This window comes from Lacrimispora sp. (assembly GCF_047605665.1).
In the GTDB taxonomy this organism is placed as follows: domain Bacteria; phylum Bacillota; class Clostridia; order Lachnospirales; family Lachnospiraceae; genus Lacrimispora.
The window spans coordinates 115343-173013 of sequence record NZ_JASGFH010000002.1; the positions used below are offsets into that span (position 1 = coordinate 115343).

A 57671-nucleotide genomic window follows, 5' to 3' on the forward strand; every position below is an offset into this window, starting at 1 on the left:
CAATGTTATAAATTTTCCCACTGCTGTCCTCTGCCAGCACATCAAGGACTGCCCCGCGGGATGTGATTTTTGATATTGTATATTGGGTTCTTACCTCCCGGACCACTAAATCCTCGATTCCCATCAGGATACGCAGTACATATTGGCAGGTTTCCTCATCCTGAAGGGCTACCGACATAAACGTATTGCTCAATAAATTAAGCTTCTGTAATGCGGCGATTCTCCCTTCTCTGGAGCTGATTAAATTGGTTTCACGATCCATCCATTCTCCTTTTCCTCATAACTCAAAAGGAGACATGGCTTTCTTAAATTTATTATATCGCAAGAAAGATTTCCAATCAAGTTATTCTTCTGTCATCTGGTGTAAGGGCTGCATTTTTATTTCATGGGTAATAAAGTGGCTGAATAGCCGGAATAATAAGAAAATATAAAGATATTATTTTCCTTTGCATTATATCAAAGAAAATGAAATTATGCCATAATATGTTTGAAATAAAAAAGTCCAGGACAATGAATGGAAATACTATATTTATAATAACCTTATTTTATGGTATATTAAATTAAGAAACGGTTATCGCAGTGTACATTTGCTGCATCAGCGGAGGGATTTATATGTTAAAAAAGCAAAAAACAGACAAACGCAAAGCTGCTTGGGAGAAGGAACTGCACTATATATATAAACAGGAAGAAAAGCTTCGCAAAGCGGCGGGAAGAAATGCTGCTCCCGGCTGGAAGGAAGGATTGGAAAAAAAGATTCCCCCAAAGATTTACGGGAGTCTGGAAAAGGCGTTCTGTAAGGCGTTTTCCATTATATTTGAAAAGGGAAATGCAGTGATTGAAAAGAGCTATAATAAGGATGCTATTTTAAAGGACTATGCTGTTCAGAATTATGCCGTTCAGATCAAGGGAACGGGCAAGGAACTGAAACAGCTCCGCAAGGCAGCAAAGTCTCCGGATATGCGGAATATGGCAATTACCACCGTGGAAGGCATCGGCCTTGGAGCCCTTGGAATCGGTCTTCCCGATATTGTGGTTTTTACAGGATTTCTTTTGAAGGGAATTTATGAAACCGCCCTGCATTATGGATATGATTATGAGAAGCCTGAAGAAAAGCTTTTGATTTTAAAAATGATGGAGACGGCGCTTTCCAAGGGGGAAGACTGGAATCAGAAGAATGAGGAAGTGGACCGTTTTTTGAGGGAAGGCCTGAAAGACAGGAAGGCAGAGGTTTTGAACGAGGAAGCGGTGGATGAAAAGGACACTGAATCAGAGGATTTGGAAACAGCCATCTCAGACCAGACCAAACGGACTGCCCAGACCTTTGCACTTGATATGTTGCTGCTGAAATTTGTTCAGGGACTGCCTGTTGTGGGAGTCTTGGGAGGTGCCGGGAACCCTGTTTATTACCGCAAGGTGCTGCAATATGTGCAGATTAAATACCAGAAGCGATATCTTATGTCAGAATTGAAAAATAATAAAATGCCAGTTGATAAAGGAACTGCTGTAAAAAGCATTATCTAAGAGTCTGACGGCTTTTTAATACCCAAAAGCCGCATATTCGTCATGATAAATTGATTACTGGAACCGATGTAAAAGTTCGCCCATTAGAAAAAAGGCGGACTTTTGCCGTATTGAGAAGGCATTATGGAGGAGCCGGACAAAATGAAACTATTACAATTAAGATATTTCTATGCAGCCTGTCAATACAGTAATATTACGGAAGCTTCCAGAGCATTGTATGTTTCCCAGCCGGCAATAACAAATGCTATCCGTGATTTGGAGAAAGAATTTGGGGTGACCCTTTTGCAACGGCTTAACCGGGGATTTCAGCTAACCGAAGAGGGTGAGTTTTTCCTGCTGCAGGCGACTGAATTATTAAAACATGCAGATCAGGTAACTGAAATTATGAATGACCGGGGACAGAAGCGGAAATTAATACGGTTAGGGGTGCCTCCCATGATCGGAACCTGCCTGTTTCCCAATATATACAAAGCATTTAAGCTGTTATATCCTGAAATACATATTGATACAAAAGAACACGGCAGCCAGGACTTACTGAAATTGCTGGACAGGGATTATTTGGATCTTGTGATTTTGCCAACCAATGAAATACCTGTGTCAGATTATAATGTGATCAATTTCAGCAATACGGAAACTGTATTTTGTGTTTCAAATAACCATTCACTTGCCAATAAAAAGAAGGTTTCCATTGATGACTGTCTGACGCAGCCGCTGATATTATTTCATTCAGGCTTTTACCATACAACGTTAATAAATAAAATATTTAAAGAAAGAGGAGCTGAACCGAATATTATCCATACCTCAACACAACTGGAAACAATCATACAATTTATCCGAAAGGATATTGCATGCGGTTTTCTCTTTGATGAGGTTGTAAATAATAGTTCAGGGGTCAGGGGAATTCCTTTTGATCCTCCTATCTCAATACAAGTGGGCCTGGTTTACAAAAAAAATCATCAAATGTTTACAGCCATGATTGATTTTATTCAATTTATAAAAGCGGGGGATTTTTTAAATCAGAGATAAGAAAAAGTTATGGCAAGGAAGGATTTTGATATTTTTCAAATTTTCATACCTGGAGTAATATGTAGCTATAAAATAAAGTTGAGGGGGTTTTTACATGGTACATAAAATCGCAGTAATTCCGGGAGACGGCATAGGCCCTGAGGTGATTTCGGAAGGAGTGAAGGTTCTCCAATGTGTTTCAAGACTGGACAAGAGTATACAATTTGAGTTCACCAACTTTCCCTGGGGATGCGAATTTTACTTGAAGAACGGAAAGATGATGGATGACAATGGCATTGAAACATTGAGTAAATTTGATGGTATTTACTTGGGTGCAGTCGGTTATCCGGGTGTCCCGGACCATATTTCTCTTTGGGGATTGCTGCTCATTATCAGAAAGAGCTTTGACCAGTACGTCAATATCAGGCCGGTTAAACTCCTGACAGGAGCCCCCTGTCCGTTAAAAGACAAAAATCCGGAAGATATCAATATGATCTTTGTAAGAGAAAACAGCGAAGGCGAGTATTCCGGCAGCGGAAGCTGGTTATACAAGGGGAAACCAAATGAAGTTGTTATTCAGGATGGGGTATTTTCACGGATTGGATGTGAACGAATTATTCGATACGCTTTTGAATTAGCCCGTACTGAAAAAAAGTCACTTACCAGTATAAGCAAGGGGAATGCCCTCAACTATTCCATGGTATTCTGGGACCAGATATTTAAAGAAGTGAGTGAAGAGTATCCCGATGTAAAAACTTACAGTTATCTGGTGGATGCAGCCAGCATGCTGATGGTAACCAAACCGGAACAGTTTGAAATCGTGGTTACCAGTAATTTGTTTGGAGATATTTTGACAGACCTGGGTGCGGCTATTGCAGGCGGTATGGGACTGGCAGCAGGTGCCAATCTGAATCCTGAGAGAACATATCCTTCCATGTTTGAGCCGATTCACGGATCAGCACCGGATATTGCCGGGAAACAATGTGCCAATCCGTTAGCTGCCATTTGGTCTGCAAGTCAAATGTTAGACTTCTTTGGTTATACGGAATGGGCGGACCGGCTGATTGAAGCCATCGGCGCCTTGCTGATTGAAAAGAAATCATTGACTCCTGATTTAGGGGGAAGCGCTGCAACATGGGAAACAGGGGATGCAATCGTGGATTATTTGCAAAAACAATATAGCTGATGGAAGGTGAGCGCATCTATAAATGGCAGGTTCTTCGGAACTTGCCATTTTTTATCTGTTTTACAACGCCCTTTAAAAATGTGCAGACAATCAATAAAAATGATCATGGCGTTCACGGAGTAACAGTGATACCATTTGATACAACTACTGATAAGTAAAACGGAAAGAGGAGGAGATGTTGTGATGGAATTAAGCAAACACTTCCGGCAGAAGCTGGATGGACGCTGCAATCCGGATTCTGTTGTTCAGGGGGACTGTTACCGGTTTACAGTGCTGACGCCTGAAATGATCCGCATGGAATACGATAAAGACGGGATATTTGAAGATTCCCCCACCCAGATCGTATTAAACCGAAACTTTGACAAGCCGGAATTTTCAGTAACCGATACCGAGGGACGTCTGGAAATTTCCACCAGCGCTTTCCACCTGGTTTACAACAAAAAAGAGTTCACCCCCAACAACCTTTACATCGATGTCAAATGCGCCTATACCAATTACGGCGGGAGATGGCAGTTTGGGACGACGGAATACGGAAATCCTCCGAGAGAGCACAATTTAAAGGGGACAGCCAGGACCTTGGACCGGATTGACGGTCCCACGGAGCTGGAATTCGGTCTTTTGGATACCAGCGGAAGAACCTTTTTCAATGACAGCGAATCCCTGCTGATCGATGAAAACGGCTGGGTATCTCCCAGGAAAAAAGGCGCAGTGGATTACTATTATTTGGGATACGGAAGAAATTATTTTAAAGCCATCCATGATTTTTACCAATTGTCAGGCCCTGTTCCCATGCTTCCCAAATACGTTTTAGGCAACTGGTGGAGCCGGTACTACAAGTATACGGAGCAAAGCTATATGGAGCTGCTTCAAAGGTTTGAGGAAATGGGAGTGCCCTTTTCCGTGGTGGTCATGGATATGGACTGGCACATTGTAGATGTTCCCAGGGAGTATGGAAGGGGCTGGACCGGATATACCTGGAATAAGGATTTCTTCCCTGACCCGGAGCGGTTCATGACCTGGCTTCACGACAGAGGCTATCAGATCACCCTGAATATCCATCCGGCAGACGGAGTCATGCCTTTTGAAGACGCTTATGAGGAAATGGCAAAGGAACTGGAGGTCAATATAGAAAATAAGGACCCGGTTCACTTTGATGTGACCAGCATTGAATTTCTGGAGGCTTATTTCAAATATTTACATCACCCCAATGAAAAAATCGGAGTGGATTTCTGGTGGATTGACTGGCAGCAGGGAAAGAACAGCGGAGTGGAGGGGCTGGACCCTCTCTGGATGCTGAATCACTATCATCTGCTGGACTTACAAAGGGATGGAAAACGGGGCGTTATCCTGTCCCGCTACGGCGGACTGGGCAGCCACAGATATCCCATCGGTTTTTCCGGGGACGCTGTCACCACATGGGAGTCCTTGAAATTCCAGCCTTATTTCACGGCAACGGCCTCAAACGTGGGCTATACCTGGTGGAGCCATGATATCGGGGGTCATATGGGCGGGTATAAGGATCATGAGCTGGTGGTCCGCTGGACTCAGTTTGGCGTATTTTCCCCCATCAACCGCCTTCACAGCAACAGCAATCCCTTCTGCGGCAAGGAGCCGTGGCGCTATCCAAAGCAGTATGGAGATGAACTCGTCAGCGCCTTAAAGCTGCGCCATAAGCTGGTTCCTTACCTGTATACCTTAAATTACAGATGCCATACAGAGCTGGTTCCCGTCATCATTCCCGCATATTACTATTACCCGGAAGCAGAGGAAACGTATGTGTATACAAACCAGTATTTCTTTGGAAGCGAGCTGATGGTATGCCCTGTCACGGAAAGGACCCACGAGGAGACGGGCCGTGCCACTGTAAATGTCTGGATTCCGCCGGGGCTCTGGACGGACTTATTTACCGGATTTGTTTATCACGGAGGAGTTTGCGGCAAACGGGCCGTGTTAAACCGGACCATTTCCCAGGAACCGGCCCTTGGACGGGCAGGAGGAATCCTTCCCATGGCAGTCTATGGAGAGGGAGAAAACGGTCTGGACAACGCTCCTGATATGGAAGTGGTGATTTTCCCCGGAGATCATGGAAGCTTTGAACTGTTTGAAGATGAGGGAGAAGGACAGGAGTTTAAAAACGGCAGATATGCGGTTACCAAGATGAACCTTGACTGGAGCGGGAGTCATGCCTGCTTCACCTTAAAGGCAGAGGGAGATCTTTCCCTCCTTCCAAAGGAAAGAAGATGGAAGGTTATTTTCAGGGGCTTTGAAGAGGGCTTAAAGGCAGAGGCCAACCTGGAGTTTGAAAGCCGTTACGATAAGGAGACCAGAAGCCTGATCCTGGAATTTCCCTATATGCCGGCAGGACAGGAGATCAGGGCAGAAATAAGAGGGGAAGAACTGGTATACGGAAACGGGGATTTAAAGGAACGGGCGTTTGACCTTTTGGACTCCATGCAGATCGGAACCAATTTAAAGAAGGACTTATACCAGTGCTTCCTGACGGGGGAAAATCCGGCCTCCATCATCTCCTCTGTCATCGCTATTAATCCGGGAAAAGCCATTGAGGATGCGCTGTTTGAAATCCTGGTCTGCTGATGATGGATTCAGCCCGATCAAGGCCATGATAAAAATGTATAGTAAAAAAGTGCAGCATGGCTGTCTGGGCGCAGAAGGAACCGTAGAAAATTAATGAAAAATCATATGAAATCCGGAAATTTAGATTATTTCATGGAAGGGTAAAAAACAATATAATGGAGTCACGTACATAATGAAGGGAAATGGAGGTATTTCTATGAAAAAAACGTTAGCAGTGACTTTGGCAGCAGTTCTCCTGGCAGGAACAGTGGCGGGATGCGGAGGAACGCAGAATTCCGCATCAAACCAGACCCAGGCAGGGACAGAGGCAGCTAAAACAGAGGCGGGAACCGCCGGTACAGAGACAGCAAAGGCAGAGGAAAAGGAATTGTCAGGGGAAATTACGGTTCTTCTTAACAATTCATTTACCAATTCGGACAGCCCTGCTGTGGTCCGTGCAGCAGAGGATTTTATGAAGCTTCACCCTGGCACAAAGGTGGTGATAGAAGGTCTTCCGGGAAATGAGCTGGTTTCCAAATTCTCCACATCAGCTCTGGCAGGAGCAGGCCCTGACGTGGTGGCTCTTGACAACGCGGGCTGGCCTATCGATATGGCGGCCATGGGACTGATCCTTCCTCTTGATGACAGGATTTCAGCCAGCAAAAATGATTATTTACAGGGACCTCTCGATTCCGGCGTATATCAGGGAAGCTATTATTCCGTGCCCTGGTACTTTAACAACACGGGTCTTTACTATAATAAGACCATCCTTGCCGACATCGGAGTGGAAAATCCTCCTGTTACCTGGGAAGAATTCGAGGAGTGCATTAAAAAGGCCACGGAAAAAGGATATGAAGGTCTGGCAACGAGACTGGATGGCTATGCCATGTTCAACTTCTTCTTCCAGAACGGAAATCCGGTCATTGATACGACAGGAGAAAAACCTGTGGTGACCGTAAACAATGAAAGCGGAAAAGAAGCCTTTAACTACTATGCAGGCTTCCATACGAAATACAAGGCATTTCCTGAGAGCATGAAGGAGGCCACCAGCTGGGATAAGGCTTATACGCCTTTTGTACAGGGAAACTGTCTCTTCTTCATCTGCGGCGACTGGGCTTATAAGAACATTGTAAAAGGCAATCCTGAGCTGGAATTCGGCCTGGTGCCCATGCCTTCAGGAAAGGAACAGGCGGTTTGCCTGGGCGGTTACAACCTGGCGATCAATGCAAACACCAAGTCAGAGGATTTATCCTGGGCCTTTGTGGAATATTTAACAGGCAAGGATTCTGATTTTGTGCTGACCGAGCAGGGAAGAATACCCGGAAGAACCGATGTGGACTATGCTCCTATTCTGGAAATCAACCCGGACTATCAGGTGTTCATTGATGAATCCTCCTATACAGTCCCAAGACCCAGAGTTGTCAACGCAGCATCTGTGGATGAAAAAATGGTGGATGCATTTAAAAAGGTATTCTTTGATATGATGACTCCGGATCAGGCTCTGGCTGAACTGGAAGAAGAGTTAAATGCATTCGTTGCAGAAAATTATAACTGATCCCAAATGTTACAGAGGCTGCCTTAAGCAGGTTACAGGCTGAGGCAGCCTCTTTGAAAGAGAGGGCCGGATGATGGGGAATAACAAAAATCTACCGAAAGAATATACCTTCAGGCACAATTTAAACGGGTATCTGCTGATCGCTCCTGCATTGCTGGCCATACTGGCCCTTAGTATTTATCCTCTTTTGCAGGGAATTGCCATCAGCTTTTTAAACTATGATATGACCCGTTCCAATGCACCTAATTTTGGAACCTTTGCAGGGCTTAAAAATTACGCGGTCATCTTTGCAAATCCAAAATACATACAGTCCGTTTCCAATTCCCTGGTATGGACCCTTGTAAATCTGGCAGCTCAGGTGGGCCTTGCCCTGGTAGTGGCCCTGGTGCTCAATGAAAGGCTGCGGGGAAGAGGCTTATTCCGGACCGTTGCCCTGCTCCCGTGGGCCATTCCGGCGGCGATCAGCGCCCTCACCTTCAGCGCCCTGTATGATACGAAAATCGGCATTTTCAACGTGATTTTGCTGGAGCTGGGAGTGATTGAATCCCCTGTTTCCTGGCTTGGAAATATCAGTACGGCCATGCCGGCGGTCATTGTGGCAAATATCTGGAAGAGCACGCCTTTTCTCATGATTTTTATACTGGCAGCCCTCCAGGGAGTTTCCCACGACATGTATGAAAGCGCCAGCATCGACGGGGCGGGAAAAGTGAAGCGGTTTTTGTATATCACCATGCCCAACATCAAGGAGCCCATGGCGGTGGCGGTGATTTTAAATGCCATTTCTATTTTTAACAACTTTAATGCCATCTGGCTGCTGACCAAGGGCGGACCCTTAAACAGCACGGAAATCATGTATACATACGCATACCGCCAGGCATTTGTTGATCACAAATTCGGGTATGCCGCGGCAGTATCGGTGATTATTTTCCTGGTCATCGCAGTGTTGACGGTAATTTACGTGAAAATGATCGGCGCGGACAAAGACGGCCGATAGGAAAGGATGTGCAGTTATGAAAAGGACGAAACTTGACATTGCAATATTATACACACTGGCAGTCATCATTGTGGCGGCAGCGGCAGCACCTTTCCTTTGGGTCATTTTTACCTCGTTAAAATCCTCGGAACAGATTTATGATGCCAGCCAGATCATCCCTGATTACATCACCATGGATAATTTTAAACAGGTGCTTTTCCGATCCAATTTTGTCCGGTATTTTTTAAACAGCACCTATATTTCCATCATTGTGACATCGGTCTGTATGCTGACGGCTGTCAGCGCTGCCTATGGATTCTGCCGTTACCGGATATTCGGTTCCCTCCAGATGAAGCTTGGAATCCTGTTTACGAAAATGTTTCCCGGCGTGTTGCTTTCAATTCCTTACTATGTTATCATGAAAAAAATAGGGCTGATCGACTCTCATCTGGGCCTGATTATCATAAACTGCTCCTTTGCACTTCCCTTTGCAGTCTGGAATATGTGCACATTTTTCACCCAGATTCCATGGGAGATCGAGGAGTCTGCCCTCATTGACGGATGCAGCCGGTTCCAGTCATTTATAAGGGTGATCTTTCCCATCGCAAAGCCGGGCATTTCAGCCACCAGCCTTTACTGCTTTCTGATGTCATGGGATGAGTTTATGTATGCAAATACGTTTATTAATACGACTTTGAAAAAGACCATACAGGTGGGCATCCGGGATTACGTGGGAGAGTATTCTACGGAATGGGGTCCCCTGATGGCATCGGTGGTGCTGAGCCTGATTCCGGTCATGATTTTCTTCGTCATGGTACAGGAAAATCTGGTGGGCGGGCTGTCAGCCGGTGCGGTAAAAGGCTGAGATAAAAGGACAGGAGAGGGTATCAGAATGAAAAACAGGGTGTCCAGGTTAAGCATCAAAACGAATATGGTTATGCTGATTGTGCTCTATGTGCTCATGCCTCTGTTTGTCGCTCTGATTATCCTCTCTGTCATGGTCCAGAAAAACATGTCCTCCAATATCCGGGAAACGTATCAGATGATGTTCCGCCAGAAGGCGGATAAAATTGATAACATCATTGAGATCGCCAATTATTCCAGCAGCGCATTTATTACCGATGATAAGAACATTTCCCTGCTTCGCACCATTTATGAAGGGGGAGGGGCGTATGAGAGGGACAGGGCCCAGACCCAGCTTGCCAGAATCCTGGAAAAGACCCAGGTCAGCGTGCTGGCGGGATTTTTAGGACAGATTGGCATTCTCACCAGGGATGGGGTTTTTATCACCTCCAACGGGACCCAGGAGGTGGGCATAGAGTACCAAAAGTCGGACTGGTATGCCGGAATCAGCCAGAAGGGCAAGTTTCCTTACTGGGATTTGGAAATCAACAGCTTCATGAATCAGATGATGGGAGAGAGAAATACCTTTGCTTTTGGAAGGATCGTCCAAAAGTATAAGGATCAGAACCTGGGGTTTTGGTTTGTCAGGATTCCTCAGAGTGTGTTCTGGGATGATATCAGCGAGCCGGTGTTCCGCCAGGGGACTATGGTCATGCTTTCGGGGGATGGAAGAGTGCTTTCAGAGGTGAGGGATGAGCATCACGGTTCACTTGCGGGAAGCATTGTAAGGAATATGGGATTGAATGAACTTCGTACAGATGAACTGGTGGTGAACCGGGATGGACGAAGTACTTTTTATATGGCGACCAGGCTGGCATCAAACGATGCGATTCTTTTGTACATCGGGGATTACGGCCTTATTTTTGACAGGGTGACGAAGATCACCCACATTATGATGGTCTTCATGATCGTCATCACCATTGCCATCACTGCTTCTATATTGAAGGTTTCCACTTATATTACGGCCCCCATCAACAACCTGGTCAGCCATATGCAGACCATTGAACAGAGCGATTCCGGTGTGATTGAGGGACGGGGAGGCTTTCGGGAAACGGTGGAGCTGGAGAAGAGCTTTAACAGAGCCAGGGAGAGAATCCATAAGCTGATTGAGGATGTGAGGCTGGAGACGGAGCAGAAGGAGAAGGCGTATTACGAATCCCTCCAGGCTCAGATTAACCCTCATTTTCTCTTTAACACCTTAAATGTGATCCAGTGGAAGGCGGCCTTAAACCAGGATACCGAGGTGTCGGGTATGCTCTCGGATTTAAGCGTTCTGTTATATGAAACGTATGACCATGGAAGCGAGCTGGGAACCATTGCCCATTCTATGGTAGTTCTCAATGCTTATGTGAAGATCATGAAGGTACGTTTCAGCGATCAGGTCAGCTTTTTCTACACCATTCAGGAGGGACTTGAGGAATGCCTGATCCCTCGCTTCTGCCTTCAGCCTCTGGTGGAGAATTCTTTTCTTCATGGTATGACCCACATGGAGGATGGGCTGATCGTTCTGCGGATTGAAGAGGTGGACGGCCACATCGAGCTGACTCTGGTGGACAATGGAAAGGGGATGGAAAAGCAGGATTCTGACTTGCTGCTTTTAGCAGACCAGACCACCAGCAAGTACAAGATCACCGGAATCGGCCTGTCAAACATCCATCAGCGGGTGCAGGCGCTGTTTGGAAAAGAGTACGGACTGGAGATTGATCCATCCGTTGAAATTGGATTTCGGATTACCCTGAAAATTCCTAAGCTCATAAAGGGAGGTGCAGATGGACAATTTGAAGATACGGACCATGATCGTTGAAGACGAGCTGCTGGCCAGGGCCGGGCTTCGCTCTCTCATAGACTGGGAAAAGATGGGGTTTCTTCTTTTGGAAGATGCAAAGGACGGGGAAGAAGCTTTGGAACGGGTCCGGCAGTACCAGCCGGACTTGCTGCTTTTGGACATTAATATTCCTGTTATTTCCGGGCTTGAGCTGTTAAAGATCATCAAGGAAGAGCACATCCCCACAAAGGCGGTCATCATAAGCTGCTATGACGACTTTGACACCGTAAAGATGGCCATGAAGCTGGGTGCGGTTGACTATGTGAGAAAGTTTGGACTGACAAAGGAGGAGCTGACCAATACCCTGGCAAACATCGTGGGAACTCCCGGCATACGTTTTTTAGAGGGAGAGACCAAATCTGCAGCCCAGACCAGGAGGGATATGAAAAAGAGCATTCAGGAAGCTCCTGAGAGCTTTGAAAAGGGGTACTGTCTTTGTTTTTGCATGCTCTGGAAGCATACGGATGAAATGGTGGATTTAAAGATCATTGAGACCATCTGCGGCCAGTTCTATCACGGAATGGGAAAAGAGATTGTTACAAAAATATATGAGGGGAAGATGCTGCTTTTTAGTAAGGCAGAGGTAACGGTTGGCGAGCTGGAGGCGCTGAGAAAGCAGATTCGCCACTTTATTGACGCTGAATTCTATGTGAGCATAACCGCCTATGATACGGCGGACATCCCTGAAATGTATTTTTTAAAACTGCTTAATTCCATTGAGGTGATCGCATTTTACGGCGGCGGCGAGGGGATCGTGTCTTTGGAGAATCCGGTTGAGGTCATGACCTCTTATCCTTTTGATGTGAATCAATATTATAAGGAAATTGACCGGGCTCTGGCGACTACTTCCCAGAAGGACATGTTTTTTATTTTAGACCGGCTTTTTAAGGAAATAGAAGGGTGCGTTTTCCTGTCCGTCAATCTGGTCAAAAAGCTGATGATTGAGCTGTTAAGCCGTTTTTCAGACCGGGCTTCCCATTTGGGCGGAACCATGGAAGAGGTCACTGTTTTCGGCAGCTATAAGCATTACCAGAGCATTGTCCACATTACCAGCTTTAAAGATATGGAGGAATGGTTTTACCAGTTCGTGCAGGAGTATGTCAACGCTTTTTTCAGCAGGCAGAAGCGGTCTGAATCCGAACTGATTGAACAGGTGCTGGACTACATTGACACCAATTTGACTTCGGTTTTACAGCTTGGGGAGGCGGCCCGCAGAATCGGGGTGTCAGAGCCTTATCTCAGCTCTTATTTTAAAAAGAACATGGGAGAAAATTTTATCCCCTATGTGAACCGGAGAAAGGTGGAGGAGGCCAAGAAGATGTTAAAGGAAGGCAAGCTGGTCTATCAGGTATCGGATATTTTAGGCTTTGAAAACAGCACCTATTTTTCCAAGCTTTTTAAGAAAATAGAAGGCGTCACTCCGGAGCAGTACAGGAAAGGAAACTGAAAGCAGTATGATCACAATTAAAGAAATGGCTGAAATGCTTGGAACCAGTACCACCACAGTGTCCAATGTCATCCACGGGAAAACCGGTGAAGTTTCTCCTGCCATGGTGGAAAAGGTAAAACAGCTCATAGAAGAATGCAATTACGTTCCCAACATTAACGCCAGAAATCTGGCCAGAAACAAATCCGGCATCATCGGCCTGGCCATGAAAGCCAGCCGGAATAAGTATGAAAACTTTGTAAAGGACCCCTTTGGAGGTGAGCTGATCGGAGCTTTGGAGAGCTGTGTCAGGGCCATGGGGTACTTTATTATGCTGTATATATCCGATGATATGGGAGAAATCATCAATTCCGTTGCCAGTTGGAATGCAGACGGGCTCATCCTCCTTGGAATGAAGCAGGAGGATGGAAAGCTGCTGAAGGAAAAGGTCAAAAGGCCCATGGTTTTTATAGACAGCTATTTTGACAGCACCTCCTTTGAACATGTAAATGTGGGAATCCAGGATAAAAAGGGCTGCCATGAAATCACACGGTATTTAATAGACAGAGGCCATGAAAGGATTGCGTACCTTGCGGATAATTTTGAAGGGTGTGATCTTCAAAGGCGGAAGGGGTATGAGGAGGCCATGAAGGAAGCCGGGCTTTTGCCGGGGGAGGGGAATTTTCTCCTTCTGGAGCCTAAGGGAGCGGATATGACTTCCCTTTTGGAATATGCCTACTCCAGAGCCGGAGAGTTTACTGCCTTTGTCTGTGCATCCGATTATTATGCCGCCCACATCATGAATTACTTCATGGACAAGGGGATGAAAATACCCCAGGATTTATCCATTGTCGGCTTTGATGACAACGTTTACAGCAGGCTGGTAAGACCGGCTCTGACAACCGTTCATCAGGATGTCACAGAAAAGAGCAGCATTGCGGTGGAAAAGCTGGCTCATATGATACGGAAAGAGGACTGCAAAGAGAGCTGTCAGCGGCTTCCGGTTTATATTGAAGAGAGAGATTCGGTGAGGGAATTAAAATAGTTGAGGAAAAACGCATGTATCGGTGATTTTACATGTGTTTTTTTTATGAAAGCTGGGTTGGTTGATTCCGAAAAAAGGGAGAGAAGGACTTGATGTCCTGTCTGGAACGTGATAATATATAGTAAACGCATGAACTTATGCGCATAAGGTATAAAATAACGGGGATTAATACGCTGATTTACGGCGTTTTGGTTTCGAATAACTCATAAATAATGATAAGGGGTATGGCTATGAAACGAAAATGGTGGAAGGAAGCAGTTGTATATCAAATCTATCCCAGAAGCTTTCAGGACAGCAACGGGGACGGAATCGGAGATTTAAATGGAATCAGGTCAAGGCTTGATTACTTAAAGCTGCTGGGAATTGATGTGATATGGCTTTCTCCGGTCTATGAATCCCCTAATGATGATAATGGATACGACATCAGTGATTACCGGGAGATTATGGATGAGTTCGGAACCATGAAAGATTTTGATGAACTTCTGTCCGAAGCCCACGAACGGGGAATCAAAATCGTAATGGATTTAGTGGTCAACCATACCTCTGACGAACACGAGTGGTTTGTGGAAAGCAGGAAAAGCCTGGACAATCCATACCGGGATTATTACATCTGGAGGGAAGGAAAAGAAGGCGGGGTCTGCCCTAACAACTGGGGTTCCTGTTTCAGCGGCCCGGCGTGGGAATACGATGAAAATACCGGAATGTATTATCTCCATTTATTTTCCAGAAAACAGCCGGATTTAAACTGGGACAACGCGGCTGTGAGAAAAGAAATATTTGATATGATGGACTGGTGGTGCAGGAAGGGAATTGACGGCTTCCGAATGGATGTGATCAGCATGATATCAAAGGTTCAGAACCTCCCTGACGGCCCTGTAAATGGCGGATTATATGGAGATTATTCCCCTTATGCCGTTCACGGACCTCACGTTCATGAGTATTTAAAGGAGATGAACCAAAAAGTGCTTTCCAGATATGACTTGATGACCGTGGGAGAGACAGCAGGTGTCACTGTGGAGGAAGCCAGAAAGTATTCCGGTGAAAATGAGGGAGAGCTCGACATGGTGTTCCAGTTTGAACATGTGGAGGGCGACGGAGAGATCGGAAAGTGGACGGATAAAAAGCCGGATATTTTAAGGCTGAAACGGATCATGTCAAAGTGGCAGACAGGGCTGGAAGGCTGTGCCTGGAACAGCCTCTTTTGGGATAATCACGACCAGCCCAGGGCAGTATCCCATTTTGGAGATGACAGCAGCAAATACAGGAAGGTATCTGCAAAAATGCTTGCCACCTGTCTTCATATGATGAAGGGGACTCCATACATCTATCAGGGACAGGAACTGGGAATGACGAACTTTCCGTTTGAGGATATGTCTCAGTTTCGGGATATTGAAAGCCTGAATGCCTATGAGGAGCTTGTGGGCAAGGGAGCGGTGAGCCGTGAAAAGATGATGAGCTATTTCCGCTGCAAGGGCAGGGATAATGCCAGAACTCCCATGCAGTGGGATGACAGTGCAAACGGAGGCTTCACTTCGGGAACACCGTGGCTGGCGGTAAACCCCAATTATCTGGAAATCAATGCAAAGGCTGAGACGGCAGATGAAGGTTCTGTATTCCATTATTATAGAAAACTGATTAACTTAAGAAAGAACCGTGACATCATTGTATATGGAAGATATGAACTCATTATGGAAGAGGACCCCAGGATATTTGCCTATGTAAGGAGACTGGGAGATGAAAAACTGCTGGTATTATGCAATTTCTCAGATCAGGAGGCAGAGGTTTCTCTTTCTGAGGAGTTCCGGGAAGAAAAAGGGGAGTGCCTGATCCACAATTATGACCGCCCCTGGGATCAGTGTAAGGATGCGCTTCTGCCTTATGAGGCGGCTGCCATTGCTTTCTAAGGGAAAGACAGCCATAGTGTAAACAGAGCCTGGAAGATGGGCCGGAATTTTATAAAAATATGAAAATCAGGATGGGTAATACGGAGATGAAAAAACAGTGGTGGCACGACAAGGTGGCATATCAGATTTATCCTAAGAGCTTTAAGGATACGAATCAGGATGGAGTGGGAGATTTAAGGGGAGTCATAGAAAAACTGGATTATTTGAAGGACTTGGGCGTTGATATTCTGTGGCTGTCCCCCATTTACTGTTCCCCTCTTGCAGACCAGGGATACGATATTTCGGACTACTATGACATTGATCCCAGGTTTGGAACCATGGAGGATATGGATGAACTGATTGCCGAAGCGAAAAAACGAAATATGTACGTATTGATGGATTTGGTGGTTAACCACTGCTCCGATGAACACCGGTGGTTCCAAAAGGCCATGGAGGACCCGGAAGGGGAGTATGGGAAGTATTTTTACATTGAAAAAGGCAGGGAGGGAAAGCCGCCCAGCAATTTAAGGTCTTATTTCGGAGGCAGCGTATGGGAGAGGATCGGCGATACGGACCAATATTACCTCCATTTATTCCATAAGAAACAGCCTGATCTGAATTGGGAGAACCCGGTTGTCAGAAAGGAAATCTATTCCATGATCAACTGGTGGCTGGAAAAGGGAATTGCAGGTTTCCGGATTGATGCCATTATTAATATCAAAAAGGCCCTTCCGTTTCACGATTATGAGCCGGACAGGGAGGATGGCCTGGCTTCCTGTGAAAAGATGCTGGAGGAAGCGAAGGGTGTTATTGACTTCTTAAAGGAAATGAAGGAAGAAACCTTTCAAAAGCACAATGCTTTTACCGTCGGCGAGGTATTTAATGAAAAGCCTGAGGAACTGCCGGATTTCATCGGAGAAAATGGGTGTTTTTCCTCCATGTTTGATTTCAGGGAAACCGTATTCGGGGCCAGTGAAAAGGGCTGGTATGACAGCCGGCCGATTATGCCTGATGATTATAAAAACTGCTGCTTTGAGAGCCAGATGCGGGTGGAAGGTATCGGATTTTTGTGCAGCATCATAGAAAATCACGATGAGCCAAGAGGAGTGAGCCGATATATTCCTCAGGGAGAATGCAGCGACGCTTCCAAAAAATTGCTGGCGACCCTGTATTTCATGCTGAAAGGGCTTCCTTTCATCTATCAGGGCCAGGAAATCGGAATGGAGAATGTTGCCTTCCGTTCCATAGAAGATATTGACGATATTTCTACCCTCGACCAGTATAAGGTGGCTCTCGATCATGGACTGTCTGAAAAAGAGGCATTTGAGATTGTCTGCCGCTACAGCAGGGACAATGCCAGGGTGCCCTTTCAGTGGAGCTCTGATAAAAATGCGGGATTTACAGAGGGAAAGCCCTGGCTCATGGTGAACCCGGAGTATGAAAGGCTCAATCTGGAGGATCAGAAAGAGGACTCGGATTCCGTATTTCAGTATTATAGAAAGCTGATTGCCTTAAGAAAGTCAGAAGCGTATAAGGACACCTTTGTATACGGGGCCCTGGAAGAGGCTTATAAGGAGCTTGAAAGAGTGATGGCTTATTATAGAAGGGGAAAGGATCAGGATATTCTGGTTATAGGAAACTTCCAGACAGAGCCCAGGAGGATTGAACTGCCTGGGAAGGTGGAACGGGTGCTGCTGAATAATTACGGTACAGTCGTCTGGGAAGGCGGCGGTTTATGCCTGAACGGATATCAGGCAGTTGTGCTGGAGCTTGAAAAGTCCCGGTAAAATAAAATTAAGGCTGAAACAGCATTTTCCCGCTGTTTCAGCCTTTTTATCCCTAAGCCAGAACCCAGGGCATCAGACCGAATGCCCCTCCGACCACTATGTAAATGACGAAGATTCCAATGGCCCATAGGGCGCTTTTTCTCTGCCACTGGCCCATATCCACGTCAGTCAGACGGAGAAGAACGTAGATGAAGGGAACGAGAGGGCTGAGCAGATGGAATGCCTGGCCCATAAGGGAAGCAAAACCGATCTGGATAGGAGTGAATCCGTAAACCTTTCCGGTTTCCGCCAGAAGAGGCAGCACGCCGAAGTAAAAGGCATCGTTGGAGAGGAAAACGGTTCCCGGAGCGGAAATGAGCGCGATGATCAGGCACCAGAATCTTCCCCAGCCTGCAGGGATGACCGTGGTCATGCTGGAAGCGATGGCAGCGCCCATACCGGTTCCTTCTAAGATTCCCATGAAAACACCGGCAGACATAACAACCATACTCACCTGAGCGGCATCCGGCGTATTTGCTTCAATACGGGCCCGCTGGTCGGCAATCTTTGGATAGTTGATCAGCATTCCAAGGGCAGTGGCTCCCATAAAGATGATGGCGGAATGCATGACACCGAGGATTAACAGGATGATGACGACTGTGGTGAGAACCAGGTTGATCCAAAGATTTTTTGGACGGCGGATGGCCAGAAGTTCCGGGTCCACGATAGTGGTCATTTCCTTTAACTGTTCATCTGTAAACTTGACGATACCCAGGCGTTTACGCTCTCTTAATCCCATAATGATGGATACGCCGATCATATAGAGGGTGGCAAAGACCATCATGGGAACCAGTCCCCGCAGCACAGCGGATTCATCCAGGTCCAGCACGGTGATCACGCGGGCCGTGGGACCGCCCCAGGGAAGTAAGTTGAGGACAGAGTGGGAGAGAATGGTGAGTACGGCCAGGTCCAGCATTTTCATCTTCAGCTTTTTATAAATTGGAACGAATGCGGAACACACGATGATCATGGTGGTGGTTCCGTCGCCGTTTAACGAAACGCCGGCAGATAAGAGTACGGTAGCCAGCATAACTTTAAGGGGATCGCCTTTTGCAAAGCGGATCATTGCATTGGAAAGAGGGTCAAACAGGCCTGTATCGATCATCAATGTGAAGAACAAAACAGCAAAGAGCAGCATGATGGCGGTAACAGAGGTGGTTTTTAAACCGTCCAGGGCGAATTTGCCGATGTCGCCGCTCCAAAGCCCGATGAGATTTCCGATCACTGCGAAAGCGGCGGGAATGACCAGCAAAGCAGCAAACGGTGTCATTTTTTTGGTCATGATCAGAGTCATGAAGACGGCAATTAGAAAATAAGCCATAAAAGTAATCATAAGAACCCTCCTTTAATGTTTCCAATAGAAATGGATTTTTGGTTGCTTTTAAAGTATAATATCATAATAATGAGAAAAGTCTATAAAAATCGTTTCGTCTGCTGAGAAAACTTTTGTTTCGTAAAAATTATCTTGAAATAATAAAGCAAAAAAAATATAATAAAAGTTATCTACAGAAGTTATCCTCAAAATTACAAAAGAAAGGGAGTCTGTAAAATGAAAAAAGAAATGACATTAGACGATCACTGCCCCCATTGCAAGAGGCACTGTTCTTTAAGGAGTCCCCATTGCGGGAAGGGAAGGGCATTGGCAGCGGATATAAAGAAGCGGTCCAAGGCAGGGAAAGAGGAACGTAAAGAGAAAACCAAAGAAAAAGACAAAGAAAAGAGCAGGGAAAAGGGAGTCTGGAAGCCGGAAAAATCGGAAACCGTAATCCTCCACCTCTATCAAAAAGGATACCGGCAGCTTTTTGAAGAACCGGAACGCAGTCTGGGCAGCAGGGAAGTGAGAAATTACCTGGCGGCTCTTCTCCGTGAAAAAGAAGCGGTGACAAAGCAGGAGTTAAAGGCCCTTTCCGGAGTATGTTCAGAAGATATGGGAAAAGCATTGAAAAAAATGGAGAAAAACGGGGATATTACCTATAAAAAGGAAAAAGACAGGGAAGACCTTGTTTCCCTGAGCGCAAAAGGGAGCAGACAGGCGGAGGAATATGAAAAAGTCCGGAGTGCCGGCATTTTAGCCGCTCTCAGCGAGGAAGAGAAGCAGACTTTTGAAAATATTTTGAAAAAACTTGTCAGAGACTCCTGAGAGAAACATTGTATTTCAAAATGATTTGTAGTACAATGCAACAGGATAAGAAGGGAAGGTCATTACAGAAAATAGAATATGAAACGAAAAGAGGATAACTTATGAAGCAAGGAACGAAAACGCTGGCAGTGATTTTCTTTGCACTGGCATTGCTGGCTTATACGGCTGTGTTCGGCCTGGGAAGCAGCATCAAGGGCATTTTTGAGATGCGCTATGGAATTGATATCCGCGGAGGCGTGGAAGCTATCTTTGAGCCCCAGGGCTTAGACCGCAAACCCACGGAGCAGGAACTGAACATTGCCAGGGAAGTCATTGAAACCCGAATGGATAATGAGAACATTACGGACAGGGAAGTGACCGTAGATAAAGAAGGCGGTTACATCATCGTCCAGTTCCCGTGGAAATCCGGGGAAACCAACTTTAACCCGGAAGATGCCATTGCAGAATTAGGAGAGATGGCAGAGCTCACCTTCCGTGACCCTCAGGGAAATGTGCTGATTCAGGGAAAGAACGTGCAGAATGCAGCGCCTGATACGGCAAACAACAACGGGCTTAAAAGCTATCAGGTAGCTTTGACCTTTAATGCAGAGGGAGCCAAGCTCTTTGAAGAAGCCACAGGAAAGCTGATCGGACAGCCCATGGGCATTTACATGGACAACACCCTGATCTCCAACCCGACTGTGCAGAACAAGATTTCAGGAGGCCAGGCCGTCATCACAGGCATGAAGACGTATGAGGATGCCAAGGATCTGGCGGAGAAGATCAACGCAGGTTCTCTTCCTTTCTCCTTAAAGACCACCAACTTCTCCACCATAAGCCCCTCTCTGGGAAGCAATGCCTTAAACATCATGGTATATGCGGGAGTTGCAGCATTTTTCGTCATATGTGTCTTTATGATCAGCTTTTATAAGATGCCCGGTCTGGTGGCCTGTATCACTTTGACCATGCAGATGCTTTTGCAGATGCTGGCCATTTCCATCCCTCAGTATACCTTAACCCTTCCGGGTATCGCAGGTATTATCCTGACCCTTGGAATGACGGTGGATACCAACATCATCACCTCAGAGCGTATTTCCGATGAGCTGAAAAACGGTTCTTCTATTAAGAATGCGGTTGCTTACGGATACAAAAATGCGTTTTCTTCTGTTTTGGACGGAAACGTGACGGCAGCCATCATTGCCATCATCCTGATGGTTTTAGGCTCCGGAACCATGCTGAGCTTTGGATACACCCTTTTGGTGGGTATGATTGTAAACCTTTTTGCAGGCGTTACCGTATCCAGAAACTTCCTTTTATCCCTTGTTAAATTTGATAAGTGGAGAGATGAAAAGTATTTCCGCATCAGAAAAGATATTAAAACCATTCCTTTTTACCAGAAGAAATATATATTTGGCGTTATTTCAGGCGTAGTGATCGCAGCAGGAATTGTGGGCTGCTTTACCCAGGGCGTGACCCTGGATACCCAGTTCACCGGCGGCGCAGTTTTAAGCTACTCTGTGTCCGATGAAGCGGATACGGAACAGATTCAGGCAGTGATTGAACAGGAAACCAACAGACCGGTTACGGTTCAGATCAAGGAAGACAACATGACAGGGCTTAAGAGACTGTCCGTCACCCTTGCAGGAAATAAGGGAATGTCACCGGAGGAGCAGAAGGCTGTCACCGATGCCATTAACAGCACCTCGGAAAATGTGAATGCGCAGCTTTCAGAAACCTTTGTGGTAGAGCCCTATATCGGCGCAAAGGCATTGAAAAATGCGGTTCTGGCCATTGCCCTTGCCATGGTATTCATCATCGTCTATGTGTGGATACGGTTCTCCGCCATGTCAGGACTTCCGGCCGGAGTGACGGCCATGATCGCCCTGCTTCACGACGTGGTGGTGGTGTTCTTCGCCTTTGTCTTATTCCGCATTCCTTTAAATGACGCGTTTGTGGCGGTGGTGCTCACAATCATCGGATACTCCATCAATGATACCATCGTTATCTATGACAGAATCCGGGAAAACAAGAAAAAAGACAGGAAGATGTCCGTCACAGATCTGGTAAATATCAGCACCAGCCAGACCCTTGGCCGGTCCATTAACACCTCTGTTGCAACAGGGCTTTGCGTACTGATTATTATGGTGGCTTCCATTTATTTCCAGATTGATTCCATCATTGAATTCTCCCTTCCCATGTTCTTCGGTGTGATTACGGGATGCTATTCTTCCATCTGTGTGGCCGGTGTTTTATGGGCAGCATGGGAAAAAAGGAAAGAAAAGAGCAAATAACATCATTGAATACTTGAGTAAAAAGTGCTAGAATATAAAAAGATGGATAAACATATAGGAGTCATTCCATCGATGATTTTGATAATTTGATGAAGTCATGAAAAATAATGCAAAAGGAGGATAAGAATTATGTTAAACAAAGACATTGTTGCAAAGATTAACAAGCAGATCAATTTTGAGCTGTATTCTGCGTATATTTATCTGGATATGTCTAATTATTATTCAGACAGTAATTTAGGCGGCTTTGCAAACTGGTTCAGGATTCAAACTCAGGAAGAGCGTGACCATGCCATGCTTTTCATGGATTATCTTCTCTACAACGGTGAAAAAGTGGTGCTTGAGGATGTCAAAGCTCCCCATTTTGAGTACACTGATTTCCGCCAGCCGCCAGTGGAGGCTTATGCCCATGAGCTGAAGGTTACGGCAGCGATCAACGATATTTATGCGTTAGCATATGAATTAAAGGATTTCCGTACCATGCAGTTCCTTGACTGGTTCGTAAAAGAACAGAGCGAGGAAGAGAAGAATACGGATGAGATCATAAAGAGATACGATTTATTCGGAAACGATGCAAAGGGACTGTACCTGCTCGACGCAGAGCTGGGTGCCAGAGTTTATTCTCCGCCATCCCTTGTGCTGTAATTCCATTCTGAGATCATCACTATAACTTTTATAAAAAAGAGCAGCCCGGCCCCTGATAAGAGGCTGGGCTGCTCTTTTTGAGGAATCCATATGGGAAAGATTGCACTGCTCGTGTCCAGGGAGGAAATGCTTTATCAGGCGCATAATATTCTCCAGGAAAAGAAGTACGAGCTGAATGAAATGCGGGTCATAAAAACGGAAGATGCTGTTTCTGAGGCGAGGCGTTCCATTGGAGCCGGAGCTTCCATCATCATTGCCAGGGGGCTTCAGGCTTCCCTGATTAAGCAGTATACTGACATCCCGGTGGTGGAGATCGTCATAACCGCCCAGGAAATGGCCCTTTTGGTCAACAAAGCGAAACAGATATTAAAGAAAGAAAATCCCGTCATCGGGGTGGTGGGCTTTAAGAACATGTTCTGCGACATGTCTTATTTTGATGTCATTCATGAGATTGAAATGAGGACGTATTTTGCAGACAAGAGCCGCAGCCTGGAGGACATGACAAAGCAGGCCATAAAAGACGGGGTGGACTTGATCATCGGCGGCGATACGGCTGTGGAAATCGCCGGGGAAGCCGGAATTCCATCCCTGTTTTTATCCATTACCGAGGACTCTTTAAGAAATGCCCTGTCCATGGCGGAAAGCGTGGATTATGCCATGGGAGTGGAAAAGCGGAATGCAGCCCAGATGGAAACCCTTTTGGACCACTCTTTCAGCGGCGTTGTGCGGCTCGATGCTTCCGGGAACATTGTGGATTTAAACCCCATTATGGAGGATATGCTGGGAACAGTTAAGGAAAAGGTTTTGGGAAAGGCCGCCGGTGAGGTGTTCCCGGAACTTGGGAAGAATTATGGAAAAGAATCCTATTCCCTGTTTATGGAGATCAACCGCACTTCCGTGTTCGCTGCTGTGGCTCCGGTGGTCATTGACCAGAGGCTGGAGGGAGCCATTCTCACCTGCCACCGCATGAAAAAACGCCGGGTTCCGGAACAGGATTTAAAGGGAAAGGGGTATTTAAAAGGCCTGATCGCCCTGGGAGAATTTGAAGATATCTTTCAGGAGTCCCAGACAATGAAGGAATGCATACGGCTGGCAAAGCTGTATGCGCTGTCGGAAAAGGCGGTTTTTATTGAAGGAGAGGCGGGAACGGAAAAGCGTCTCCTGGCCCAGAGCATCCACAACGCAGGCCTGCATAAAGGCGGTCCTTTTGCGGCATTATCGTGTGAGGGGATTGAAGATGAAGGGCAGCTTGACATGATTTTCGGGGATAAAGGAGCCGTTGTTCAGGCAAATGGAGGCTCTCTTTTGCTGGAAGATGTCCAGTGCCTTACGAGGGCCAATCAATACCGGCTCTGCCAGCTCATCCGTTATAAGACCCGTCTGGGCAAAGACGGGACCAGATATCCGGGGCTGGATGTAAGGGTTATGGTCACCTCTGATGTGCCTTTGCAGGAACTGGCAGGGAATGGGACTATGAGGGAGGACCTTTATTATCTTTTGAGCGGGCTGACCTTGAGAATTCCTCCTTTTTGTGAGAGGAGAGAGGATTTGGAACGGAAGCTGATGGAAAGCATCAGGGAATGCTGTGACCATTATTCCAGATTCCATGTGCTGACGGGCGGTGCCAGAAAGCTGCTTCTCGATTATCCCTGGGAGGGGAACTCATTTCAGATAGAAAGCTTTTGTGAACGCCTGATTCTTACGGCCAATAAACGGAGCCTTGATGAAGGATTCGCAGAACAGGTTTTAAAAGAGATGTATCCCCGGTCTTTTAAAATGCGGGAGGAAGAATCCAAAGAAGATGTCCCAAAAGCGGTTCTTCCCAAAGAAGCGGAAAAGATTGCAGAAGCCCTGTTAAGGCACGGAGGAAACCGGGAGGAGACAGCAAAGGCTCTTGGAATCAGCAAGGCAACTTTATGGAGAAAGAGAAAAAAGTATCATCTGGAATAGAGATGTGAAATGAAATTGAAACAAAATAGAAATGAAAATGAAACGATATGCGGTTTGTACAGGAAACAGCCGCCCATTCAGTAAATCCGCCTATAGTAAAGTCCTCCCATTTTTCCTATAATCAGGACAGAGGTGGGAATGTCCCATCAACTGCTGACAGACAGAATGAGAAAAGAGAGGAAAAGAAAGATGAAAATTGGATTTATTGGACTTGGAATCATGGGAAGGCCTATGGCAAAGAACCTGGTAAAGGCAGGTCATGAGCTGGTTGTTTTCGATTATAACAAGGATGCTCTGGCAGACCTGGTTTCCTGCGGCGCAAAGCAGGCGGCAAGCGGCAAAGAGGTGGCTTCCCAAAGCGAAGTGGTCATCACCATGGTGCCCAACTCTCCCCACGTAAGAGCGGCAGTTCTGGGAGAAAACGGCGTTGCAGAAGGAGCAAAGCCGGGAACAGTGCTCATTGATATGAGCTCCATTGACCCGACTGAGAGCAAGGCCATCGGAGCGGAGCTTGAGAAATTCGGAATCGAGATGTTAGACGCTCCTGTATCCGGCGGAGAGCCAAAGGCCATTGACGGAACCTTGTCCGTTATGGTGGGCGGCAAGAAGGAATTATTTGATAAGTATTACGATATGCTGATGGTGATGGCAGGCTCTGTGGTATACGTAGGAGACCTGGGCTCCGGAAATGTGGCAAAGCTGGCAAATCAGATCGTGGTTGCTGTGAACATTGCGGCAGTATCAGAGGCCCTCACCTTTGCAAAAAAAGCAGGAACCGATCCGGAACTGGTATATCAGGCTATCCGCGGCGGTCTGGCAGGCTCCACAGTCATGGATGCAAAGGCTCCCATGATTCTTAACAGAAACTTTAATCCGGGCTTTCGCATTGAACTTCATATCAAGGATTTAAACAACGCATTAAATGCAGCCCATGCTGTCAGCTCACCGGTCCCATTAACAGGACAGTTAATGGAGATCATGCAGGGGCTTAAGGCAGATGGCTTTGAAAAAGAAGACCACTCCAGCATCGTGAAATATTACGAGAAAATTGCCAACACAAAGGTAGAACCGGAGAAATAAAAACCGGAATAATAAAACAGGCAAATAGATGCTGCTGGAGGGAAAGATGAATACAGATTTTATCAAAGGAGTTATTGTTCCCATTCTCACCCCAATCGATGAGAATGAGATGATTGACGAGGCAAAGTTAAGGGATCAGGTGGATTACGTCATAGACGGAGGCGTTCTTGGAATCCTGGCTTTTGGAAGCAACGGAGAATTTTATGTAGTGGAAGAGGATGAGATGGAGCGCGGTTTAAAGATCATGATCCATCAGTCCGCAGGCAGGGTTCCGGTGTACTTTGGCATCGGAGCCATCAGCACGAAAAAGTGCTGCCGCCTTGCAAAGATGGCAGAAGAAAATGGCGCAGCAGGAATTTCCATTTTGCAGCCCATGTTTTTAAAGCCCACGGAGGCAGAGCTTTATCTGCACTTTAAAACAGTGGCAGAGTCTGTTCCGGAGCTTCCTGTCCTTCTCTATAACAATCCGGGACGGGTAGGGTATACTATGTCGGGAAATCTGGTGGAGCGTCTGGCAACGGAGGTTCCCAATATTGTGGGGATGAAGGATACCAGCGGGGACATCACCCAGACAGCGGAATTCATCCGCAGGACCCGTCACACTGGCTTTAAGGTCTTTGGAGGCAAGGATACACTTTTGTATGCTTCCATGTGCCACGGGGCTGTAGGCGGGGTGTGCACTGCCGCCAACTTCATGCCGGAGCTGATTACGGATGTTTATAACAAATACGTTTCTGGCGATCTGGAAGGCTCTCTGGAAGCGCAGTTTAAGCTGAATCCGGTCCGCTTATCCATGGACCCGGCAAGCTTTCCGGTAGCGGCAAAGGATATGGCTAATTTAAGAGGCAGAAATATGGGCCTTCCCTATAAGCCCAACCTTGCAACACCGGAGGGGCCTGTACTTAACTGCATCAAAAAAGAGATGGAAACAGCAGGACTTTTGGATTAAAATACGATCAGGGGGCAGGCTGGCGGCTGTATGTAGGCTGCCGGCCTGTTTTTGTACAGGTATATAAGAAAGGGGTATTATATATGAAGTTTTTATTTGCATCGGATTCCTTTAAAGGGTCTTTATCATCTGAGAAAATCGTGGGAATCCTGACAGAGTCCGCAAAGAGCATATTCCCGGACTGCCGGTGCGCAGGAGTATCCGTTGCCGATGGGGGAGAGGGAACTGTGGATGCGGTAGTCAGCGCCATGAAAGGAAGTATCAGGACTGTGACCGTATACGGTCCTTTGATGGAAGAGACAACAGCCTCCTATGGGGTGTTCGGCGGCAGCCATGCGGTCATTGAGATGGCAGCGGCTTCCGGACTTCCCATGGTTCCGGCCCAAAAGAGAAATCCCCTCCACACCACCACCTACGGAACCGGTGAGCTGATAAAGGATGCCCTGGATCAGGGGTATCGGAATATTTCCATAGCCATCGGAGGGAGCGCCACCAATGACGGAGGGATGGGAGCTATGTCGGCTCTTGGAATCCGTTTCCTTGATAAAGACGGAAATGGCCTGACCGGATTTGGTGAGGATTTGGGAAAGGTTGAAACCATTGATGTGAGCGGGCTTCATCCGGCGGTAAAAGAAACAGAGTTTACCGTGATGTGTGATGTGACCAACCCCCTTACAGGGCCTGACGGGGCTACAAATACCTTTGGAAAGCAAAAAGGGGGGACCCCGGAAATCCTTGAAAAGCTGGAGGCGGACATGGAAGCCTATAGAAAGAAGCTTCTGGAGCTTACGGGCATTGATGTCAATGAAATACCGGGAACAGGGGCAGCAGGGGGGCTTGGAGCCGCTTTAAAAGTATTTCTCCATGGAAATATGAAGTCAGGAATTGAAACGGTTCTGGACTTAATTGAATTTGACTCCCTCTTGGAAGACGTGGACTTGGTCATTACCGGAGAGGGCCGTATGGACTGGCAGTCTGCCTTTGGAAAGGTTCCAAGCGGAATCGGAATGCGCTGTAAGGCAAAGGGGATTCCGGCCATTGCAATCGTAGGAGGGCTGGGAGACGGAGCTGAAAAGATATATGAGTTTGGCATCGAAAGCATCGTGACCACCATTCAGGGGGCCATGGAGGTGGAAGAGGCCATAGAGCGGGCCGAAGAGCTTTACAAAAGTGCCGCTGACCGGACCTTCCGGATGCTGAAAGCGGGAAGCGCATTAAGGCCGTAACAGGCTGGCTGTTGGAACAGGAGAACATGGCACAAGCAGGATTGGAGGAGCAGAACATGGGAAAGACGGTAAAGCTTCCTGACGGAACTCTGGTTTCGGCAATAGGGCAGGGAACCTGGTTTATCGGGGAACAGAGAGCAAAGAGGAAGGAAGAGACAGAAACCTTAAGGGCGGGCGTTGAGGCGGGAATGAGACTCATTGATACGGCTGAAATGTACGGAAGCGGAAGGTCGGAGGAGCTCATAGGGGAAGCCGTCAAAGACTGTGACAGAAGCCGCCTGTTTCTCGTTTCCAAGGTATACCCTTACAATGCAGGAAGAAAGAACATATTTAAAAGCTGCCGGGAGACTTTGCAGCGCTTAAATACGGATTATCTCGACTTATATCTGCTTCACTGGAGAGGCTCTGTCCCTTTAGAGGAAACAGTGGAATGCATGGAGCAGTTGAAAAAAGAAGGAAAAATCCGCCGCTGGGGAGTGTCCAACTTCGATACCGATGACATGGAAGAGCTGTGGAAGGTGCCGGGAGGAAAAAACTGTGCGGTCAATCAGGTCCTCTACCACCTGGCATCGAGAGGCATTGAATACGACCTTCTTCCCTGGCTGCGTGATCACGGGGTTCCTGTTATGGCTTACTGCCCTCTGGCTCAGGCCGGGGATTTAAAGAGAGGGCTTTATGAAAGCCCGGTGCTGGCTGAGATCGCGTCTGCCCATGGGTGCAGCATTTCCCAGGTGCTTCTGGCCTTTGCCGTCAGGGGCGGCGATATCATTGCCATACCCAGAACCGGAAAAAAGGAACACGCCCTGGAAAATGCGGGAGCAGGGGAAATAGAACTGACCGGGGAAGAACTTCGAAAGCTTGATCAGGCCTTTCCACCGCCTGACCGGAAGGTATATCTGGATATTGTGTAAAAAGCGGACCAAAGGACTTGTATATGGATAGGGAGCGGGGACAGCTATGGAACAGATCGGAATACTTCTGCCCAGACAGACCATTTTGGAGTTTGCCCAGAATGTGCTCAAACAAGAGGGAATTGAGGTACAGATATTAAAGGTAGTGGAAAATGCCAATGCGGTTGTGGAGGCACAGGAAGCATTGGCTGCGGGGGTGCGCATCATCATTGCCAGGGGCCTTCAGGCCACCTTGATTAAAGAGAATACAAACATTCCGGTGGTGGAAATGCCTGTTACCATCCGGGAAATCGGCATGATGGTCTTAAAGGCAAAGCGGATGCTAAAGAAGGAACATCCTCTGATCGGGATTGTGGCATTTAAAAATATGTTTGACAATCTGGATCATCTGGAGGAATTATTTGACTTTGACCTCCGCTTTTATGAACTCAATGCTTTAGAGGAGACCAGGCCGAAGGTGAGCCAGGCTATTATAGACGGTGTGGACTTGATCATCGGGGGAGTCAAGGCCAATCAGACAGCTTTTGAAATCGGCTTTCCAAGCCTGTTTGTGGAGACAGGAGAGGAGTCCATCCGCAATGCCCTTGGCCTGGCAATCCATATGATCGATTTAGCCAGAATGGAAAAGCAGAGTGAGGCTCAGATGGAGACTCTGCTGGACACTTCTTTCAGCGGCATCATTAAAATCAATGCGTATAAGGAAATTGTAGCGGTGAACCGGGTCATCGAGCAGATGATGGGAAAACCTGCGGATCAGGTGGTGGGATTTCCCATTGACAAGGTGATCAAGGGAATTGATACGGAAGGAATCGAGGGAATTTTAAGGGGGAGTGACGAGCTTTACTCCACCTCATTTTCCATCAGGGACCAGCCTTTGATGGTGGTGGGAGCGCCTATCCAGTACGACGGGCATTTCAGCGGAGCCATTTTGACCTGCCATAAGATGAAGGCGGCGGAAGGCGGAAATTCAGAGGTGTCCGGGACAAAGCTGGCAACGGGATATATTGCCAGCCGTAATTTCACCCACATTCTCAGGCAGTCCCCGGAAATGAAACGGTGCATCAAGCTTGCCAGGTCCTATGCCATATCCAAAAGTCCCGTCATGATATGGGGAGAAACGGGAACGGAAAAAGAGGTGCTGGCAGAGGCCATTCACAACAACAGCCCCCAAAAGGGAGGCCCCTTTTTAAACATCAACTGCGGCTCCTTATCGCCTCAGGAGCAGAGAGAGGTGATTTTCGGCTTTTCAGAAGAGAGCAGGAAGGGGGCCTGGGAAAGGGCTGCTTACGGAACGGTGCTGCTTCAGGAGGTGGACGGGCTCTCCATGGAAACCCAGTACCTGCTCTATAAGGCGGTTCATGACAGACTGTTCTGGTGCAACGATTCCATGGTGAAACGGGCTCTTCCTGTCAGGCTGATCGTCACCACTTCAAAGGAGCTGACGGTTCTCGTAAAAGAGGGCCTGTTCCGGGAAGACTTGTATTTTCTTCTCTCTTCCTTAAAAATTGAAGTGCCGCCCCTTAGAAAGACCAGGGATGACATTTCCAGGCTGGTCAGGCTGCATCTGGAACGGTTTAACGGGGCGTATTCCAGGTATGTGGAAATCAGCAGGGAAGCCTTAAAGGCCATGGAGGAATACTTCTGGGAAGGAAACCTGCTCCAATTGGAGGTTTTTTGTGAACGGCTGATTTTAACGGCCCACCGCAGGAAGGTGGAGGAGGGAATGGTGAGAAACCTTTTGCAGGAGCTTTATCCCCTCATCAGGGAGCAGGATGGAAGGGCTCAGACGGTGCTGTTAAAGAATCCGGAGGCAGTGCGCATTGCCGGGCTCTTAGACCAGCACCAGGGGAACCGGGCGCTGGTGGCGGAGGAGCTTAAAATCAGCACAACCACCCTTTGGAGAAAGATGAAACGGTACGGAATCGGAAGCAAATATGAATTGTAATACATGAAAAACCATTGTTTTATGAAAAAGATTGCAGCATTTTTGCAATCTTTTTTTCATGTTCAGAAAGAAAAATAAAGGCTACAAGAGAAGGGGAAGAAGGTTGGTGCTTCTGTCAATAGATGGAGGGGTGAAATAGGATTATAATTTACCGTAAGATCAAAAAGGGATGAGGAAAAGGAGAAGCAGTATGACGCCAATCATTACAAAAATGGAAGTTTATCCTGTAGCCGGAAAAGACTGTATGGAGCTGAATTTAAGCGGAGCCCATGCGCCGTTTTTCACCAGAAATATCGTGGTTCTTCACGGTGACAATGGGGAAACAGGAGTGGGGGAAGTGCCGGGAGGGGAGAAGATCACAAAAGCCCTTTTGGAATGCGTTCCCCTTGTGGAAGGGACCAGAATCGGGGAGTATAAGAGCACGCTGCTCAAGGTAAAGGCCCATTTGGATTCAAAGGGAGAGGAGGATGTGAGAGGAAACCAGACCTTTGACTTACGGACGGGAGTCCATGTGCTGACAGCCATTGAAGCGCCCTGTCTGGACCTTTTGGGAAAATACCTTGGAGTGCCGGTCTGTGAGCTTTTAGGTGAAGGAAAGCAGAGGGACAAGGTGGAGATGCTGGGATATTTATTCTTCATCGGTGACAGGAATAAGACGGACTTACCTTACGATTCAGAGCCTGACGCGGCGTGTGAATGGTACCGCCTCCGCCATGAAGAAGCCCTGACAGCGGAGCAGATCGTGGCCACTGCAAGAGCGGTCCAGGAAAAGTATGGATTTAAGGATTTCAAATTAAAAGGAGGGGTGCTGTCCGGAGATGAGGAAATGGAAGTGATCCGGGAGCTGAAAAAGGCATTTCCCGAAGCCCGCATTGACTTAGACCCCAACGGCGCCTGGCTTTTAAAAGACGCGGTGGAATATGTGAAGGGAATGGAAGGGATATTGACCTACTGCGAAGACCCCTGCGGGGCAGAAGGCGGATATTCCGGCAGAGAGATTGTCAGCGAGTTCCGGCGAAGGACAGGATTTCCAACAGCCACCAACATGATCGCGACAGACTGGCGGGAGGTGGGACACGCTCTGGAAAGTCAGGCCGTTGACATCATCCTGGCTGATCCACATTTCTGGACCATGAGCGGTTCGGTGCGGGTGGCCCAGATGTGCCACGATTTTGGCTATACCTGGGGTTCCCATTCCAACAACCACTTTGACATTTCCCTGGCAATGTTCACCCAGGTGGGAGCCGCAGTTCCGGGAAGGTACAATGCCCTGGATACCCACTGGATATGGCAGGAGGGCATAGAGCGCCTGACCAAAGAGCCCCTTCAGATCACAGACGGATGTGTGGAGGTTCCAAAGAAGCCGGGCCTGGGCGTTGAAGTGGATATGGACCAGGTGAAAAAGGCTCATCAGGTTTATCTGGATCACTGTCTTGGCGGCAGAGACGATTCCGTGGTCATGCAGTATTTGATTCCGGGCTGGAAATTTAACTCCAAAAAGCCCTGTCTCGTTCGCTGAAAACATACAGGCATGAAAGATACTTATTGAGGCAATCGGTATTAGTAATTGGATTTATGAGAATTTCACTGGTATAATGCATATATCAAACGGTCAGTTTGGGATAAAAATGAGCAATATTGCCAAATGGAGGGATTCTATGGATATGGAACAGAAAGGTACACCAGTGATAACCGGGATGCAGGTCATTCCGGTTGCAGGATATGACAGCATGCTGATGACCTTAAGCGGGACCCATGCTCCCTGGTTCACCAGAAATCTGGTGATTTTAAAGGACAGTGCGGGAAACACGGGAATCGGTGAAATTCATGGGGGAGATTACACCTGTGAAGCATTAAAAAGCTGTATTCCCCTGGTGGTGGGTCAGCCAACGGGCAAATACCGCACAATACTCAGCAATATCCACAAGGCGGGAACGAGAGCAGAAGAGGATGACGGGGAAGGAATCCAGACTCTGGATATCAGCAAGCTGAAATTTGTGGTAAAAGCGGAATGGGCCATTGAATGCGCTCTTTTAGATTTGCTGGGAAAGCATCTGGGGCTGCCCATGTGCGAGCTCTTAGGCGACGGCAGGCAGAGGGATGAGATAGAGACTCTGGGCTATCTGTTCTATGTCAGCGAAAAGGAAAAGGCCCATCCGGATTTAAGCTATCTGGATGAAGGAAACAGCAGTGATCCGTGGTTTAAGCTTCGCCGCCAGGAGATGCTGACACCGGAGCGGATTGTGGAACAGGCCCAGGTGCTTCATGAGAAGTACGGCTTTAAGAACTTTAAGCTGAAAGGCGGAGTTTTTGAGGGAATCAGGGAAATGGATGCCATCCGGGCGCTGAAAAAGGCTTTCCCCAATGGGCGCATAAACTTAGACCCCAACGGGGCCTGGAGCTTAAAGGAAGCCATTGAAATCTGTAAGCCCATGGAAGGAATCCTCACCTACATAGAAGACCCATGCGGCCCGGAATCCGGTTTTTCCAGCAGGGAAATCATGGCAGAATTTAAGAATGCGGTCAACCTTCCTGTTGCGACCAACATGATTGCAACGGACTGGAGGCAGTTTTACCATTCCGCCGCTTTAAAATCTGTGGATATTGTGCTGGCTGATCCTCATTTTTGGGGATTCGGCGGAAGTGTGCGGATGGCTCAGATATTAAACGACTGGGGACTGACCTGGGGCAGCCATTCCAACAATCACTTTGATGTGACGCTGGCGGCCTTTGCCCATACGGCAGCGGCGGCCCCCGGAAATCCCACAGCCCTTGACACACACTGGATCTGGCAGGATGGGCAGAATTTATTGGAGGATACGCCTGAAATCATCAACGGATATTTACAGGTTCCAACAAAACCGGGCCTGGGAGTCACCCTCAATATGAAACGGGTTATGGAGGCCAACGAGCTGTATAACAGCCTTCCTTCCCATGACAGGGATGACGCCATGGCAATGCAGTATCTCATACCGGACTGGAAATTTGACTGCAGAAAACCGTCTTTAGTGCGGTAAAAAATATATATAAAAATGGAGGGGTTTTTTATGAAGAAATCAGGTTTGACAAAAAGAGTGCTTTGTCTGGCTCTCTGCACCGTTATGGCAGTGATGACAGGCTGCGGAGGAGGCTCTGCTTCCAGCGGAACAGGCGGTTCCAAAAAAGAAGGAGGAGAGAGCCGGTTTGTTTTTGCAGGGCCTAATAACATCACCCAGTGGGACCCGTTAAATGAAAACAAGACAAATGCCTATATGCTTTCCAAACTGACCTACAACACTCTGGTAAATCCTTACGGAGAAAATAACACCATACAGCCGGAGCTGGCTACAGAATGGAGCGTATCCGACGATGGACTTGAGTGGACCTTTAAGCTGAGAGAAGGCGTGAAGTTCCACAACGGAGAAGATTTCAATGCGGATTCCGTGGTTGCCACTTTACAGAGGATGCTTGACAATCCTACCCTGGTTCATACCGCATTCTGGCCGTCTTTAGCAGGTGTGGAAGCCAAAGACACCTATACAGCCGTGATCAAGCTGAAAGAGCCCTGGGGCGCTTTGCTGTACCAGCTCATTGACACACCCATGTTCCCGCCAAAGGCCCTTGCAGAAAAAGGCGATGCCCTCTTTGAGTTCAACGAGACAAATAAGCCCATCGGTACAGGACCCTGGATCGCTGACAAATGGACACCAGGACAGGATGCAGAATTTGTCCGCAACGATGAGTACTGGGATTGGGGCAATGAAAAGAGCAACGTTGACCGGATCGTATACCGCCCGGTTATTGAAGACACCACCCGTGTTTCCGGAATTCAGACCGGTGACCTTGACATGATCGATGCCGTACCCGTAGAGCAGGCAGATATGCTGACCAGCGTTAAAGGGGTAAAGGTGGAAAAACTGTTAGGTTCTGCTATTGTTCACTTAGGATTCCGTTGCGCAGACGGACGTATTTTTGAAGATGTAAACGCCAGACAGGCCGTTAATCACGCGCTCAACAGAGAGCTTCTGGTACAGTCCATCGCAGGCGGCGGAGCAGCCAGCAACTGGCCATGCCCGGAAGGCGTCTTCGGCTATGACAAGGAAAATGCCAAGGTTCCGGAATATAACTTAGATATGGCAAAAGACCTTCTTTCCAAGACCTCTTATGCAGGCCAGGAAATCTCCTTTATCGCACCCACCGGAGTATTTGCAAGAAATAAAGAAGTAGCTCAGGCAGTTTTGGCAATGCTGACCGATGCAGGCTTTAAGGTGAATCTGGAAATCATGGAAAATGCAGCTTTCCAGGAGCGCCGTGCATCAGGAAATTACGATTTATACATTCAGAGATATCCTTTCCCTGCAGGTGATCCCGATTCCGTAATCACCCAGAGATGGTTAAACGATGCTCATAAATCCGGATACGTCAATGAAGAGATGAATGAAAAGATTCTGGAGCAGAAGCGGGAAAGCGATCCTGCCAAGCGTGAGCAGGTATTAAAAGAAGTGTTCGCGATTGAATGGGCAGAGGCAGCGCCTCATCTGGCTCTTTACCAGCAGGTGACAACCCTCGCTTACAGAGAAGGCATCACAGGCTTAAGAGTGCGGATCGACAATGTATTTGACTATTCAAAGGTATCAAAAGCCGCACAATAGTGATCAAGGGAACACATTTTGAAAGGGGATACGGCTTTGCTGAAATTTATCATAAAACGTTTGGGATATACGATTTTCGTCCTGTTTGGAGTATCCATCTTAACCTTTGGGCTTTTAAAAATGACACCGGGGTCCCCGGCCCGTCTGATGCTTTCCGATGATGCTACAGAAGAACAGATCAAGGAAAAAGAAATAGAGATGGGACTGGACCGGCCTCTGGCCATACAGTATGTCAGTTATATAACAGGAGTTGTAAAGGGAGATTTAGGAGATTCCCTGTTTTATAAGATGCCAAATTCCACGCTGATCTTCCAGAGATTGCCGGCTACCGCGTACTTAACGCTGGTAGCCATGGGAATCGCCCTGCTCATCAGCATACCCATGGGAATTATAGCGGGGGTCAAGCGGGGGTCTGTCATCGATTTGTTCGCCATGATATTCGCCCTTCTGGGGCAGTCCATATCAGGTGTGGTGTTAGGACTGATTTTCATTCTGTTCTTTGCGGTGAAACTGGGCTGGCTGCCGGCCATGGGATACGGAGGCTTCGCATTTGTCATCATGCCTGCCACCTCTCTGGCCATGCAGATGGCGGCTCTCATCACCCGTATGCTGCGTTCCGGCATGGTGGATGTGCTTCAGGAGGATTACATTACGGCCACTTATGCCAAGGGAATCAGCAACCGGGAAATTACCATGAAATATGCCTTAAGAAATGCAATCCTTCCGGTTATTACGGTTGTGGGCCTTCAGGTGGGAACCTTTTTAGGAGGAGCCGTGGTCACAGAACAGATTTTTGGCTGGCCGGGCATCGGCACCTTGACGGTTCAGGCCATCGGACTTCGGGATTTTCCCCTGGTGCAGTCCATTCTTTTGGTAATATCTGCATGCTTTGTACTGGTCAATCTGCTGGTGGATATTATTTACACCGTTGTTGACCCGCGCATGGACTTTAACTAAGGGGGATTGGAATGAGCAGACATGAATTATTCAGAAGAATGCGCAAAAGCAATTTTTTCGTCATAGGAGCAGTACTGGTTGCCTTTATTATTCTGGTATCCTTAATCTCTCCCTGGGTAGCGCCCCATAATCCCATAGGCTCGGATTTGACTCTGCGTCTGAAAGCCCCTGACGGCTTTTCCAAGGGCTGGAGCGGCTACATTCTGGGAACTGATCCCCTGGGACAGGATATATTATCCAGGCTCATGGTGGGCAGCAGGGTTTCCTTGTGGATTTCCTTTTCCGTGGTAATTGCCACGGCCATCATCGGAACCATTCTTGGAATTATATCCGGCTTTTTCGGAGGGATCATCGATACCGTCATCATGAGATTCAGCGATATCCAGGTATCCATTCCGCCTATGATTCTGGCGGTTGCGGTTATGGCAGTGCTGGGAAATACCACGAACAACTTAATTCTGGTTCTGGTGTTCACCCGCTGGGTGCAGTATGCCCGTGTCGTGCGAAGCAATGTTATGGGAATCCGGAACATGGAGTATATTCACGCCTCCCAGGTTTTGGGCTCCTCCAAAAAACGGATCATGTTCACCCAGATTCTTCCCAATGTACTGACACAGCTCATCATCGTTATGAGCCAGGAGTTTGGCCGTACCATTTTAACCGAGTCCTCACTGAGCTTTTTAGGACTTGGCGTTCCGGCCCCTGCCCCTTCCTGGGGAGTTATGATCGCAGACGGCAGGGAATACTTAGCAACAGCTCCCTGGGTTGTGGTCGCACCCGGAGCAGCGCTCATGATCGCGGTGCTGGCATTTAACTTCTTAGGTGACGGTGTGCGCGACGTACTCGATCCAAAGAATAAGAATTAACCACGAAAGGGAGAATCCAGATGGAAAAATTGATTGAGATTAAAGACTTCTCAGTAAAATTTGAAACGGGTCGTGCCGTAGCATACGCTCTTAACGGGGTTAATCTTACAATAGGCAAGGGAGAAGCTCTCGGTCTGGTTGGAGAATCAGGCGCAGGCAAGACCACCACGGCTTTGGGGATGCTCAATCTGATTCCCCAGCCTGCCGGCAAGGTGACAGGCGGAGATATTTTATATGAAGGAAAGTCTGTATTTAAAATGTCCCAGAAGGAACTGATGGATATGAGAGGCGACAAGGTCGCCATGATATTTCAGAACCCTCTGACCTCTTTAAACCCCGTATTTACCGTAGGGGAACAGATCGGCATGGTGCTGCAAAAGCATAAGAATTTAAGTAAAAAAGAAGCCACCGAGGAAGCGGGAAAGCTTTTGGAAGTGGTTGGAATCGCCAAATACAGGGTCAATGATTTTCCCCACCAGTTTTCCGGAGGCATGAGGCAGAGGGTGGGCATTGCGGCGGCCCTGGCCTGTAATCCGGCCCTTCTCATTGCAGATGAGCCAACCACGGCTTTGGACGTTACCATTCAGGCTCAGATATTGGAGCTGATGAAAGAGCTGCTGGTGAAGTTTGACAGCTCCCTGCTGATGATCACCCACAACCTGGGAATCATCGCGGAAATCTGCAACAATGTGGCAGTCATGTACGCAGGGACCATTGTGGAGTACGGTTCGGTGGAGGAGGTATTTACCAATCCTTCCCACCCTTATACCATCGGTTTGTTCGGCTCCATCCCCAAGCTGACAGGGCCAAGGGAAAGGCTGGCTTCCATTCCCGGAACAGTAGCCAACCCGGAAAATCTTCCCTCAGGCTGCCCTTTTCATGAGCGCTGCGGTCTGGCTTCGGGAGAATGCTCACAAAGTGCGTCACAGATGTTTCAGATAGGCGAACATCATTATGTGGCCTGCCATAAAGCCGGGGAGGTGAAACGATGAAGCCGCTTATTCAGGTTAAGAACCTTAAAAAGTATTTTGATATCAAGGGAAAAGGAGAGCTTCATGCCGTAGATGATATTTCCTTTGATATTTATCCGGGGGAAACCCTTGGGCTGGTGGGCGAGTCCGGATGCGGAAAGAGCACCGTCGGAAACGTGATCATGAGGCTTCACAAACCCACCGGGGGAGAGTTGATTTACGGGGAAAAGGATGTATTTAAGGTATCCGGCAAGCAGGAACAGCTTGAAATGTGCTCGAAAATACAGATCATTTTCCAGGACCCCTATTCTTCCTTAAACCCCAGAAAGACCATCCGTTCCATCTTAAAGGAAGCTTATAAAATCCATAAAATCGGAACGGAAAAAGAGATGAGTGAGAAGATCGAAGGCCTCTGCGATGACTGCGGGATTTCAAGAGATCTGCTGAACAAGTACCCTCATGAGCTGGACGGAGGAAAACGCCAGATCGTGGGAATTGCCAGAGCTCTGTCCTTATCACCGGAATTCATTGTCTGTGATGAGCCTGTATCCTCTCTGGACGTATCCATTCAGGCCACCATCATCAATCTGCTGATGGATTTGCAGAAAAAAAGAGGCTTGTCCTATCTCTTTATCTCCCACGATTTATCGGTTGTGCGCCATATTTCAAACCGCATTGCCGTCATGTACCTGGGACAGATCATTGAGACTGCGGAAACCGACGATATCTTTAACAATGCGGTTCATCCCTATACCATAGCCCTTTTATCGGCCATTCCAAAGGTGGAAATCGGCAAAAAGGTATCCCGTATCGTGTTAAAGGGAGATGTTCCAAGCCCCTTAAATCCGCCGGAAGGCTGCCGGTTTGCGCCAAGATGCTGGATGGCGCAGGAGATATGCAAAAAGGAAACTCCGGCGCTTCGGGAAACGGGGCAGAAGGGTCATTGCGTGGCCTGTCATTTCTGGGAGGAATCCAGAGAAGCGGCTGAGAGAACAGACTGCAATGCAATAGGAGAGTGTGCGGTTAACTGAATAAATTAAGAACAGAGAATGCCCTGTGGCGGAAGAAAATCCGGCCATAGGGCATTTTTAATGGAAATAATTCTTTATGTCTTCACAGAAGCTGGCGGCTGCCTGGTTTAAAATCCAGTTTTTTCTGGTCACAAAGGCGTTGAGCCTGGTCTGCCGGGGGGATACGGAGTAGTAAGCCACCCGTTCCCTGTCGCTGGCACAGGATTCGCCGATAAAGGTGACGCCGATTCCCATGGCAACCATGCTGCGGGTCGCGGATATGCTGTTGGTCTCACACACGGTGCGGGGAATCCAGCCGGCCTGCTCCAGCACCTCATCGGTGATGCAGCGCAGGGTGGAGCCTTTTTTGGAAAGCAGGATGTTTTCGTCTCCGAAGTTTTCTTCAAATTCTTCGATCTTAATGGGCTTGTCCGGATTCTTTTTACAGTATGGATGACTGGCGGGAATGGCCAGTAAAACTTCCTCTTCCCGGAGGATGGTGATCTGGTCCGGTGAAAACGGTTCCGTAACGTTTAATGACATAATGCCGCAGTCAATGCTTTCCTCCAGAAGAAGCTTTGTAAGGGCCGGAAGTCCGGATTCTGAAATCTCTATGGTGACCTCCGGATAGCGGGCTTTAAAGGCAGGGATGATCTCTATGAGCATTTCCAGCCCGAACTGGGAGGTGACACCTATCGTAATGTGGCCCCTGTTATCCAAGTTCTGTATGTTCTGGTAAAGGGTGTTTCTGATGGATATTGTCTTTTCGGCGGCCTGGATATAAAGCTGCCCTGCAGGAGTGAGGGACAGGCGGCCCTTGCTCCGGTAAAAGAGAGGAGTGCCCAGCTCGCTTTCCAGCTTGGAAAGGTACTGGCTTAGGGTGGATTGGGAAACGAACAATTCCTCGGCTGCTTTTGTCATGTTTCCCTTTTGGGCGATGGTTAAAATATAACTGAGATAGCGTGTATCCATGGCAGTTCCTCCCAAGGGTGTTTCATTTAAAAGTCATACACCTATCCTACCATGGGAAATTTGATTAATCAAGGTTCAAGCTTCATGGTTTTGTTGTTCAGAGAAAAAATATTGCCCTTATTTTCGGCTTCTATTATACTGTTAATAACAAGAAGGATGAAAAAGGGGGAATTTTTGTGATAAAACAAAGGGAGCGTGTAGAGTTTCGTTACTATGAGATTCCGGAGGAAGAGCCGGCCATGGCCTTGTTGGGTGAGGACTGGATCAGGGAGTACGGAAAGGATATTAAGTGCCCTCATTTTCATAACCTCATGGAAATCGGGTATTGCCACTGGGGCAGCGGAACTGTGGCTCTTGGACAGGAACACATTCCTTACTCCGGCCATTCCGTGATGATCGTGCCCCCAAGGCTTCCTCATAATACCGAGGGTGTGAAAGGGGAAATGGGGTATTGGGAATGGCTGTATATTGATCTGGAAAAAGTCATTTCAGAAATATACAGTTATGACCAGGTGCTTCAAAAAAGTATATCCAAACGGATTCACCGGACCGGATATCTTTTGTCTGAGGAGACAAATCCGGCTTTGGGAAGGCTGGTTCTGGGAGTTATGGACGAAATCCGTTATAAAAAGCCCTATTACAAGGAGAGCATACGGGGCCTGTTAAGGGCCTGCGTGGCAGAATTTCTGCGGCTTTCCGATGATGAGGAGCGGATTATGAGAGGGAAGGGCGTCCTTCCTGCATTGATCGGTGCCCTGGATTATGCGGCCGAGCGTTACAACCAGGAAATCAAGGTCAGCAGCCTGGCAGAAGCCTGCAATATGAGTGAGAGCCATTTCCGCCGGGTCTTTAAGGAGGGAATGAATATGCGCCCCCTGGATTATATTAATCTGCTCCGGATACAGAATGCCTGTGAACTCTTAAAAAAGACCAATAAATCCATGGAAGAGGTGGCGGTGGCGTCAGGATTTGCTTCTGTTTCAGCATTTAACCGGAATTTCAGGAAAGTATTGAATATTTCTCCCTATCAATGGAAAAAATCAGCGAAAAATTATGAGGGAAAGCTGCTAAATTGTAGAATCAGCGCTCAAAAAGGCTGGTAATGGCGAGGGGATGATTGAAAATGCGTGCTTTTTAATTGAATCTAAAAACTTTAAACTTTTGAAATTGGTATAATGTGATTATCATAAATTTTTCTAAAGAAAAAGATGATCACATGAGCCAATTTTTTTTATGAAAGAGGAGGAATTTAGCTATGAAGAAAAAAATCGTACCTGTATTACTGGCGGGAGTTCTGGCAGCTTCCCTGGCAGCCTGCGGAAATTCCGGGGGAGGACAAGCCTCAGGAGATAAGAAAGAGGGGGGAGCACAGGCCGCAAATGAACTGACCGTCTGGTGCTGGGACCCGGCATTTAATATGTATGCTATGGAAGAAGCTGCGAAGATTTATCAGAAGGATCATCCGGATTTCAAGCTGAATGTGGTGGAAACCCCTTGGGATGATATTCAGACCAAGCTGACTACGGCAGCCACTTCAGGAAATCTGGATTCTCTTCCTGATATCTTTTTGATGCAGGACAATGCGTTCCAGAAGAATGTGCTCAGCTATCCCGATGCATTTAATGACTTAACCGGAAGCGGAGTCGATTTTACCAAGTTCCCCGATGCCAAGACCGCTTATTCAGTGGCAGATGGAAAAAATTACGGAGTTCCCTTTGATAACGGAGCTGCCGTTGCTGCTTACCGCACAGATATTTTAGAGGAAGCAGGATACACCATAGAGGACCTTACGGATATTACCTGGAGCCAGTACCAGACAATAGGTGAAGACGTTCTGGCTAAGACAGGAAAGCCTCTCTTATCCGGCCGGGCCGATGAGCCGGACATCGTGATGATGATGCTCCAGTCTGCCGGCGGCAGCCTTTTTGACAAAGAAGGAAATCCCAGCATGGTAGGAAATGAGACTTTGAAAAAAGCTATGGAAACTTACATATCCCTGGTTAAGAGCGGGGTTCTGGTGGAAGTCAACAGCTGGGACCAGTATGTGGGAAGCATGACCACCAGTACGGTGGCAGGAACCGTTAACGGCTGCTGGATTATGGCCAGCATCCAGACGGCAGAAGATCAGTCCGGCAAGTGGGCCATCACCAACATTCCAAAGCTTGACGGAATTGACGGTGCCACCAATTTCTCAAATAACGGCGGTTCCAGCTGGGCAGTTACTTCCTCCAGCAAGAATCCGGAGCTGGCTGTAGATTTCCTGTCAAAAACCTTTGCAGGGAGCACAGAGCTTTATGAAACCATTCTTCCAAAGTCCGGTGCCCTGTCAACTTATCTTCCCGCAGCAGAGAGCAAGGTCTATGGAGAGCCTCAGGAGTTTTTTGGCGGAGCACCTGTATATGCTTTGATCACTGACTTTGCATCCAAGATTCCTTCCAACAACACGGGAGTGTATTACTATGAAGCCCGCGGGGCAGTGGCTACTGCCATCACACGCATGGTTTCCGGAGCGGACATTGACGGAGAGATAAAGACTGCAGAAGATACTGTCAATTTTGCCATGGGAAAGTAAAAAACAGCGGGAGGAGGCTTTTTAGTGGGTAATTCGAAGAAAAAATTATCGTTGGGTCAGAAGCAGAGCCTGGCGGGCTGGACATTTTTAACGCCTGCGGTTATCCTGATTGCAGTTATGAGTTTTCTGCCTATGATCCGGGCATTGTTCCTTTCGTTTCAGGCGGGAATCGGTGCCAACATGAAATGGACGGGGATGACCAATTACATAAGGATGTTTAAAGACCCTGTTTTCACCCAGGCTCTGAAAAATAATTTTATCTACCTTATCATACAGGTTCCCATTATGCTGGTATTGGCGCTGATTCTGGCCTCTCTGTTAAACAACAAAGATCTTCGCTTCAAAGGTCTTTTCCGGACAGCCATATTTCTGCCTTGTGCCACCTCCCTGGTATCTTATGCAGTTATTTTCCGTTCTCTGTTCGCAGTGGATGGACTGGTCAATACGGTTTTCATAAAGCTTGGAATCCTCTCTTCAGGGTATAATTTCCTGGCTAATCCCACCAGTGCCAGGGTGGTGATCATTCTGGCTCTGGTCTGGAGATGGACCGGTTATAACATGGTGTTTTACCTTTCCGGTCTTCAGAATATAGAATATTCCGTATACGAGGCCGCAAAGATTGACGGAGCTTCTCCGCTCCAGTCCTTTTTCAGGATTACGGTTCCCCTTTTAAGGCCCACCATCCTGCTGACTGCCATCATGTCCACCAACGGTACCCTGCAGTTATTTGATGAGTCCATGAACTTGACAAAGGGCGGGCCTGCCAATGCAACCATTACCATGTCTCACTATATTTACGACGTATCCTTTAAATTCGTTCCGAACTTTGGGTATGCGGCCGCCATGTCCTATATGATCCTGATTTTGGTGGCAGCTCTGGCATTTTTGCAGATGAAGGCAGGTGATAAGCGTGACTAAGGGAAAAAAGGTATTTGCATATGTATTTTTGACCGTCGTCTCTCTCATCTCAGTATTTCCTTTATACTGGATGATGGTGGCGGCAACCAATAAAAGTTTGGATGTGTCCAGAGGAACTATGGTATTCGGCACAGCGCTGTCTGACAATATCAGGAAGCTGTTTGATTCCCAGAACGTGATTACTGCCCTTGGGAATTCTTTTAAATATTCCATCATCATGACCCTGGTCTCCCTGCTCATCTGTTCTCTGGCAGGATACGGGTTTGAAGTGTTCCATGATAAGGCAAAGGACCGGGTTATGAGCGTTTTGCTTCTTGCCATGATGGTTCCGTTTGCAGCCACCATGATCCCTCTGTACCAGATGTTTTCAAAGGCGAGGCTGTTAAACAGCACTCTGGGGTTTATTCTTCCAACCATATCAACCCCGTTTTTAATTATGATGTTCCGCCAGAGTGCCAGATCATTTCCTGTAGATATTATGGAGGCGGCAAGGCTTGACGGGTTAAATGAGCTTCAGATTTTCTTCCGGATGTTTCTGCCTACCATGCGCTCCACTTATGCGGCGGCTATGACCATCACCTTTATGAATGCATGGAACAGCTATCTCTGGCCCAAGGTAATCATGTCCGACGGGGACAGCATCACCATGCCCATGCTGGTGGCAAACTTAACGGAAGGATATGTGACTGACTACGGAACACTGATGCTGGCGGTATTGATCTGCACCATTCCGACAGTGATCATTTTCTTCCTGCTGCAAAAGAGTTTTGCAGAAGGTATTACAGGAGCAGTGAAATAAAAGGGATTGTAAAAAACATATGCTGCGGTTGGCTTTCGGATATGGAAACCGGCTGCAGCCTTTTTTTAAAAGGAGAGGCTGAATATGAGACATGGCAGTTTATGGCACGGGGGAGATTATAATCCGGAGCAGTGGCTTGAGGAGCCGGAGATCCTTGAAAATGATCTGGAATATATGAAAGAAGCGGGAATCAATACAGTCACCATGGGGATGTTTTCCTGGTCATTTCTGGAACCGGAGGAAGGCAGGTTCCGGCTATCATGGTTAAAGGACCGGGTCAATAAGCTATATGAACAGGGAATTTACACCATATTGGGAACCCCTTCCGGCGCCCGGCCCAAATGGCTGGCAGATCAATATGAGGAGGTCTTAAGAGTGGATGAGATGAGGCGTCGCCAATTGTTTGGAAGGCGTCACAATCACTGTTATACCTCTCCCGTTTACAGGGAAAAGGTAAAGCTGGTAAATGAACGTCTGGCAGAGGAATTTAAATCCCATCCCGGAGTCCGCATGTGGCATATTTCCAATGAATACGGAGGGGAATGTCACTGCCCTTTGTGTCAGGCCGCCTTCCGCAAATGGCTGGAAAAGAGGTATGGTTCCGTTGATCGCTTAAACCGGAGCTGGTGTACTGCCTTCTGGAGCCATGTGTACCAGTCCTTTGACCAGGTGGAAAGCCCGTCTTCCATAGGAGAGAGCATGGTTCATGGGTTAAATCTGGACTGGAAACGGTTTGTGACGGACCAGACCGCAGATTTTCTTAAGTGGGAGATCGATTCTTTAAAAGAGGCGGGGGCAGCCCAGCCAGTCACAACCAATCTCATGTATGATTACCGGGGGCTCAATTATAAGAAGCTGTCTCAGGAGGTTGATGTGGTTTCCTGGGATACGTATCCCTTATGGCATAAGGAAAAGGAAGTTCTTACGGCCAGAGACAACGGAATGCAGCATGATTACATGAGAAGCTTAAAGAAGAAGCCTTTTTTGCTCATGGAATCCTGCCCCGGCAGCCCCAACTGGCAGGGAGTCAGCAAGCTGAAAAAGCCGGGCCTCTTAAAGCTGGCTTCCTGGCAGGCAGTTGCTCATGGGTCTGACAGCGTTTTGTATTTTCAGATACGCCAAAGCCGGGGAAGTTCAGAAAAATTTCATGGGGCGGTCATTGACCATTATGGAAAGACAGACACCAGGGTATTTGAAGAGGTGAAAGCCATAGGAAAAGAGCTGGCCCTCCTGGGGGAACTGGCCGGAACAGGGGTCAGGCCCAGAGTAGCCCTGATCTATGATGCAGAAAACCGCTGGGCAATAGAAGATACCCAGGGTCCAAGAAATAAAGGGCTTTATTATCATGAAACCTGCGTAAAGGTTTACAGTGCCATTAAAAAACTGGGATTTAATGTGGACGTGATTACTATGGAGGACAGCCTGGAGGATTACCGGCTTGTTGCGGCTCCCATGCTTTATTTATACCGCAGCAAAATCGGGGAGAAAATGGAAGAATTTGTGCGCAGCGGCGGACAACTGGTCACTACCTATTGGTCCGGAATTGTGGATGAAGCAGACAGGTGCTTTCTTGGAGGAACTCCTCATGGACTCAGGGAGGTGGTGGGGCTTCGCAGTGCGGAAATTGACGGCCTCTATGACTGGGAGCGCAATTATATGGTCCCTGTATCCGGGGAAAAGGGGAAGCGGTATGAGTGCCGCAATCTCTGTGATCTGGTGAAGCTGGAAGGGGCAGAAGTTCTTATGGTATATGAAACTGATTTTTATAAAGGATATCCGGCTCTCACAAGAAACAGCTATGGAAAAGGGGATGCCTATTATGTATGTGCGGATGCCGGACAGGATTTTTATGATGACTTATTCCGGAAGGCGGTTGATGAAGCCGGAATCAGACCTCTTGTGGAAGGAAGCATCCCGGAGGAGGTTGAAGTGACCTCCAGAGAATCAGAGCAGTATGAGTATCTGTTTTTACAGAACTTCAGCCAAACGCCCGCTATGCTGGAACAAGAGCTTTTAAACAGCTTTTCAGAGGGAAGGCTGCTGTTGGGAGAGATTTCGGGGAGGGGTGAAATGGCGCCCTATGAAACAGTGATCATCAGAAGAAGCCTGAGAGGAGAACCGTGAAGGCTATTATTTTAGATAATATGAGGAGAAATCAAATATGATCGTACCCAGACACTATGAAAACCTGCAGGTGCTTCATGAAAACACCATGGCCGGCAGAGCCTATTATATTCCAGCCTCCCAGGTCCGTCAGGATCTGGTTGAGCACCGGGAGAATTCGGACCGGTTCCAGCTTTTAAACGGAAACTGGAAATTCCGTTATTTTGACAGCATTTATGATGCAGAGGAGGAGTTTTTCCGGGAGGGCTATGACACTTCCGGGTTTGATGAGATTCCTGTTCCCGGCTGCATCCAAAATTATGGCTATGGCAACCATCAGTATACAAACACCCGGTATCCATTTCCCATGGACTCGCCCTATGTTCCGGCTGAAAATCCGTGCGGGGCTTATGTCCATCGTTTTGACTATCAAAGGGAGGAGAAGGCACCAAGAGCCTGCCTGAATTTTGAAGGCGTGGATTCCTGCTTTTACTTATGGCTTAACGGAACCTATGTGGGGTACAGCCAGGTATCCCATGCCGCCAGCGAATTTGATGTGACGGAATTGCTCCGGGAAGGAGACAATACCCTGGCTGTCCTTGTTTTGAAATGGTGTGACGGAAGCTATATGGAGGATCAGGATAAGTTCCGGATGACGGGGATTTTCCGGGATGTATATCTGTTAAAGAGGCCCCGGCAGGGTATATTCGATTATTTTATTACAACTGCCGTAAGAGGGAAACAGGCAGAGCTTCAGGCTGACATCACTTTTTTTGACCAGGAGCAGCCCTTAAGGCTGGAAGTATATGATGGAGAAGGGGAGCCGGCGGGAATCTGGGAAGGCATTCCCGAAGCGGGGAGGGTGCTCTTAACCGTAGATAACCCAAAGCTTTGGAATGCAGAACAGCCTTACCTTTACACCCTTATTTTGAAATGCGGGCATGAGGTGATCACCGACCGCCTGGGAATCCGGGAGATCACTGCAAGGGATGGCGTGGTTTATTTTAATGGGGAGAAGATCAAATTCAGGGGGGTGAACCGCCATGACAGCGACCCTGTAACAGGATTTGTCATCAGCCTGGAGCAGATAAAAAGAGATATGAGGCTTATGAAGGAGCACAACGTCAATGCTATCCGCACCAGCCATTATCCCAATGTGCCTCAGTTTTACCAGCTATGCGACCAGTATGGCTTTTATGTCATGGATGAGGCGGATAATGAGAGCCACGGCCCTGCGTACATTTACATGGAAAACTTCCTGGAGGAGTGGCAGGAACGCTGGAATAGGGCCATTGCGGATAACCCGGAATTTATAGAAGCGACGGTAGACCGGACAAAGCTTTTGGTAAACCGTGACAAGAACCGTCCCAGTGTGGTGATCTGGTCCATGGGAAATGAATCCGCCTATGGCTGCACCTTTGAGGCGGCTCTGGCCTGGACCAAGGCTTTTGACCCGTCCCGGCTCACTCATTATGAAGCAGCCCGCTACCGTTCCAAGGATAAGGAATATGATTTTTCCAATCTGGATTTGTACAGCCGAATGTATGCTAGTCTGGAGGAAATCCATGAATATATGGGAAGAAAGGCTGGAAAGCCCTTTATCCAGTGCGAGTACAGTCATGCCATGGGCAATGGGCCGGGAGATATTGAGGATTATTTTCAGGTGTTTGACCAATACGAGGAAAGCTGCGGCGGCTTTGTATGGGAGTGGTGCGACCATGCCGTATACAAAGGCAGGAGCTCAGACGGAAAATCCATGTATTTATACGGTGGGGATCATGGAGAGTATCCGCATGACGGCAATTTCTGCATGGATGGCCTGGTGTATCCGGACCGGAGGCCCCATACCGGGCTGATGGAATTTAAAAATGTTCACCGCCCCGCAAGAGTGGTTTCCTTTGACCAGGAGAAGAAGGAGCTGGTTCTTCATAATTACATGGATTTTGAAAATTTTAAGGATTACGGAATTCTTGAATATGAAGTGACCTGTGACGGCAGTTCCGTAATCAGGGAGCGTGTTGAGGAAAGTGCCATGCCGGATATTGAGCCTCACGGAGAAGGAAGGGTGGCTCTGGACTTTGAGGTTCCGGCAGCAGGAAGGTGTTATTTGAAGGTGAACTATTTTTCGAAGAAGGAAACCCCTTTGCTTGCCCCAGGCAGTATGTTGGGATTTGATGAAATCCTGTTGGAAAATGATGATATGAGAAATCAGACCAAGGCAGAGCTGCTAAAAGCCGGGGAAACAGGAAAAGACAGGCAAAAAGCCCTGGAAGTCAAAGAGGATGACCGTTATCTGACAGTAACAGGGGAGGATTTTGTCTATACTTATAATAAGCTGACCGGAGCTTTTCGCGATATGTGCTTTGAAAACAGCAGGATTCTGGAAAGGCCCATGGAATATAATATTTGGAGAGCTCCGATAGACAATGACAGAAACCTAAAAAGAAAGTGGATGACAGCCCACTATGACCGGGCCATATCCAGAGCCTATGAAACCTCCTGGCAGAGAACGGAAGGCCGGATAGAGATAAAGACCATCCTTTCGGTAACAGCAGTGGTGATTCAGAGAATTTTAAATATTCAGGCTTTGTGGACCATCGGAGCTGACGGAGCTGTGGATGTGAAGCTGGAAGTGAAAAAAGACGGGGAATTTCCGGAGCTTCCAAGATTTGGCCTCCGCCTGTTTCTTCCAAAGGAAATGGAGAAAGTGGTTTATTACGGACTGGGACCTGCGGAAAATTATATGGATAAGCAAAACGCCAGTTTCCATGGCCTGTTTTCTGCCGCAGTGAAAGATATGCACGAGGATTATATCAGGCCCCAGGAAAATGGAAGCAGAAGTGATTGTGACTTTGTAACGGTGACTGGTCCGTCCGTCTCCTTAACAGCCGTTGGGGACAGACCTTTTTCCTTCCAGACATCGGAGTATACCCAGGAGGAACTGACGGAAAAAGCTCATAATTACGAGCTGGTTCCCTCCGGCTTTACAGTCTTCTGCCTGGATTACCGCCAGAACGGAATCGGGTCGGCAAGCTGCGGACCGGAACTTTTGAGAAAATATGCTTTTGATGAAACAGAGTTCACCTTTCAACTGCGGCTGGTTCCAAAAGGCCAGGCTTAAAATTTTCCTGATTTATAAAGAAAGAAGCAGGGGGGATAGCTGAAAATAGCTGTCTCTCCTGCTTCTTTGAAGTTTATTTTAAGGTTTCCGCAATGGTGTTTGCCAGAGCTGCGATTTCAGAAAGCTGGTCCTCTTTCACAGAAGACTTGATCGTCACGATCTGATCCAGAATGGTCATGTTTTTCATTTCTGAAAGGATTTCCGTCATCTTTTTGCCTGCCATAACGCCCCAGGAGCCGTTTTCCATAAGGGCAACGGTGCGGTTTTGCACGTTGTGGTTTTTCATGTCTGTAAGTAAGTGCTCCATGCCGCTGAACACGCCTGCGTTATAGGTGGAAGAAGCGAATACCAGGTGGCTGCAGCGGAATGCTTCTGACATGAGAACGGAATGGTGGGTTACGGACACGTCATGCATGGCAATGTTGCGGACGCCCCGTTCTGCCAGACGGCAGGCCAGGATGTTGGCAGCGTTTTCCGTGTTGCCGTAAATGGAGCCGTAAGCGATTAGGACGGCCTTTTCTTCCGGTTCGTAGGTGCTCCATAACTGGTACTTGTCCATGTACCATGCGATGTTCTCGCGCCATACGGGCCCGTGAAGAGGGCAGAGGAACTGAATCTCCAGCGGAGTGATCTTCTTTAAGAGCGTCTGGGTGGAAGGGCCGTATTTTCCTACGATATTGGAGTAATATCTTCTGGAATCGTCAAGCCAGTCCCGCTCAAAGTTCACTTCATCAGCGAATAAGTTTCCGTTTATGGCGCCGAATGTTCCGAAGGCATCGGCAGAAAACAGGATTTTATCTGTCGTATCATAGGTGACCATAACCTCAGGCCAATGAACCATGGGAGCCATAAAAAAGGTGAAGTTATGCTTTCCTGAGGAGAAAGTCTCTCCTTCCTTTATGACGATGGCTCTGGAATCCACGCCGAATTCATAGAACTGGTTGATAATCGGCACAGTCTTGACATTGCACACCACCTTGATGTCCGGGTACCTTCTGACGATCTCCCCTAACGTGGCGCAGTGGTCCGGTTCCATGTGGTTGACGATGATGTAATCTAAGTTTCTGCCCCCCAGGACAGCTTCTACATTTTCCAAAAACTGTCCGGAAATAGCCCGGTCAGCGGTGTCAAAAAGCACAGTCTTTTCATCTAACAGAAGATAGGAATTATAGGAAATCCCCCTTGGAATGGGATAAGCATTTTCAAACAGGGCCAGACGGCGGTCATTTCCGCCAACCCAGAATAAGTCGTCTGTAATATTTTTCACACAATACATGGTGCAGCCATCCTTTCTTTTATCGGTTTGTCACGTATCTCTCGATTGGAGTATACTATATTTTTGACGAAATGTCATTGTTTTTATCGATAAAATAAGAGCAGTTACAGGACCGGTTCTATATATACTTCCACAATTCCGCCGCACACCATGCCTTCATCTTCCGCATTTCCGGGGGTCATATCCACACTTTTTAACACGGGGATTTTATCCTTTGCCACCTCTCTTGCAATGGCACAGACATCTGCCTCCACACAGCCGCCGCCTACGGTTCCCATGGCGGTTCCGTCTGCCATTACGATCATCTTGGAGCCCACATCCCTGGGGGCAGAGCCCTTTCTGGAAACTATGGTGATCAGCGCTTTTGGCATGTCTGAAAGCTCCAAGGAGGTAAGCCCTTCCAGGATTTCCTTGGGGTATCCAAAGGTGCTTTTACTCTGATTTTTCACCTGTATGATCTCAGCCATAATGGCTACGGCGATTTCCTCCGGGGTCTGGGCGTTGATCTTTAAACCGATGGGAGTGTAGACCTTGTCCAAAAGCTCCCTGTCAATTCCTTCATCCTCCAGGGATTCCTTTACAAGCCTTACCCTGACCTTGCTTCCGATCATGCCCACGTAGGCATTTTTCTTGTATACGATCTGGGATAAGCAGTCCTGGTCGTAGCGGTGGCCTCTGGTGACGATGACAAAGTAATGGCCCGCACTTCCTTCTATTTCTGAGAGAGCCTCTCTGAACGGCTTGCAGATGACCGTGTCAGCCCCTTCCCGCCTGGCTGTATTGGCAAAGGAAACTCTGTCATCAATGACTGTGATGTGAAATCCCAGCATTTTTCCCATTTTGATGATGGGGATGGAGATGTGGCCGGCGCCGCATACCACCATATATTTTTCACCCGTTACAAATTCACAGAACAGGGTGGCTTCCGGGGTTTTGATGATCTGGGTCTTATCAATGTCTTTGATCTTCTCCAAAAAGGCATCAAAGGCGTTTTCGTCCCCCTGCTGAAACAGAAATTCTCCTCCGGACCAAAGGGCTTTGGCCCCCAGACCCTTCCCTTCGATGACAGAAAGGCAGATCAGGCTTTTGTTTTTATCCGCATTTTTTAATTCTTCGTAAAATCCTGTCATGGTATGATTTCCCCTCTTGCTGTTGCGCGTTTTCCTATGAAATATTTTATAGAAAAAAGGGCGGTGTTGATTCCGCCCTTTTTGGGTATTTGAACCTGTTCTTTATTTTGCGGGCTTTGGTTTGCGATAGAAGGTGTTGTCTAAAGGAAGCTTATAGCGGAAATCTCCATCCTTCTTATAATAAGCGTTCTGTAAAGCAGGTGCTCCCATAACGCATACGATCTCGCCAACACCCTTTGCGCCGAATGCCACGTCAGACGGATTCTTTTCAATGAACCGGACATCAACAGGAGGCATCTGAGGTGCTTTAAAGAGGCCTAAGGTGCCCAGCTTGGCCTGAGGAATGCCGTCCTTTAATGGGAAGTCCTCAGTCAGTCCGTAGCCAAGACCCATGGCAACGCCGCCTTCTACCTGTCCTTCTGCTGCAAGCGGGTTGATGGTTCTGCCGATGTCATGAGCTGCAATGACATTGACAACCTTTCCGTCCTTGTCGAGAACAAAGAGCTGTGTGCCGTATCCGTAGGCAATGTGGCTCACCGGATTTGGCTTGTCGCTTCCGATTGGATCAGTCTTGAAATCGAATTCGCCGTAATACTCCTTGCCTTCCAGTTCTTCTAAGGATAATCCTGCATCCAAATCTTCTTTCAGCAGTTTTGCAGCCGTGTGGATGGCTTCTCCTGTAAATACAGTCTGGCGGGAAGCGGTAGTCGTTCCTGAGTCGGGTGTGTATTTTGTATCCGGATGTCCTACAACCACAAGTTCCGGTCTGAGGCCTGTCGTTTCGCAGACCATCTGCAGGGTCACGGTCTGAAGTCCCTGGCCGATTGCAGCAGCGGAGGAACCGGTGTGAACCTTTCCGTCCTTGATTCTTAAGATACAGCGGCCTACGTCTGCAAGACCTACACCGATACCTGCATTCTTCATGGCAGATGCAATTCCTACATAATAATCCGGGTCTGCCTCATATTTCTCGAAGTCTTCTTTTACTGCTTCCAGGGTTTCTACCATGCCTGTGCCTTCATCGGCAATCTGTCCGTTAGGAAGGGACTGACCCGGTCTGATGGCATTGCGGTAACGCATCTCCCAGCCGGAGATTCCCACTTTTTCAGCCAGTTCGTTAATAAGACATTCTGTGGACATACAGGACTGGGTTACGCCGAAGCCTCTGAATGCGCCTGCAGGAGGATTGTTGGTGTAGTAAGCATCTCCTTCGATGTCAACGTTCTGATAATTATACGGTCCGCCTGCATGAGTACATGCTCTTTGAAGTACGGGACCGCCTAAGGAAGCATAGGCTCCTGTATCGGAAATAAGTCTTGCCTGCATTCCCTGGATGATGCCGTTTTCGTCGCATCCCATCTTGCAGTAGATTTCCATGGCATGACGCTTTGGATGGTAGTTGATGCTCTCCTGGCGTGTGAAGGATACTTTTACAGGTCTCTGGCTTAAGTAAGCGCAAAGAGCTGCCTGATGCTGAACGCTCATATCTTCCTTGCCGCCGAAGCCGCCGCCTACATAAGCGCTCTGGATTCTTACTTTTTCCAGAGGAATGCCAAGATATGCGCTTAATTCGTGATGTTCGTCATAAATTCCCTGAGCTCCGGTGATAACTCTGACCCCGTCGCCGTCAGGAATGCCCACGGCTGTTTCCGGCTCCATGAAAGCGTGCTCTGTAGGAGGAACGTAGAATGTGCCTTCCACAACGTATCTGGACTCTGCAATTGCTTTTTCTGCATCGCCACGTTTTACTTCTTCATGGGTGAGGCGGTTGTTTTCCGGAATGCGGAATTTGCCAAACTGCATAAAGCCTTCTCCGTGAACCTGATGAGCGCCGGGAATCATGGCCTCTTTTGGGGAACGGATTGGCTCTAATTCTTCATAATCGACTTCTACAGCCTTTGCTGCTGCAACAGCCTGTTCCTGGGTTTCAGCCACTACCATGGCAAGTGTATCGCCGATGCACTTTGTCTCTTCGCCCACATCGATCATGCCCGGCCAGTCATGAGCCAGATGGCCGATATATCTGTCTCCAGGGATGTCCTTTGCAGTATAAACAGCTACAACACCCGGCATGGCAAGAGCCTTGCTGGCATCGATTCCGTTGATTTTTGCTCTGGCACATTTGGTGAATACGTTCTTTCCGTAAAGCATGCCTTCCAGGTTGTAGTCATCTGCATATTTTGCAGTACCCAGAGTCTTTGCCTCTGCATCCACACGGCATGTCCGCTCGCCGACCTTACCGGTCTGCTTCAGTTCCGGAACTTCCAGGTTTTCATTGAACATTTTTGCTGCCAGCAGAATACCGTCTTCTATTTTTGTGTAACCGGTACAGCGGCAGATATTGGTACGGATGGCCTGTTTTACGTCATCTCTGGTTGGGTTGGGATTCTGGTCAATGAGACATTTTCCACTGATTACCATACCTGGAATACAGAAACCGCACTGAACTGCCCCCGCAGCAGCAAAGGCGTAGACAAAGACATCCCGTTCTCTCTGGGTAAAGCCCTCGATGGTCTGAACCTTCTTTCCTTCCAGCTTTGATAACTTCTGCACGCAGGCACGGACTGTCTTCCCATCTACGATTACCGTACATGTTCCGCAGGCTCCCTCCTTACATCCATTTTTAACGGATGTGATGTTCAGCTTGTTTCTGAGAAAATCCATTAAACCCAGATCTTCTTCTGACTGATAATCCTGACCGTTGACATTAACTACAAACATGACAATACCTCTCTCTCTTGACATCATATAATCTACACATTGTATTTAACAATAGTACTTTGTATAAATTTGTTAGAAATGGCCTATACCTTTCTTTATTCCCATACATTTTAACATATAAACGTGACAAAAACAATTCATATTCCTGGAAATATAAAAATTTTTTAGGGGCGCACAAAAAAAATTAGAAGAATAATGGAATAGAAGCCGTCTGAAATGAAAAATTTGTTGATAATAGACGGAAAATGTAAAAAATATTGCAAAATCCACCTGATAGGCTATAATAAAAAAATAAAGTGCCGTCAAAATATTTTTCCGGCACATGCATGAAAGAGGTCTTTTGATCATGAATATTCAAATATTTGGAACAAAAAAATGTGCTGACACCAGAAAGGCTGAACGGTATTTCAAGGAACGCAATGTGAAATACCAGCTCATTGACATGAAGGAAAAGGGCATGAGCAAGGGGGAGTACAACAGCGTAAAGCAGGCTGTTGGAGGCCTTGAGGCCATGCTCGATGAAGGGTGTAAGGATAAGGATGTTCTGGCACTGATCAAATATATTGCGCAAGAGGACAAGGATGAAAAGGTTCTGGAAAATCAGGGGGTATTAAAAACGCCCATCGTCAGAAACGGAAAAGCCGCCTCTGTCGGATATCAGCCGGATGCCTGGAAGACCTGGAATTAAAAGGAAGGGGAGGGAGTATGGAGGGAAAAAGGGAAAACATTCTGGTAAGCGCCTGCCTGCTGGGAGTGAACTGCCGCTATGACGGCGGAAACGGCAGGAAAGAGGCCGTGACGGAGCTCATGGAAACGTACAGCTTAATTCCGGTCTGTCCGGAACAGCTTGGAGGTCTGGAAACGCCAAGAGAGCCTGCGGAGCAGATATCTTCTGATGCGGAGGGAGCTTTAACGGGCCGCGTGGTGACCTGCTCCGGAAAAGATGTGACAGACAGCTTTTTAAAGGGAGCAGAGGAGACTTTGAAGCTGGCTGAACTTTATGGCTGCAAGAAAGCTATTTTAAAGGAAAGAAGTCCCTCCTGCGGATACAAAACTGTTTACGACGGAACCTTTTCAGGGACAAAGATTCCGGGAAGCGGTGTGACTGCCAGGCTTTTGGCGGAAAACGGAATCCTTGTGTACGGGGAAAGCGATATAGAAAATCTTTGAGAAAATCACATAAAAGGAGAATAAAGGCTATGAAAACATCAGTTACAAGACAGCAGGCACTCGATCTGCTTATGAAATATAATAAGGAACCTTTCCATTTACTTCACGGACTGACGGTAGAGGGAGTTATGGGCTGGTATGCCAGAGAAATGGGATACGGCGATGAGGAGGAATTCTGGGCCATGGCCGGGCTTCTTCACGACGTGGACTTTGAAGAGTTTCCGGAGGAGCACTGCCAGAAGGCCCCTGAGCTGCTTGCGGAAATCGGGGCAGAAGAGGAACTGGTCCACGCCATATGCAGCCATGGGTACGGGCTCTGTTCCGATGTAAAGCCGGAGCATGAGATGGAAAAGATCATGTTTGCAGCAGACGAACTGACCGGGCTCATCGGAGCGGCTGTCCGGATGCGGCCTTCGAAAAGTGCCATGGATTTAGAGGTTTCCAGCTTAAAGAAAAAGTATAAGGATAAGCGGTTTGCAGCAGGATGTTCCAGGGATGTGATCGCATCAGGGGCAGAAAATCTGGGCTGGTCTTTGGACGAGCTGTTTGAAAAGACCATTCTTGCCATGCGCTCCTGCGAAGAGAAGATCAACCGGGAAATGGACGGGCTGGAGGGAAAGTAGAGCTTTCAAGGAATGCAGATTTATGCATGAAATTGGAAAATTATTCATATTATATGAAAAATACTTGACAGTATGGGACAATTAAGCTATTATTTCGGCATAATTTGTTTCATGAAGCCATAAAGATACCAACCAGGTTCAGAGGAGAACGACATTATGAAGAAAGTTGTGAAATTTGGAGGAAGCTCTTTGGCCAGCGCCAGGCAGTTTAAAAAGGTAGGGGATATCATCCGCTCCGATAAGGCCAGACGGTTTGTAGTCCCTTCTGCGCCGGGCAAACGCAGTGACAAGGATGAAAAGGTTACTGATTTACTGTATCAGTGCTACGATGCGGCTGCAGAGGGAAAAAGCTATAAAAAGATTCTGGAAAAAATTCAGGAGCGCTACATGGAGATCATTGACGGCCTTGACTTGAATTTAAATCTGGATCACGAATTCGCTGCCATTGAAGAGAACTTCTTAAATAAAGCCGGACGTGATTATGCGGCGTCCAGAGGCGAGTATTTAAACGGTATCATTATGGCGGAATACTTAGGGTATGAATTCATCGATGCGGCTGAGGTGATTTTCTTTGACGAAGACGGAATCTTTGAGACTGAGGCCACCAATAAGGAGCTTGGAGAGCGCCTGGCCCACGTGGATAAGGCGGTCATTCCCGGTTTCTACGGTGCAAAGCATGACGGCACCATCAAGACATTTTCCAGAGGCGGCTCTGATGTGACAGGCTCCATCGTTGCAAAGGCCATTCATGCGGATATGTATGAAAACTGGACCGATGTTTCCGGCTTTTTAGTGGCAGACCCCAGGATCATCAGCAATCCGGAGGTGATCGAGACCATTACATACAGGGAGCTGCGGGAGCTGGCCTATATGGGAGCCAGCGTTCTTCATGAGGATGCCATTTTCCCGGTGAGAAAAGAAGGAATCCCCATCAACATCCGCAACACCAACAAACCGGAAGACAAGGGAACCCTGATTGTGGAAAGCACCTGCCGC

Annotated in this window: 44 protein-coding genes (2 of these 44 running past the window's edge); 38 read left to right on the plus strand and 6 right to left on the minus strand. The window is 47.6% G+C overall.

Annotated elements, in window-relative coordinates; all coding sequences use genetic code 11:
• Window positions 1-262: the 5' portion of a PD-(D/E)XK nuclease family transposase gene (locus QM657_RS01900; RefSeq protein ID WP_415064830.1), read on the minus strand. 563 nt of this gene lie to the left of the window's left edge; only the first 262 of its 825 coding nucleotides appear in the window; it begins with the start codon at window positions 260-262; the stop codon falls past the left edge of the window.
• A gap of 350 nt (window positions 263-612) precedes the next feature.
• Between QM657_RS01900 and QM657_RS01905 the strand changes: the two genes are divergently transcribed.
• The 12 genes from QM657_RS01905 (at window position 613) to QM657_RS01960 (ending at window position 17683) form a co-directional block, all read left to right on the plus strand.
• Window positions 613-1521, plus strand: coding sequence for an EcsC family protein (locus QM657_RS01905; RefSeq protein WP_415064831.1), 909 nt, complete (start codon window positions 613-615; stop codon window positions 1519-1521).
• A 123-nt stretch (window positions 1522-1644) separates the two neighbouring features.
• Window positions 1645-2547: a LysR family transcriptional regulator gene (locus tag QM657_RS01910; protein WP_415064832.1), complete on the plus strand. Its 903-nt coding sequence runs from the start codon at window positions 1645-1647 to the stop codon at window positions 2545-2547.
• 94 nt (window positions 2548-2641) lie between these two features.
• Complete coding sequence (locus tag QM657_RS01915) at window positions 2642-3712, plus strand: tartrate dehydrogenase (RefSeq protein WP_415064833.1); 1071 nt, start codon at window positions 2642-2644, stop codon at window positions 3710-3712.
• A 183-nt stretch (window positions 3713-3895) separates the two neighbouring features.
• A complete protein-coding gene (locus QM657_RS01920) occupies window positions 3896-6307 on the plus strand; it encodes a TIM-barrel domain-containing protein (protein ID WP_415064834.1) in 2412 nt (803 codons plus the stop codon).
• Window positions 6308-6503: 196 nt separating this feature from the next.
• The gene (locus QM657_RS01925; protein WP_415064835.1) at window positions 6504-7841 is read left to right on the plus strand and encodes an ABC transporter substrate-binding protein; all 1338 of its coding nucleotides are present in this window, start codon (window positions 6504-6506) and stop codon (window positions 7839-7841) included.
• Window positions 7842-7911: 70 nt separating this feature from the next.
• A complete protein-coding gene (locus tag QM657_RS01930; RefSeq protein ID WP_415064836.1) occupies window positions 7912-8835 on the plus strand; it encodes a carbohydrate ABC transporter permease in 924 nt (307 codons plus the stop codon).
• 16 nt (window positions 8836-8851) lie between these two features.
• A complete protein-coding gene (locus QM657_RS01935; RefSeq protein ID WP_415064837.1) occupies window positions 8852-9679 on the plus strand; it encodes a carbohydrate ABC transporter permease in 828 nt (275 codons plus the stop codon).
• Between the two features lie 27 nt (window positions 9680-9706).
• Entirely contained in the window at window positions 9707-11521 is a 1815-nt protein-coding gene (locus QM657_RS01940) for a sensor histidine kinase (protein WP_415064838.1), read from the plus strand.
• Entirely contained in the window at window positions 11487-12989 is a 1503-nt protein-coding gene (locus tag QM657_RS01945) for a response regulator (RefSeq protein ID WP_415064839.1), read from the plus strand. Before QM657_RS01940 ends, QM657_RS01945 begins: the two co-directional genes overlap by 35 nt.
• A 7-nt stretch (window positions 12990-12996) precedes the next feature.
• Window positions 12997-14013 carry a LacI family DNA-binding transcriptional regulator gene (locus QM657_RS01950; RefSeq protein WP_415064840.1) on the plus strand — a complete coding sequence of 339 codons (1017 nt, stop codon included), beginning with the start codon at window positions 12997-12999 and terminating at the stop codon, window positions 14011-14013.
• A 230-nt stretch (window positions 14014-14243) separates the two neighbouring features.
• Complete coding sequence (locus QM657_RS01955) at window positions 14244-15917, plus strand: glycoside hydrolase family 13 protein (protein WP_415064841.1); 1674 nt, start codon at window positions 14244-14246, stop codon at window positions 15915-15917.
• An 86-nt stretch (window positions 15918-16003) separates the two neighbouring features.
• Window positions 16004-17683, plus strand: coding sequence for an alpha-glucosidase (locus QM657_RS01960; RefSeq protein ID WP_415064970.1), 1680 nt, complete (start codon window positions 16004-16006; stop codon window positions 17681-17683).
• A gap of 52 nt (window positions 17684-17735) precedes the next feature.
• Here the strand turns inward: QM657_RS01960 and QM657_RS01965 are convergent, their stop codons facing one another.
• Window positions 17736-19055, minus strand: coding sequence for a CitMHS family transporter (locus QM657_RS01965; RefSeq protein WP_415064842.1), 1320 nt, complete (start codon window positions 19053-19055; stop codon window positions 17736-17738).
• Between the two features lie 216 nt (window positions 19056-19271).
• Between QM657_RS01965 and QM657_RS01970 the strand changes: the two genes are divergently transcribed.
• From QM657_RS01970 to QM657_RS02045, 16 genes are all read left to right on the plus strand, one after another.
• Window positions 19272-19862, plus strand: a complete 591-nt coding sequence (locus QM657_RS01970; RefSeq protein ID WP_415064843.1) for a hypothetical protein — start codon at window positions 19272-19274, stop codon at window positions 19860-19862.
• A gap of 101 nt (window positions 19863-19963) precedes the next feature.
• Window positions 19964-22132, plus strand: coding sequence for a protein translocase subunit SecD (gene secD / locus QM657_RS01975; protein ID WP_415064844.1), 2169 nt, complete (start codon window positions 19964-19966; stop codon window positions 22130-22132).
• Window positions 22133-22261: 129 nt separating this feature from the next.
• Window positions 22262-22774, plus strand: coding sequence for a ferritin (locus tag QM657_RS01980; protein ID WP_415064845.1), 513 nt, complete (start codon window positions 22262-22264; stop codon window positions 22772-22774).
• Between the two features lie 90 nt (window positions 22775-22864).
• Window positions 22865-24724 carry a PrpR N-terminal domain-containing protein gene (locus QM657_RS01985; RefSeq protein WP_415064846.1) on the plus strand — a complete coding sequence of 620 codons (1860 nt, stop codon included), beginning with the start codon at window positions 22865-22867 and terminating at the stop codon, window positions 24722-24724.
• Window positions 24725-24889: 165 nt separating this feature from the next.
• A complete protein-coding gene (garR, locus tag QM657_RS01990; protein WP_415064847.1) occupies window positions 24890-25804 on the plus strand; it encodes a 2-hydroxy-3-oxopropionate reductase in 915 nt (304 codons plus the stop codon).
• 46 nt (window positions 25805-25850) lie between these two features.
• Window positions 25851-26753, plus strand: a complete 903-nt coding sequence (locus tag QM657_RS01995) for a dihydrodipicolinate synthase family protein (RefSeq protein ID WP_415064848.1) — start codon at window positions 25851-25853, stop codon at window positions 26751-26753.
• Window positions 26754-26836: 83 nt separating this feature from the next.
• Window positions 26837-27979: a glycerate kinase gene (locus QM657_RS02000; protein WP_415064849.1), complete on the plus strand. Its 1143-nt coding sequence runs from the start codon at window positions 26837-26839 to the stop codon at window positions 27977-27979.
• A 26-nt stretch (window positions 27980-28005) separates the two neighbouring features.
• On the plus strand, window positions 28006-28890 hold the full coding sequence (locus QM657_RS02005) for an aldo/keto reductase (RefSeq protein ID WP_415064850.1): 885 nt from the start codon (window positions 28006-28008) through the stop codon (window positions 28888-28890).
• A gap of 46 nt (window positions 28891-28936) precedes the next feature.
• Complete coding sequence (locus tag QM657_RS02010; RefSeq protein WP_415064851.1) at window positions 28937-30835, plus strand: PrpR N-terminal domain-containing protein; 1899 nt, start codon at window positions 28937-28939, stop codon at window positions 30833-30835.
• Window positions 30836-31025: 190 nt separating this feature from the next.
• Window positions 31026-32354 (plus strand): enolase C-terminal domain-like protein, encoded by a 1329-nt coding sequence (locus QM657_RS02015; protein ID WP_415064852.1) that lies wholly within the window; start codon window positions 31026-31028, stop codon window positions 32352-32354.
• Between the two features lie 139 nt (window positions 32355-32493).
• Entirely contained in the window at window positions 32494-33852 is a 1359-nt protein-coding gene (locus QM657_RS02020) for an enolase C-terminal domain-like protein (protein WP_415064853.1), read from the plus strand.
• Window positions 33853-33882: 30 nt separating this feature from the next.
• Window positions 33883-35466, plus strand: coding sequence for an ABC transporter substrate-binding protein (locus QM657_RS02025; protein ID WP_415064854.1), 1584 nt, complete (start codon window positions 33883-33885; stop codon window positions 35464-35466).
• 36 nt (window positions 35467-35502) lie between these two features.
• Window positions 35503-36423: an ABC transporter permease gene (locus tag QM657_RS02030; protein ID WP_415064855.1), complete on the plus strand. Its 921-nt coding sequence runs from the start codon at window positions 35503-35505 to the stop codon at window positions 36421-36423.
• 11 nt (window positions 36424-36434) lie between these two features.
• Window positions 36435-37289 carry an ABC transporter permease gene (locus tag QM657_RS02035; protein ID WP_415064856.1) on the plus strand — a complete coding sequence of 285 codons (855 nt, stop codon included), beginning with the start codon at window positions 36435-36437 and terminating at the stop codon, window positions 37287-37289.
• A gap of 20 nt (window positions 37290-37309) precedes the next feature.
• Window positions 37310-38281, plus strand: a complete 972-nt coding sequence (locus QM657_RS02040) for an ABC transporter ATP-binding protein (RefSeq protein ID WP_415064857.1) — start codon at window positions 37310-37312, stop codon at window positions 38279-38281.
• On the plus strand, window positions 38278-39291 hold the full coding sequence (locus QM657_RS02045; RefSeq protein ID WP_415064858.1) for an ABC transporter ATP-binding protein: 1014 nt from the start codon (window positions 38278-38280) through the stop codon (window positions 39289-39291). Before QM657_RS02040 ends, QM657_RS02045 begins: the two co-directional genes overlap by 4 nt.
• Window positions 39292-39348: 57 nt before the next feature.
• Here the strand turns inward: QM657_RS02045 and QM657_RS02050 are convergent, their stop codons facing one another.
• Window positions 39349-40242, minus strand: a complete 894-nt coding sequence (locus tag QM657_RS02050) for a LysR family transcriptional regulator (protein WP_415064859.1) — start codon at window positions 40240-40242, stop codon at window positions 39349-39351.
• A 176-nt stretch (window positions 40243-40418) separates the two neighbouring features.
• On the opposite strand from QM657_RS02050, the gene QM657_RS02055 reads away from it, so the two are divergent.
• The 6 genes from QM657_RS02055 (at window position 40419) to QM657_RS02080 (ending at window position 49755) form a co-directional block, all read left to right on the plus strand.
• Window positions 40419-41345, plus strand: a complete 927-nt coding sequence (locus QM657_RS02055) for a helix-turn-helix domain-containing protein (protein WP_415064860.1) — start codon at window positions 40419-40421, stop codon at window positions 41343-41345.
• A gap of 152 nt (window positions 41346-41497) precedes the next feature.
• A complete protein-coding gene (locus QM657_RS02060; RefSeq protein ID WP_415064861.1) occupies window positions 41498-42814 on the plus strand; it encodes an ABC transporter substrate-binding protein in 1317 nt (438 codons plus the stop codon).
• A 24-nt stretch (window positions 42815-42838) separates the two neighbouring features.
• Window positions 42839-43732, plus strand: coding sequence for a carbohydrate ABC transporter permease (locus tag QM657_RS02065; RefSeq protein WP_415064862.1), 894 nt, complete (start codon window positions 42839-42841; stop codon window positions 43730-43732).
• 70 nt (window positions 43733-43802) lie between these two features.
• Window positions 43803-44531 carry a carbohydrate ABC transporter permease gene (locus QM657_RS02070; protein WP_415064863.1) on the plus strand — a complete coding sequence of 243 codons (729 nt, stop codon included), beginning with the start codon at window positions 43803-43805 and terminating at the stop codon, window positions 44529-44531.
• Window positions 44532-44615: 84 nt separating this feature from the next.
• Window positions 44616-46655, plus strand: coding sequence for a beta-galactosidase (locus tag QM657_RS02075; protein WP_415064864.1), 2040 nt, complete (start codon window positions 44616-44618; stop codon window positions 46653-46655).
• A 37-nt stretch (window positions 46656-46692) separates the two neighbouring features.
• Window positions 46693-49755, plus strand: a complete 3063-nt coding sequence (locus tag QM657_RS02080) for a glycoside hydrolase family 2 TIM barrel-domain containing protein (protein ID WP_415064865.1) — start codon at window positions 46693-46695, stop codon at window positions 49753-49755.
• 73 nt (window positions 49756-49828) lie between these two features.
• Here QM657_RS02080 and QM657_RS02085 read toward each other — a convergent pair whose 3' ends face one another.
• The 3 genes from QM657_RS02085 to xdh form a co-directional block, all read right to left on the minus strand.
• Window positions 49829-51031 (minus strand): FprA family A-type flavoprotein, encoded by a 1203-nt coding sequence (locus QM657_RS02085; protein WP_415064866.1) that lies wholly within the window; start codon window positions 51029-51031, stop codon window positions 49829-49831.
• Between the two features lie 104 nt (window positions 51032-51135).
• Window positions 51136-52161: an XdhC family protein gene (locus tag QM657_RS02090; protein ID WP_415064867.1), complete on the minus strand. Its 1026-nt coding sequence runs from the start codon at window positions 52159-52161 to the stop codon at window positions 51136-51138.
• 102 nt (window positions 52162-52263) lie between these two features.
• Window positions 52264-54882 (minus strand): selenium-dependent xanthine dehydrogenase, encoded by a 2619-nt coding sequence (gene xdh / locus QM657_RS02095; RefSeq protein ID WP_415064868.1) that lies wholly within the window; start codon window positions 54880-54882, stop codon window positions 52264-52266.
• A gap of 346 nt (window positions 54883-55228) precedes the next feature.
• Between xdh and QM657_RS02100 the strand changes: the two genes are divergently transcribed.
• The 4 genes from QM657_RS02100 to QM657_RS02115 form a co-directional block, all read left to right on the plus strand.
• Window positions 55229-55570 carry an arsenate reductase family protein gene (locus QM657_RS02100; RefSeq protein ID WP_415064869.1) on the plus strand — a complete coding sequence of 114 codons (342 nt, stop codon included), beginning with the start codon at window positions 55229-55231 and terminating at the stop codon, window positions 55568-55570.
• A gap of 17 nt (window positions 55571-55587) precedes the next feature.
• Complete coding sequence (locus tag QM657_RS02105; RefSeq protein ID WP_415064870.1) at window positions 55588-56052, plus strand: DUF523 domain-containing protein; 465 nt, start codon at window positions 55588-55590, stop codon at window positions 56050-56052.
• Between the two features lie 29 nt (window positions 56053-56081).
• Complete coding sequence (locus tag QM657_RS02110; RefSeq protein ID WP_415064871.1) at window positions 56082-56675, plus strand: hydrolase; 594 nt, start codon at window positions 56082-56084, stop codon at window positions 56673-56675.
• A gap of 156 nt (window positions 56676-56831) precedes the next feature.
• Window positions 56832-57671: the 5' portion of an aspartate kinase gene (locus QM657_RS02115; RefSeq protein ID WP_415064872.1), read on the plus strand. It continues 480 nt past the right edge of the window; only the first 840 of its 1320 coding nucleotides appear in the window; it begins with the start codon at window positions 56832-56834; its stop codon lies off the right edge, out of view.

What these genes read in the sequence shown, in the direction of transcription:
- QM657_RS01905 (WP_415064831.1), top strand. Translation starts at nt 613, where the DNA reads ATGTTAAAAAAGCAAAAAACAGACAAACGCAAAGCTGCTTGGGAGAAG.
- QM657_RS01910 (WP_415064832.1), top strand. Translation starts at nt 1,645, where the DNA reads ATGGAGGAGCCGGACAAAATGAAACTATTACAATTAAGATATTTCTAT.
- QM657_RS01915 (WP_415064833.1), top strand. Translation starts at nt 2,642, where the DNA reads ATGGTACATAAAATCGCAGTAATTCCGGGAGACGGCATAGGCCCTGAG.
- QM657_RS01920 (WP_415064834.1), top strand. Translation starts at nt 3,896, where the DNA reads ATGGAATTAAGCAAACACTTCCGGCAGAAGCTGGATGGACGCTGCAAT.
- QM657_RS01925 (WP_415064835.1), top strand. Translation starts at nt 6,504, where the DNA reads ATGAAAAAAACGTTAGCAGTGACTTTGGCAGCAGTTCTCCTGGCAGGA.
- QM657_RS01930 (WP_415064836.1), top strand. Translation starts at nt 7,912, where the DNA reads ATGATGGGGAATAACAAAAATCTACCGAAAGAATATACCTTCAGGCAC.
- QM657_RS01935 (WP_415064837.1), top strand. Translation starts at nt 8,852, where the DNA reads ATGAAAAGGACGAAACTTGACATTGCAATATTATACACACTGGCAGTC.
- QM657_RS01940 (WP_415064838.1), top strand. Translation starts at nt 9,707, where the DNA reads ATGAAAAACAGGGTGTCCAGGTTAAGCATCAAAACGAATATGGTTATG.
- QM657_RS01945 (WP_415064839.1), top strand. Translation starts at nt 11,487, where the DNA reads ATGGACAATTTGAAGATACGGACCATGATCGTTGAAGACGAGCTGCTG.
- QM657_RS01950 (WP_415064840.1), top strand. Translation starts at nt 12,997, where the DNA reads ATGATCACAATTAAAGAAATGGCTGAAATGCTTGGAACCAGTACCACC.
- QM657_RS01955 (WP_415064841.1), top strand. Translation starts at nt 14,244, where the DNA reads ATGAAACGAAAATGGTGGAAGGAAGCAGTTGTATATCAAATCTATCCC.
- QM657_RS01960 (WP_415064970.1), top strand. Translation starts at nt 16,004, where the DNA reads ATGAAAAAACAGTGGTGGCACGACAAGGTGGCATATCAGATTTATCCT.
- QM657_RS01965 (WP_415064842.1), bottom strand. Translation starts at nt 19,055, where the DNA reads ATGATTACTTTTATGGCTTATTTTCTAATTGCCGTCTTCATGACTCTG.
- QM657_RS01970 (WP_415064843.1), top strand. Translation starts at nt 19,272, where the DNA reads ATGAAAAAAGAAATGACATTAGACGATCACTGCCCCCATTGCAAGAGG.
- secD (WP_415064844.1), top strand. Translation starts at nt 19,964, where the DNA reads ATGAAGCAAGGAACGAAAACGCTGGCAGTGATTTTCTTTGCACTGGCA.
- QM657_RS01980 (WP_415064845.1), top strand. Translation starts at nt 22,262, where the DNA reads ATGTTAAACAAAGACATTGTTGCAAAGATTAACAAGCAGATCAATTTT.
- QM657_RS01985 (WP_415064846.1), top strand. Translation starts at nt 22,865, where the DNA reads ATGGGAAAGATTGCACTGCTCGTGTCCAGGGAGGAAATGCTTTATCAG.
- garR (WP_415064847.1), top strand. Translation starts at nt 24,890, where the DNA reads ATGAGAAAAGAGAGGAAAAGAAAGATGAAAATTGGATTTATTGGACTT.
- QM657_RS01995 (WP_415064848.1), top strand. Translation starts at nt 25,851, where the DNA reads ATGAATACAGATTTTATCAAAGGAGTTATTGTTCCCATTCTCACCCCA.
- QM657_RS02000 (WP_415064849.1), top strand. Translation starts at nt 26,837, where the DNA reads ATGAAGTTTTTATTTGCATCGGATTCCTTTAAAGGGTCTTTATCATCT.
- QM657_RS02005 (WP_415064850.1), top strand. Translation starts at nt 28,006, where the DNA reads ATGGCACAAGCAGGATTGGAGGAGCAGAACATGGGAAAGACGGTAAAG.
- QM657_RS02010 (WP_415064851.1), top strand. Translation starts at nt 28,937, where the DNA reads ATGGAACAGATCGGAATACTTCTGCCCAGACAGACCATTTTGGAGTTT.
- QM657_RS02015 (WP_415064852.1), top strand. Translation starts at nt 31,026, where the DNA reads ATGACGCCAATCATTACAAAAATGGAAGTTTATCCTGTAGCCGGAAAA.
- QM657_RS02020 (WP_415064853.1), top strand. Translation starts at nt 32,494, where the DNA reads ATGGATATGGAACAGAAAGGTACACCAGTGATAACCGGGATGCAGGTC.
- QM657_RS02025 (WP_415064854.1), top strand. Translation starts at nt 33,883, where the DNA reads ATGAAGAAATCAGGTTTGACAAAAAGAGTGCTTTGTCTGGCTCTCTGC.
- QM657_RS02035 (WP_415064856.1), top strand. Translation starts at nt 36,435, where the DNA reads ATGAGCAGACATGAATTATTCAGAAGAATGCGCAAAAGCAATTTTTTC.
- QM657_RS02040 (WP_415064857.1), top strand. Translation starts at nt 37,310, where the DNA reads ATGGAAAAATTGATTGAGATTAAAGACTTCTCAGTAAAATTTGAAACG.
- QM657_RS02045 (WP_415064858.1), top strand. Translation starts at nt 38,278, where the DNA reads ATGAAGCCGCTTATTCAGGTTAAGAACCTTAAAAAGTATTTTGATATC.
- QM657_RS02050 (WP_415064859.1), bottom strand. Translation starts at nt 40,242, where the DNA reads ATGGATACACGCTATCTCAGTTATATTTTAACCATCGCCCAAAAGGGA.
- QM657_RS02060 (WP_415064861.1), top strand. Translation starts at nt 41,498, where the DNA reads ATGAAGAAAAAAATCGTACCTGTATTACTGGCGGGAGTTCTGGCAGCT.
- QM657_RS02070 (WP_415064863.1), top strand. Translation starts at nt 43,803, where the DNA reads ATGATGGTGGCGGCAACCAATAAAAGTTTGGATGTGTCCAGAGGAACT.
- QM657_RS02075 (WP_415064864.1), top strand. Translation starts at nt 44,616, where the DNA reads ATGAGACATGGCAGTTTATGGCACGGGGGAGATTATAATCCGGAGCAG.
- QM657_RS02080 (WP_415064865.1), top strand. Translation starts at nt 46,693, where the DNA reads ATGATCGTACCCAGACACTATGAAAACCTGCAGGTGCTTCATGAAAAC.
- QM657_RS02085 (WP_415064866.1), bottom strand. Translation starts at nt 51,031, where the DNA reads ATGTATTGTGTGAAAAATATTACAGACGACTTATTCTGGGTTGGCGGA.
- QM657_RS02090 (WP_415064867.1), bottom strand. Translation starts at nt 52,161, where the DNA reads ATGACAGGATTTTACGAAGAATTAAAAAATGCGGATAAAAACAAAAGC.
- xdh (WP_415064868.1), bottom strand. Translation starts at nt 54,882, where the DNA reads ATGTTTGTAGTTAATGTCAACGGTCAGGATTATCAGTCAGAAGAAGAT.
- QM657_RS02100 (WP_415064869.1), top strand. Translation starts at nt 55,229, where the DNA reads ATGAATATTCAAATATTTGGAACAAAAAAATGTGCTGACACCAGAAAG.
- QM657_RS02105 (WP_415064870.1), top strand. Translation starts at nt 55,588, where the DNA reads ATGGAGGGAAAAAGGGAAAACATTCTGGTAAGCGCCTGCCTGCTGGGA.
- QM657_RS02110 (WP_415064871.1), top strand. Translation starts at nt 56,082, where the DNA reads ATGAAAACATCAGTTACAAGACAGCAGGCACTCGATCTGCTTATGAAA.